This window comes from Corallococcus macrosporus (genome assembly GCF_017302985.1).
Classification (GTDB): Bacteria; Myxococcota; Myxococcia; order Myxococcales; family Myxococcaceae; genus Corallococcus; species Corallococcus macrosporus_A.
This window is the reverse complement of the sequence record NZ_JAFIMU010000017.1, coordinates 115,344-170,977: the sequence shown is the minus strand read 5'-3', so window position 1 is coordinate 170,977 and position 55,634 is coordinate 115,344. Positions and strand designations below refer to the sequence as shown.

Below are 55,634 nucleotides of genomic sequence, written 5' to 3'. Positions count from 1 at the left end.
CGCGCACGGAGAACGACGCGCCCTGCTCCTTGTAGATGAGCAAGAGCCCCACCGTTCGGCGCGGCGCGCACAGCGGCACCGCCGCGAACACCGAGCCCACCGCGTCGCCGTACCCGCGCTGGATGCCCAGCTGCGGCTGGCGCAGCGCCAGGGCCTGCCGGTAGGGGTCCTCCGACGGGTCGAACACGTCCTGGGGCGCGTCCAGGCCCTCCAGGTCCGACACCGCCATGCGCTTCAGCGTCGCGTCGTCCTCCTCGTAGAGGAACACCTCCGCGCGGCGCACCTGGGCGCACCGCACCAGCGACACCACGGCGGCCGAGCAGACCCGGTCCACCTCCAGGGACTCACCCACCGCGCGGGCAATCTCCCGCACGGCCTGTGAAAACGCGCCCTCGTCGTCCACGCCGGACGGCTCCACCACCAGCCACGCCCCGGCCGAGCCGTTCGTGTGGGTGGGCTTCACCTGCACACGCACCTGCCGGAGCGCGCGGGTGATGACGTGGCCGGAGTGCGCCCGGCCATCGCGGATGGCGCGCGCCAGGGCCTCGCGGCTGCGCCCGGGCTCCAGGGCATCCAGCAGGGTGCCGCCCGGAGCGAGTGGCACGCCCGTCTTGGCCTCGAAGCCGGCCTCGCACCACTGGACGCGGAGGTCGGGCCCCACGCGCAGGAGCGCTTGGGGCAAGCACGAGAGGACATCCTCGACGTCGTTGGGTGGCAGCATGGGCGGGGCGGGACGCGCTTGCTTCAGGGGTCGCCGGAGGGAGATAGGAATCCCCGGGCATGATCGCCAACCACCCCCGGGCGTTCTCCTGTCCTGGAGGGCCCTGGCACGTTGGAACCCGAACAGAGAGCCCCGGGCCGGGCAGCCAGGGAGGCGACATCCTGGAGGGCGGTGACACGCGCCGAACGTGTGCTACACGACAGCGCATGTCCTCCAAGCCGTCCAAGGAAATCCAGACGTTCCCCAACCCCGCCGCCGATCGCGACTACGAGATCGCCTTCGACGTGCCGGAGTTCACCTGCCTGTGCCCGCTCACCGGCCAGCCTGACTTCGCGCGCTTCACCATCAAGTACGTGCCGGATCAGCTGTGCGTGGAGCTCAAGAGCCTGAAGCTCTACATGTGGTCCTACCGCAACGAGGGCGCCTTCCACGAGAAGGTGACCAACACCATCGCGGACGACATCATCAAGGCCATCCAGCCGCGCAAGCTCACGGTGGTGGGTGACTTCTTCGTGCGCGGCGGCATCGGGACCATCGTCACCGTCACGCACGACAAGAAGAAGGCCTGAGGCCGTCAGGCGCTCAGCGGGTGAGCTGCTCCAGCAGCGGCGCCCACTGGGACTGGGACAGGTAGAGGCCGGTGCCGGCCGCGACCGCGCCCGCGGTGAGCGCGGCCAGGACCCACCGGCCCTTGCCGGGCGTGCGCGCGGGCTTCTTCGTGGCGAACACGTCGAGCACGCCCAGCTCCTGCTGGGTGAGGTGGGCCAGGGCCTCCGTCTCGGTGAGCTTCTCGCGGTAGCGCAGGAAGGCCACGAGCAGCGCGGGATGGGACACGCGCACCTCGTGGGCGAGGAACAGGTCCAGCTCGCGGCGCATGGCCGCGGCGTCCGGGAAGCGGGCCTCCGGCTTCACCGACAGCGCGCGCTTCACGATGCGCGCGAGCGGGGGCGGCACGTTCGGCGCCGCCTTCTGGAGCGGGATGAACTTGCCGTCGCGGATGCGGGCGAACACCTCGCCGGCCGTCTTGCCCACGAAGGGGCGCGTGCCGGAGAGGGCCTCATAGAGGAGCACGCCCAGGGAGAAGATGTCCGTGCGCGCGTCGATGGGCGCGCCGGTGACCTGCTCCGGGGACATGTACGACGGCGTGCCCACGGCCATGCCCTGCTGGGTGAGGGCTTCGAGGCTGACGTCCTTGGCGATGCCGAAGTCCATGAGCTTCACCTCACCGGACTTGGTGAGCATGACGTTCGCGGGCTTCAGGTCGCGGTGGATGATGCGGCGGAAGTGCGCGTGGTCGAGCGCGCTGGCGATGCGCGCGCCGATGACGGCGGCGACGTCCGGGGGGAGCGGGCCGTCCTTGATGAGGCCGTGGAGGGTGGGGCCGTCCACGTACTCCATGACCATGAAGAGGCTGTCGTTCTTCTCCACCAGGTCATAGAGGGTGACGATGTTCTGGTGGCGGAAGGCGGCGAGCGCGAGGGCCTCGCGGCGGAAGCGGGACAGGGCCTCCTGGTCGCGCTGGCCCTCGGGGAGCAGCTCCTTGATGGCGACCTCGCGCTGGAGCAGCTCATGCAGGCCGCGGTACACCAACGCCATGCCGCCCCGGCCCAGCTCGCCGAGCACGCGGCAGGCGCCAATCTTGCGGTGACGGATTCTCTCACTCTTCTCGGCGGCGGCGACGGTCACGGGACCGCAGGCTACCGATTCACGTCTCATGCGTCGATGGGCCCGCCGTGGCGGGGTGGGTTCGCACAGGTGTGATGGAAAGGCGCGGTGTCGCTGTCTCACGCCAGGGCGCCTACCTGCCGAGCGTGCACTGGCAGGATGGGGACATGGGGCTGCGACGCTGGACGCATGGACTGTGGGTGGTGCTGGGCGTGGGGCTGGGCGGCTGCGCCGGGCCCAGGCAGGGCACGTATGAGCAGCGGGGATTCGACACGCCATCGAACAGCTGCCGGACCCATCCGGCGCTGTGCATCGGGCCGGAGTCGGTGCTCCCGGGAGTGCGCGCGGCGGAGGTGGCGGTGGTGGTCGCCGGGGCCCGGGCGATGCTGGACGAGGACGCGAAGCGGTCGGTGGAGTCCGTGCTGAAGGAGTGCGCGGACCTGGCGCGGTCACAGGTGCTGCTGCGCTACCATGAGGGCAAGTTCCCGACGCCCGCGCAGTGCAAGGAACAGGTCTACAACGCGCAGAGTGAGTCCGTCAGTCGTGCCATCTGGCTGGGGAGCCAGATGCATGCCGTGGCGTTGGAGTGTGTCGAGCAGAAGTTCGACTCGATGATGCCGGGCCGTTTCAGCATCGAGCCGACCTACCGATTCGACCGGCGTACAGGTACCAGCACACTCATCAGCAAAGAAGAGGTTCAGTTGCTCAAGCAGCCCCGTTTCCGGCATGAACTGAAGGGCACGCTGACGCCAGATTTCGTCATCCACACAGGTGATCCGCTACAAGTCAGTGTGGTCTACGACTTCAAGTTCCCCTGTACGAACGTCTCGGAGCCACCTGACTGGCGCTCAGGAGGTTCTTCACTGAGCGGGCCTACCCAGAAAGAAAGCTATATGCAGGCATTCCGCCTGGGCACCAGGCAGGTTCTTCGCGTCGTCCCCAGACTTGGAATCTTCGAATGACGCAATCAATCCCACACATTCGCCTTCACGTGAACGGAGACTTCGACGAGAAGCTGCTTGTCGTGCGAGACGGACTCCAGATCTGCCTCTTCCTGCCGCAGGCACATGAAACATTAAAACCCCACGTCCAACGGGCTCTCGACATCTACCTCCATGCCATTGGACGGGAGTCCCTGAGTTTCTATGTGGACCCCGACGGTCAGTGGCAGTCCCTCGACGCGGCGGGATGGGATTTCATCCAACAGGAACTCCAGGAGGAGTTCGGCAGTCGGATCCACATGGTGGGGTCTTCCGCCCCAGGTGAATCCACGACGCGTCATCGATTCCGGTTCCAGTACGTGGGACGGCTCGAAGACTCCTACTGGCCGGGTTCCGTCAGCGCCCTGCTGATGACCTTCCCGACGAAGTTCCTGGAAGCACAGGGTCCCGAGCGTTTTCGAGCGCTGGCGCTTGAGATTGTGGGTTCACTTCCCTTCAGCTCAGGCCATGCAGGCCTTTCATTCAACGGCGTGCCCCAGGCATCTGTCGTCCGGGACGAGATGAAGGCACTGAGCTTCCGTTATCCGGCCATGGACGTGATCAGCCTGGAAGATGTGGCTCGGGAACTGGGCAGCCGTGTGCGCGCTCCGGCATGGATGAACTTCCTGGGCCCTCCAGTGCTCAGCGGGCTGGGAGGAACGGAAGCACTGCGCTCCAAGCTGCACTCGCTTGCAACCACCGTGCAGGCACTCGGACCGGACCGCGCTGTCGTCACGCTAGGGCCCTATCCGGAAGCCGGTGACACCGAACAAGGACAGACACTGCCGGCCTACCGGGAGCTCGCGCGCGTACTTGAACCCTGGCTGTACCAGTCGTCCGGAGTGGAGGACTCCGACCTCTTCTACTGCACACGCCGCTGGCAGCGCCGCTTCCTCGACTGAGCGCTCCGCCTCCTGTTCCCCTCCGCCCTGCACCGCTCCGTGCGCGTTCCCATGGTTCCTCCATCCAACGTGCCTGGGAGGACGCCATGACGGAACGGGACGCATACATCCAGAAGCTGGAGGCCGAGCAGCGTGAGGCGACCGCTCGCTTCCGCGAAATCGAAGCCCAGGCGGAGCTCGCCGACAACGAGGACGCGCTCGACGTCCTCACCGGCGCCCGCCAGTTCAACGACGACGTCAACCGCGAGCTCCAGGCGCTCCGCCGCGCCGACCAGCGCGACTGGGACCGCCTCAAGGCCGGCGTGGAGACGGCCCGCCACCGCCTGCACGAACACCTCGACCGCGCGGACACCCGCTGGAGCGACCTCCGCGCCGCGTACCGCCGTCAACGCGAGGCCGAGCTGATGGAGCTGGGCGCCCAGGTGGACCGCTGGGAGGCCGCCCGCAAGCGCGCCACCGCCGAGGACTCGCTGCTCACCCGCGAGGAGCTCGACTTCATCAAGCGCGGCCTGAAGAACGCCGGAGACCTCCTGAGGAACCTGCGCCTCGCCAACGGCCACGCCTGGAAGACCGTCCGCGCGCAGTACGAGGCCAACTGGCGCGAACTCATGGACCGCTCCCGCCGCATCCGCGCCGAAGGCGTCCTGGATGAGTACGGCGCCGCCCCCTCCTGAAACCCCATCTTCACCAACGCCACACGGCTGTCACACGGCTACGCTAGGAACCGCCCCCACTGAGGAGGGACACGGCCCGGAAGGACCGTGCCCCTCCCAGGCGTTTCCGCCCGCGAGCCCATGGCCCTTCCTGCCCGCCCGTCCCAGCCTCCCGTCCTCGCCGCCATCGATGTGGGCACCAACGCCGTGCGCCTGGAGCTGGCCCGCCCGGACGCCGAGGGCTCGCTCGAAACCCTCCACCAGGAGCGCGACCCCATCCGCCCCGGCGAGGGCGTCTTCACCACCGGCGAGATGCCCCTGGAGACGGCTGACCGCCTGCTGTCCACCCTGCGCCGCTACGCCGCCCTCTGCCGCCGTCACAAGGCCCAGGTGCGCGCCGTCGCCACCAGCGCCCTGCGCGAGGCCCGCAACCGCCAGGACATCGTGCGCCGCGTGCATGAGGAGGCCGGCCTGGAGCTGGAGGTCGTCAGCGGCAAGGAGGAGGCCCGCCTCATCTGCCTGGGCGTGCTGCACCGCAAGCCCGCCAACACCCGCTCGCTCCTCGTGGACATCGGCGGGGGCAGCACCGAGGTCGCCATCGCCACCGGCGAGAAGCCGGATGAGCTCTGGAGCCTCGCGCTGGGCTCCGTGCGCCTCACGGAGGTGTTCGACACCTCGCGCACCGTGACGCCCAAGCAGCTGCGGCTGATGCGCAGCTTCGTGGAGGAAACCCTCCACAAGACGCTCCCGGAGAAGCTCCCTGCCCTGCCCCGCGTGGCGCTGGGCTCGTCCGGCACCATCGGTGCCGTGGTGGGCTTCGCCGCCGTGGACAACGGAGGCAATGCCACCTTGCGCCAGCTCACCCAGACCGTGGAGACCCTGGCGAAGATGCCGCCGGAGCGCCGCCGCAAGCGCTTCGACCCGCGCCGCGCGGACATCATCGTCTCCGGCGCCGTCATCCTGGAGGGCGTCGCGCGCCACCTGGGCGTGGAGTCCGTCAGCATCGTCAACCGCGGCCTGCGCGACGGCGTCCTGGTGGACCTGCTCTACCGCCAGGACGAGTCCCGTGAGGACCACAGCCTCGCGGACGCGGCCATCGTCATGGGCCAGCGCTTCCGCTTCGATGAGAAGCACGCCCGCCAGGTGGCCCGCCTGTCCCTGGGCCTCTTCGACAGCCTGGCCGCGCTGCACCAGCTGCCCCTGTCCGTGCGCCCGCACCTGGAGGTCGCCGCGCTGCTGCACGACATCGGCACGGCGGTCAGCTACGAGCGCCACCACCGCCACACGTACTACCTCATCCACAACGCGGACATCCCGGGCCTCGCGGACCGCGAGCGCGAGATCATCGCGCGCGTCGCCCGCTACCACCGGCGCTCGCAGCCGGAGCTGTCCCACTCCGGCATGGCCGGGCTCACCCCGTCCGAAGCGCGACGCGTGCGCAAGCTGGCCACGCTGCTGCGCCTGGCGAACGCGCTGGACCACAGCCACCACCAGCCCATCCGCGACTTCAAGGTCACGGACGGCCGCGAGGCGGTGACGCTGCACCTGCACGCCCGCCAGCCCCTCGACCTGGAGCTGTGGAATGCCGAGCGCGAGGTCGCCGCCTTCCGCAAGGTGTTCGGAAAGCGGCTCGCCTTCCAGGTCCATTCCACCGGACGCTAGCGACACAGCGCTGCCTCCCCGCCCGCCCTCCGGGTGGGGGAGCACGGCGCCAGTCCTGCCCGGCTCCACCTCCGTGGCCAGTGTGCAGACGAATGGGTCCCGTGCGCTTGCGTGAAAAGCGCCGTGGGCCTTCACGTCTTTCAAGGCCCTGGCGGGGGCAAGGAGCGGAACATGAAGGCAGTCGTTTTCCACGGCATTGGGGACATCCGGCTGGACGACGTCGCGGATCCGAAGCTGAAGGAGCCCACGGACGCCATCATCAAGCTGACCGCCAGCGCCATCTGCGGCACGGACCTGCACATGATCCGCGGCACCATGCCCGGCATGAAGCCCGGCACCATCCTCGGCCACGAGGGCGTGGGCATCATCGAGCAACTGGGCAAGGACGTGCGCAACTTCAACGTGGGTGACCGCGTGGTCATCTGCTCCACCATCGGGTGCGGCAATTGTTCCTACTGCCGCGCGGGCTACTACGCCCAGTGCAACGACGCGAACCCCAACGGCCCCGACGCGGGCACCGCCTTCTTCGGCGGCCCGGCGATGACGGGCCCCTTCGACGGCATGCAGGCGGAGAAGGCGCGCATCCCCTTCGCGGCCGTCACCATGGTGAAGGTGCCCGACGGCGTCACCGACGACCAGGCCATCCTCGTCTCCGACATCTTCCCCACGGGCTACTTCGGCGCGGAGATGGCGGAAATCAAACCCGGTGACACCGTGGCGGTGTTCGGCTGCGGGCCGGTGGGCCTGTTCGCCATCGTGAGCGCGAAGCTGATGGGCGCGGGCCGCATCTTCGCCATCGACAGCCACGAGGACCGGCTGGCGCTGGCGAAGGCGCAGGGCGCGGAAGTCATCAACTTCGAGGAGGAGGATCCGGTGGAGACGCTCAAGCGCTTCACCGGTGGCATCGGCGTGGACCGCGCCATCGACGCGGTGGGCGTGGACGCGCAGCACGCGCACCACGGCCCGGCCGCCAAGAAGGCCAAGGCGGAGAAGCCCGAGTTCAAGCGCGAGGTGGAGATGGTCGCGCCCAAGCAGAAGCCGGATGGCGACAACTGGGTGCCCGGCGACGGGCCGTCCCAGGCCGCGCAGTGGGCGGTGCAGGGGCTGGCCAAGGCCGGCACGCTGTCCATCATCGGCGTGTATCCGCAGACGATGAACGCGTTCCCCATTGGCGAGGCGATGAACAAGAACCTCACCCTGCGCATGGGCAACTGCAACCACCGCAAGTACATCCCGAAGCTGCTGGAGCTGGTGCGCTCCGGCACCGTAGACCCCACGGCCATCCTGAGCCACGTGAAGTCCATGGCCTCCGCCATCGACGCGTACCGCAACTTCGACCTGCGCAAGCCGGGCTGGGTGAAGGTGGAGCTGGAGCCGGGCGTCACGCTCCAGTGACGCGCGTCACGAATCCAGGATGAGGCACGTGTCGCCGAACTCGTGCCCCAGGTAGCCCGCGCCCTCCGCGTGCGCCGAGGCCCGCTGCAACAGCGGCAGCGGCGCGAAGGCCTGGAGCAGCGCATGGTGGCTGCTCCCCGGGTCGTGCACGCCGGTGAGCAGCCCGTGCACCACCCGGGGCACGTAGCCGGGCCCGAGCAGCAGGTCCGTCACGGCCTCGCCCGGCACCAGCGCTCCGTGCTGCGTCGCGCGTCCTTCGAGCGCGCGCACCACGGTGGTGCCCACCGCCACCACGCGTCCGCCCTTCGCCCGCGTCTCCTCCACCAGCGCCACGGTGCGCTCGGGGATGTCGGAACGCTCGGGCCGGGGCAGGACGGCGTCCAGCGCCGCGTCCCCCGTGGAGGAGAGCCCCGCCGCGTGCGTGAGCGACGCCCAGCGCACGCCGCGAGCCTTCATTCGCAGGAGCACGGACGCGGTGAGGGGCAGGCCCGCCGACGGCATCTCCGCGGCCCATGGCCGTGAGGCGTAGAGCGTCTGCACGTGCCACAGCGCCAGCGGCCCCGCCGTGTACGCGTACTGCACCGGACGGCCCGCCGTGTAGAGCGCCTGCCAGAGCGCCGCGCCGCTCAGGTCGAAGGCCACGCGCAGGAGCCGGGGGGATGGAGGCAGCACCTCCACCACGCGCGCGGCGAGCCCGCCGACGTCCAGGCGTGCGCCCACGGGAAGCTCGGGCGGTGGGGGCCGGTCCTCGGTGCGCCGGCGCCAGTCTCCCGCGCCGAAGAGGACGGCGGTCCAGGTGTCGTCCGGTTCGTGGGAGAGCAATCGCAGCTCGATGGGCGCGCCCGCGCCGGTGCGGCCCGTGAGCGAGCCGGGCAGCGTGGCCGCGTCGTTCATCACCAGCAGGTCGCCTTCGCGCAGCAACTGCGGCAACTCCGAGGCGACGGTGTCGGTGAAGCGTTCCTGGCGGGGCTCGACGTGCAGGAGCCTCGCGGTGTCGGGACGGTCCCGGGGCCAGCGGGCGGCGTTCATGCGGCCTCCCACTTCGCGACCTCGAAGCGCTGACCGGAGGCGGTGTCGCGGGCCTCCACGAGCGCGAGGATGCGCGCGGCCACGTCCTCCGGCTTCGCCAGCGTCGCGGGGTCGGCGTCGGGGAGCGCGTCGGCGTGCATGCGCGTGTCCATGTCCCCGGGGTCCACGGTGAGCAGGCGCACGCCGCTGCCCTCGAACTCCGAGGCCCAGATGCGCGTCAGGTGCTCCAGCGCGGCCTTCGACACGCTGTAGGCGCCCCAGCGGGGATACGCGGACACGGCGGCGTCGGAGGTGATGTTGAGGATGAGCCCTCGGCCCCGGACGACCATGCTGCCCGCCACGGCCTTCGTCAGCCGGAAGGGCCCGAGCAGGTTGACCTCCAGCACCTGCGACACGTCCTCGCACGCCGTGTCCAGCAGGAGCGGGAGCGGCGTGGGGCCCAGGGTGCTGGCGTTGTTGACGAGCACGTCCACCGGGCCCACCAGCGCGGTGGCCGCGCCCACCAGCGGGTAGATGGCCTGCTTGTCGCCTACGTCGAACGCGAGCCCGTGCACCGCCAGCCCCCGCGCCTTCAGCGGCGCCACCGCCGCGTCCAGCGCCTTCGCGTCGCGAGCGACGCCCACCACCCGGGCGCCCCGCCGGGCGAAGGCCTCCATCAGGGCCCGGCCGAGTCCCCGGCTCGCGCCTGTCACCAGTACCGCCTGGTTCCGCATGTCCATGGCTTTGCTCCTCCTTGAGGACAGGGATAGCGGATGGGCTCCGAGGCGATGGCAGGGACGACAACGCATTGGCAGAATGCCAGCGCATGAGCGAAGAGGACCTTCCGGGCAGGCTGGCGCGCAACCTGCGGACCCTGCGGGAGACGCGAGGGGCCACGCAGGTGCAGCTGGCGAAGCTGGCGGGCGTGCCCCGGGCCACCTGGGCGCATCTGGAGTCAGGCGCGGCGAACCCGACGCTGTCGGTACTGCACCGGGTGGCGGGGGCGCTGCAGGTGTCGCTGGAGGAGCTGCTGGCCCGGCCCAAGGCGAGCGCCCGGCACTACCGGCGAGACAGCCTGCCCGTGCGACAGAGGGGCGCGGCGTTCCTGAGAAAGCTCCTGCCGGATCCGCTGCCGGGCATGGAGTTCGACCGGCTGGAGCTGCCAGCGAGGGCGCGCATCACGGGAGTGCCCCACACCCCCGGCACGCGCGAGTACCTGGCCTGCGAGTCCGGAACCCTGGCGCTGGTGGCCAGCGGCGAGCGCTTCGTGCTGGAGGCGGGAGACGTCGTCGTCTTCCGGGGGGACCAGAAGCACTCGTACGAGAACCCCGGCGCACGCACGGCGGTGGGCTACTCCGTCGTGCTGCTCGCGCCGTCGCTCTAGCTGGGGTGGATGGAGCCCAGACATCCCACGGCCATCACTCGCGGGCTTTACCTTTAAGGTTCTACAAATATGGACTTTTCAGGTACACCATGCCCAGACTCCGGATGGCGCCGTCGCGCTGAACCCTGGCCCCCGAGGAGTCATGTCCACGTCCACCCCTGTCGGCGGGTCGGTGCTCCTTCGGCCTGCATCGCGTCTCGGCGCCTTCCTGCCCACGCCTGGCCAGCCCCGGCCGCTCTTCACCATCGATGGCATTCGCTACGAGGCCATTCGCGAGCTGGTGCGGATGCAGACGGGGGAAGTGCTGATGCTCGCCCGTCGTCATCCGGAGCGCGGGGGCACCCTGCCTGGACTCTGTTTCGTGCGGCGGCTGGCCAACCCCTCCACCACGCTGCGCCGCACGCGCCTGGGAGAGGAGATCCAGCTGGCCTTCCGCCTCCGTCACCCCGCCATCGCCCAGGTGTTCCACCGCAAGGTGCACCGGGACGCGCTGCACGTGGTCATGGAGTACGTGGACGGCCCCTCACTGGAGACGCTGGTGAGCGCGAGCGTGGCGCGCGGCCAGCCCGTCTCCGAGGCCTTCGCCCTCTACGTGGGAGCGGAGCTCGCCGAAGCGCTGCACCATGCGCACACGCTGACGGATGATGCGGGCAAGCCCCTTGGAATCATCCACCGCGATGTGAACCCCCGCCACGTCTACGTGGGCTCGCACGGCGAGGTGAAGCTCATGAACTTCGGCGCGGCCTACTCGCTGGTGATTGAACGCGAGGAATCGCCCGCGAGCCTCGTCCGGGGCGACGTGGCCTATGCCTCACCCGAGTACCTGGAGCGCCTACCACTGACGCCGCGCTCCGACGTCTTCAGCCTGGGCGTGCTGCTGGTGGAGCTATTCACCAGCAAGCATCCCTTCGACGTGCAGGACGTGCCCCGGCCAACCCTCGGCCTGAGCCCGCTGCGGGTGGAGGTCCTTCCCTCGCTCCCGCTGACGCAGATGCGGGTGCTGCTGGCCCGCTTCGGGCCCGCGGAGATCGAGGCGGCGATGGAGCGGCTCTCGCCGGACGTGAAGCAACTGCTGCACGCGGCCCTTCGCTCCGAACCCGAGGACCGGTTCGCCACGGCGGCGGACCTGCGTGACGCCCTTCGCGCGGCGCTCGTCAGGCGGCACCCGGGCTATGGACGCCAGGAGGCCGCCAACGAAGCCGCGCGGCTGCTGGCGGAAGGCAGCGTGCTCCGGGACGTGGTGGAGTTTGGCGAGGGCGGCCTCTTCCCGGAGGGACTGGAGGAACACGAACTGGAGGGCCTGGAGAAGAAGTAGCGCCTTCAGCGCGCCAGCACGGAAGCGACGTGCAGCAGGGCGTCCAGCTTCTCCGCGTCCAGCTTGCGCGCCAGGTGCAGAAGGCGCCGCAACTCTGGCGCGTCGCTGTCTTCCCGGGGCGAGGGCTTCCGGCCCTTGCGCACGGTCCCCTCCGGCGTCAGACCCAGCATCGTTTCTGGGGAGACGCGCAGCTCCTGGCAGAGGCGGTAGAGGGACGGGACGCTGGGCAACATCTTGCCGCGCTCCAGGCGGCTGTAGACGGGGTGCACCAGTCCAATGCGCTCGGCGACTTCGGCCTGCGTCAGTCCCAGGTGCTCGCGGGCGGCGCGCGCCGCCGTGCCAATGGTGATGCCGAGTTCTTCATTCATGGAGGGCGCGCAGCGTATCCGAGATGTCCGCCCCGGGCCCCCGCTGGGAGGAGACGGCATGCGAGTGCCACGGGAACCTGAAGGGAGCACACCGTGAGGCCACCTCCCGCCATCCTGGTGCCCGGGGCCGAGGTGCTGGGCTACACGGTAGAGCGCCAGCTGGGACAGGGCGGCTTCGGCACGGTGTATCTCGCACGCAACGCGGGACAGTCCTTCGCGCTGAAGCTGTTGCACCTGCCGCGCGTCGGGGCGCGGGTGGAGCGCGAGGTCTCCATCCTCTTGAAGCTGCGTCACCCCCACGTCGTGGGACTTCAGGGCTACGGGTTGTGGCCACCGGGTGAGCCGCGCTTCGCGGTCATCGTCATGGAGTACGTGGACGGACGCCGGTTGGACGTCTGGGCCGACGAGAAGAACCCGTCCGCGAGGCAGGTGGCGCGGGTGCTGCTGGACGTGGCGCGGGCGCTGGCCGCGACGCACTCAGCGGGGGTGCTCCACCGGGACGTGAAGGAGGCCAACGTCATGGTGCGAGCCTCGGACGGCCTGGCCAAGCTGGTGGACTTCGGGATTGGCGACTACGCGGGCGCGCGTGACGTGACGGCGGACATCCTCCCGCCCGGGACGCCGGAGTACCGTGCGCCCGAAGCGTGGCGGTACTTCCGGCAGCACGCGCGAAGCCCCGGGGCCCGCTACGTGGCGAGCGCGCCGGATGACCTGTGGGCTCTGGGCGTCGTCCTCTACTGGCTGCTCACGGGGCGCAAGCCGTTCGATGGCGAGGACGATGCGGCGTTCATCGAGGCCGTGCTCACCCGGACGCCCGCGCCACCGTGCGAAGAGAACGAGCGCGTGCCACGAGCGTTGAGCGACGTGTGCATGGGGCTCCTGGAAAAGACGCCCGAGGCGCGCACGCCGGATGCGCTCGCAGTCATCGCCGCGCTGGAGGAGGCGCTGCGGGGCGCGGACGCGGCGTGGGACGTGCCGCTGTGCGATGCGTTCGGCGAGGACACCGCGACGACGGAGGGTCAGCAGGACAGCTTCGAGAAGTGGCTGAACCTGCCGAGGCACCGGCCCCGGAGGGGTGCGCGTGCGGAGCCGTCGCAGGCGGAAGCGCCGACGACGCGGGTGAAGCCACGGCGCTCCTTCCGGGCGCGGACGGTGATCATGAGGGCCCTGGCGCTGGTCGCGGTGGCTGCGCTGCTGCTCGTGACGGCGCGATCTCCAGGGACGGCCACGCTTCGTCAGGAAGTAGCGCCCACTGACAAGTCATCCCAATCTGACCGGGCCGCGGTTCCCAGCGGGCCAGAGGCCACCGCCGCGGCCGTCGCCCTTCCCGCGACGCACCAGGAGGTCGCAGCCACCGTGACGACGCAGACGCCAGAAACTCCCTCCTCGAAGCCAGCGAAGAAGGCCCGGAGCGTCCTGACCCGTGCGGCGGTCACCGCGGCCTGCACGGCGCTGCTGGGATGCCCCGGCCCGCAGCTGCGCCCTCCCCCGCCGCCCGAGCCCTGCCCTATTGGAGCGGTGAAGGCCATGGAGGCACGGGGAATCGAAATAGGGGACAAATACGTAGCGATCTTCGAGCGCTCGCGACCGCGCATCATCTCGGTGTCTGAAGGCCCCGCCCAATTTCTCCTGGGAGAGACGGTGGGAGACCTGCCGGGCGGTACTACGGCCCTGTCTGGCCGGCTCATTGTGAGAGACCGCGTCTATGGGCGCCTGACGTGGGCGGTGACCCCGCAAGGCGACAGCTTTCCCGTGTGCCTAGAGGTCTTCACAGAGGGGGGAGGCCGGGGCATGGAGAGGGAGCCTGGAGACGACTCACCGTCGAGCGCCCGGGTCTTCTCCACGGTGCGCGTGAAGGCAGTGCAGGAGTTCGAGTAGCAGGCTTGCCTGGGAGACGCCGCCAAGTGCCCTCTTCATCCACGGTTGTCCTCCTGGGACTCCTGTTCGCGAGCGCGGCCGCATTCGCACAATCCGAGAGCCCGGCCTCGGTGCCGGGCGCCCGGCGCATCGAACTGCCGCCAGACGGGAGTCCATCCAGCGCGGAAGTCGCGGTCAGTGCAGGTCTCTCCACGGGGCTCTATTTCGACTCGGACCTGATGCGTGACGGCATCGAACTGGAAGGACGAGAGCGCTTCTCGCTGGTGGACATCGGTCAGGCCACCCTCCGCCTGGTTCCGTCTTCACGTGTGACCCCTGGCGAGCACTTCCGGCTCGTCGTGCGCTTCAGGGATGGCGCGGCCCCCGTCAGTGCTTCCTTTCTCCTCCGGGTGCATCCCGCGAAGGCGGACCCCCTCGTCGAAGTCTTTCGCGGGAAGCGGACAATCGAGACCTATCAACAAGAGGCCCGGGAACTCCGTGCGGAGCTGGAGCGCTGCCGGGAAGAGAACTCACGGTTGGTCGCCGAGCATGAAGCCCCAGCCGGACTGGCGGGGCTCCTCTCCACCGGAACCCTGGATGAGAACGGTGTGTCGGGGAGCGTCGTGACCAAGGACATCCTTCCGTCTTCTGGAAATGCCCTGGAGGCGACCTCCGTCACCACCTACCGCGCCAAGAAGGCGGTTGCCGTCGTGGTCAATCTGGTGACGAAGGCGGGTGCGCGGCCCTGGAGCCCGAAGGGGGCGACACTTCGAGGCAAGAGCGGAGCGGAGTTGAAGGTGCTTCGCATCTGGCAGCAGCCATCCAGTCCCTTGGCTGCGGCCCGAAGCATCGTGGTCGAGACCGAGGCTCCGAAGGCGGGGATTCAGGGCCCGTACTCCCTCAAACTCTGGGAGGACGGACCGCGCACCGTCACGCTGGGCAACGTGACGTTCCCATAGCCACTGCCGCACCGTGGCCTTCCGGTGTCACGGGCATGTCAGACATGCGTCCTTCAAGCGGGCCATGGGACCGGCGGGGAATGGAAAGGAGTGGCACCACATCGTGGAGCAGACCGACGGAAACGTGGCGCGCTTCGGGCCTCAGGCACTCCACAACACGGAGAACGTCATCCCGCTCGACAAGGAACTGCATGCCCGCATCAGTGCGTTCTACTCTTCGAAGAGCCTCCGGATGACAGGATCCGACAGCCTCACCGTGCGACAGTGGCTGAGTGCTCAGCCATATGCTGCTCAGAGGGAGTTCGGATTGATGATCATCAACGATACAAAGAATGGAATCTGGCCATGACAACTGAAGAAATTGTCGAGGAGTTCGCACAGGACGTGGCCGCCCAAACTGACGCCATCTGGCGAGGTGACGCGAAGACCGGAAACAAGCATGCTGATCGATACATCGCGGCGTTCAAGAAACTACGTTCCCTTGGGGATCCTGGGCGTGAAGCATTGGCGGTACTGCTGACGCATCCTCGGATGGACGTTCGGACCACTGCCGCGACCTGCCTGCTTCGTTACAAGACCGCGGAGGCTCGGGCGGTTCTTGAAGAAGCGGCGAAAGGCACAGGGCTGATTCCCTTCGAGGCGCGGCAAGCGCTGAAACGTTGGGAAGAAGGGACCTGGTCCCTGGACCCAGCTTGAGACAAGCCGTCCGCTACGCCCCACCGCCCTGCCAGATCAGCATCCCCATCACGCCCACGTCGCGCTCACCGCCCGCGTGCAGCCTCCAGGGCACCGCCACTCCGAACTCCAGGGACTTCATGGGGTGCGCCATCAGGCCCGGGGACAGGAGCAGGGTGGAGGTGCCGTCCTCGTCCCTCCAGCCGGCCTCCACCATGGGCCGCAGCGGGCCCAGGGCCAGCACCGCTCCCGCCGCGAAGTCGGGATGGAGCTCGCTCTCCAGCCCGCGCACTCCCGGCAGCTCCTCCGCCTTGAGCTGGACGTTGAGGCCCACCGGGCCCACGTCCTGATACGCCAGCAGGTATGGCTCGAAGCCCGGGCGGAAGCGGTCGTCCCGGATGTCTCGCGTGGCCTCCAGGTCCATGCCCAGGCTCAGCGTGAAGCCGCGCCGCTTGTCATTGATCAGCGCCAGCCCGATGCCCGCCTCCGCCGTGTCCAGCCCTCGCGGATCCTCCGGCGTCGTCAGCGCCACCTGCGCCTCCAGCTGGATCCGGTCGCTGATTCCGTACTCGCCGAGCACCGGCACCTCGAAGCGCGTCTCGCCCTCCTGCCGCGTCCACTCCAGCCCCGTGCCCAGCTGCACCTCGCCGCGCTGCTGCGGGGGCGCTCCGTCTCCCAGGAAGAACTCCTGTACCCGCCCCTCCACCCCTTCCTCCGCGACCGCTGGCACCGCGAAGAGCCCCACCAGTCCCACCGTGACGAGCTGCCGTACGTTCGCCATGCCAGCAGGGTGGACACGGGTCCGATGCGCCGGGGCCTTCCCACCGTGCCGCCCACCGCTCGTCCGCCCCCCTGCTTCCTGGGAACAAACCTCTCCGGCGCTCCGAGTGGAGGCTTGCATCACCGTGCGTGAGGGTGGCAAAGCCTGCGAGCCCATTCCTTCGAAAGCGACCATGCCCCTCAAGCCCCTCCCCTTCGCGCGACACGCCCTGGCCTTCCTGGCCCTGGGCCTCACCGCCTGCGGCGGCAAGGACGTGCGCCCCGGCGATGAGAACCCCAACCCCGTCACCGACCCCTGCGCGGAGAGCACCACCGCGGATCCGGCCAGCGGCACCTGCGCCCCGCTGCGGCTGCAGTGCGCGAAGGACCTGAGCGGCTTCAAGACGGACCGCTACGTGTGGCGCGACCGCGACTGCCGCGTGCGCTCCGTGTCGCTCGTGCGCAACGACGCCGCGGACCCCGCGGGCTGGAACGGCGGCTACATCCGCCGCTACACCTACGAGGTCGCGGGCGCCGAGCGCGTCTGCGACGGCCAGAACCCGCAGGTCCCCGGCTGGGGCATGGTGACCAGCCACCTGAAGGACGGCGCGACGTGGGGAGCGTGGACGCAGGACGTGCGCGGCACCGGCCGCTTCGTCTTCAAGGGCGCGCACCACGCGCTGCACGAATTGAAGTGGCCGCTGTCGCTGGACGGCCACGTGGTGCAGGTCACCGTGCAGTACCTCTTCGCCACCGGCCGGGACCACCCGCTGTATGCCATCACCCACGACGCGTCCGGCTTCCCCGCGAACCAGATTGAAGCCGACGTGCGCTCGCCCTACGGCGACCTGGGCTTCGACGGCAGCGCCAACGCGGACATCGCCGGCCTGGGCTGGGGCGACCGCTACCGCTTCGTCACGCTGTCCTCCCCCGTGACGATGGGCACCGGCTGGGACTACCGCGAGCCCAACGTCGTCCCCTACACGCGCATGTGGACCGCCGCGCCGGACGCGGAGATGGGCGCGGTGCAGACCCAGACGTGGGAGCAGAAGCCCGCGGGCGGCTACTGGCTCTATCCCGAGTGGGGCACCCGCCACGCCGACGGCCCCATGCCCGTGGACTACAACTGGGCCTACCAGCTCAACCAGTACGAGCTGCCCTCCGTCACCCACTCACACCGGCTCGCGTGGGGCAGCAACTTCGGCGCGGTGGGCCTGTCGCAGTACCCCCGCCTGGGCGACGACGGCGTGATGCTCTCCGGCCACCCCTACCAGAGCTACTCCGTCTTCATGGTGCTGGGCACGCACGCGGCGAACCCGGTGCTGTCGCTCGTGTCGGAGGTGGAGGCCTGGCAGGGCGTGAAGCTCACCGCCTCCGAGGGCACCGTGCGCACGCGCGGCCCCGGCGGCGTGGGCCGCACGGACACCGTCCCGTATGACGTGGCCGGCTACAACCCCGTCTACGCCACGTGGGAAGCGGACGCCGCCTCCAACCGCGTGACGCTGACGTTCGACACCTCGGGCCGCACGCTCGCGCGCCCGATGCTGGTGGTGCACGGCTACACCGCCACCACCGCGCCGGCGGCCGTCACCCTGGATGGACAGCCCCTCACCGCGGACACGGACTACTTCGCGTCCGTGGACACGGCGGGCAAGGCGCTCTGGCTCACGCTCCAGCGGGACCTGAAGGGCGCCGCCACGCTGAAGGTGCAGTAGGCCGCACGCGCGAAGGACAGGCCCCTGGCACCCTCGCGAGTGCCCGGGGCCGCCTGTTCACGCGGGGAGCATCAGTCCGCGTCGCCGCTGCCGCCGTAGCCCTGCGGGGCCTGCGAGCGCAGCCGCTGCCACTGGGCGCGGGCGTCCTGCTCCACGCGCTTCTGCTCGTCCACCTTGCGCCGGGCGTCCTCCACCCCGCGCTTGGCCTCCGCGACGGCGGACATGTAGTTCGCCTCGGACATCTCCTTGGCGCGCACGTCGCCGCTCTTCTCCAGCGCCTTGTACTGGGCCAAGTTGAGCTCCGCGTCCGCCACCTTCAGCTCCGCGTCGCGCAGGTCCTTCTCCGCCTTGGCGGTGTCCGTCTTGCGCTCGTGCCAGGACACCTCGGCGTCGGCGGCGGCGCGGCCGGCCTGGGCGCCCTCGAGCTTGGACTTCGCCTGCGCGATGGGGCTCTGCTGGCCGGTGGCCTCGGCGGCCTTCACCGCGGCCCTCTCCGCCTCCATGCGGCTCTCGGCGGCGTCGCCGTTGCGGCGGGCCACCTCGGCGGCGCGCTCGGCGTCGCGCACGGCCACCTCGGCGCGCGTCACGTTGTCAGCGGCCTTCGTGCGGGCCAGCTGCGCGTCACGCACCTCGCCGAGCTGATCCTCGGGGATGCGCGCCATCATCGCGTCGTCCACGCGCGTGGCCTTCGAGCTGCTGCATCCGGCGAGGAACGTCATGGACGCCCCCAACGCCAGGCCCACCACCCAGTGACGCTTCGTCCTGTTCTGGAACATGCTCTCGATCCCCCGTCCAAAGATGACTGGGGAAGAACCTAGACACGCCCCGCCCGCGCGACAGGCGTCACGGACGCCGCCGTTCCCCCTAGAATCCCACCGGTTCCGGGCTGGCCGAAGAGCAGGCAGGCGCTGACCCTTTTCCGCTTCGCGCCGTTGCCCTCCAGGACTTTCGTCACGGGAAATGTCCCAACCCGCACGGGGTGCGTGTCTCAAGGTCGCGCGGACGACGCGCCACCCGGGAGAGGGACCACATGAAGCGAAGCCGATGGGGAGTCGTGCTGGGAACGAGCTGCGCGCTGATGATCGCGGCCTGCGGTGCCGGGCCGGAGGACGTGCCCGAAAGCAGCGAGGGCACCGAGTCCGTGAAGATGAGCATCTCCCTGGCGGGTGACGCGTGCGGCGTCACGTCGGCCGCGGCGACCGTGAGCGCGTCGGACCTGCCGCCCTCGAATCCCCAGTCCCTGTACGTGGGGAATGGCTACATCGAGGGCTACCTGAGCAACATCCCCGTCGGGCCCCGGCGCGTCGTGGAGGTGAAGGCCTACAACGCGGTGGGGCGGGAGGTGTACGCGGGCGCCACGGCCGTGGACGTGTACCAGGGCTCGGTGTCGTACGCGCAGCTCCAGCTCAAGCGCAACCCGCAGAACTGCCCGGGCACCGGGACGGGCGACATCTACATCATCGGCACGCTGGAGGGCACCGGCCCCGGACCGTCGCAGGATGCGGGCACCTCCGACGGAGGCCCGGTCTGGGACGCGGGTTCGGCCTACGACGCGGGCCCGGGTCCGTCCTACGACGGGGGCGGCGCGTACGACGCGGGCTAGGTGCCCCGGCCGTAGAACCACGCGGTGAGGGCCAGGCGCGAGGCGTGGGCGGGCATCACCTCGTGCTCCAGCCGCTCGCTCAGGAACACCACCAGGCGGTCCAGCACCGGCGCCACCTCCACGGGAGCGCCGGTGTCCTCCGGGAAGAGGCGCAGCACGCCGCCGTCCTCCGGCTTCCAGCCCGCGTTCGCGTACCAGATGGCGGTGAGCCGGCGGTTGGACTGGCCGGGGAACGCGTCGCGGTGGCGGGCGTAGTGCGCGCCGCCGCCGGGATAGCAGGCGAGCTGCACGTCGAAGCGCCCCAGCCCCAGGTACGCGCCCGCGGACACGGCCTCGCCCAGCGCGTGGAAGTGGTGCCACAGGGCTTCAAGCTCCGGGGCCGCGCCGGGCAGCACCCACTCGATGTGGTCGCCGCGCACGGAGGTGTCGAGCGAGTGGTCCGCGCCGCGCCGGATGCCCGCGGGCTTCAGCGTCCCGGCCTCCACGCGCGCGAGCGCCGCGGCTCGCACGGCCCGGGCCTGGGCCTCGCCAAGGAAGCCATCCCGCACGAAGTACCCATGCGAGCCCAGGGCCTCCACCTCCGCGTCCGTCAGCTCCACCGTGCGCCTCTCCTTCCCGAGCGCCTGTCCGGAAGCCCGCGTCCGACACGCTGCCCCAGGACGCCCCTGTTCCGGAAGCGGTTAGACTTCCCGCCCATGGCGAAGAACGTCTCGCGAGCCCTGTCCCTCCTCGCAGCGGTCGCGCTCGGCGCGCTGGCGGCCTGGGTGCTGCTGCGTCCGGCGTCTCCCCGGCTGCCGGACACGGCGGCGGTGGTGGAGCAGATGCGGGAGGTGGCCCGGCTGGAGACGCTGGACGTGTCCCTCTACAAGAAGGTCACGTTCACGCCGGAGCCGCAGGCCACGGACGCGCTGTGGAAGGACGTGCTGCTCTGGGCCAGCTACACGCTCCAGAACCCGCACGGCCGCGCCATCGTGTTCGCGGACGCGCACCTGGGGTTCGACTTCCAGCGCTTCGACGCCAGCCACCTGCACGCCGTGGGCACGCGCGTGGACGTGCTCCTGCCGCCCATGCAGGTGACGGTGGCACTGCGGCCCGGGGAGACGGAAGTCATCGACTCCAACCTGGACAGCGCGCAGACGGCGCAGTTGCTGGAGAAGGCGCGCCTGGCTTTTGAAAAGGAGGTGCGGCAGGACCGGCGCCTCCAGGAGAAGGCGCGTCAGTCCGCGGAACGCTCGCTGCGGGGGCTGCTGCTCACGCTGGGCTTCCGCGAGGTGCGCTTCGTGGAGACCTTGCCGGTGGGGAGCGCGGGATGACGGAACGTCTGCGATTGATTCAGGGAGACATCACGCACGTCACGGCGGACGCCATCGTGAACGCGGCGAACTCCTCGCTGGGCGGAGGGGGCGGCGTGGATGGCGCCATCCACCGCGCGGCGGGGAAGGAGCTGCTCGCGGAGTGCCTCACGCTGGGCCGTTGCCCCACCGGTCAGGCGCGCATCACGCGGGGCTACCGGCTGCCCGCGGCCCACGTCATCCACGCGGTGGGCCCCGTGTGGCAGGGAGGGAAACACAACGAGGACGCGCTGCTGGCCTCGTGCTACCGCAACGCGTTCGCGCTGATGGAGAAGCACGGGCTGCGCACGGTGGCGTTTCCCTCCATCTCCACGGGCATCTACGGCTTCCCCATCGAGCGGGCCGCGCCCATCGCGCTGCGGGAGATCCGCGCGGCCCTGGAGCAGCGGCCGGAGCTGGAGCAGGTCACCGTGGTCCTCTTCAGCGAGAAGGACCTGAAGGTGTATCAGCAGGCGCTGGGCGTGTAGTCACACGCTTCGCAGCGTGTCACCTTCCAGCAGGAACGCCCCGGGGACGCCATCCGGCGCGTGCCCCAGCGCCGCCAGCCTCCGCACCGAATCACCGTCCGACTCGCGGCACAGCAGCGCCACCTCACGCCGGCCCAGGCTCACACGCAGCGGGCCTCCGCCGGTGGCGGCATCGAGCCTGCGGCGCTGCGACTTCGTGAGCAGCCGCGCGCCGTCGTGGCCATCACCCCCCGTCACCGCCCAGACGCCGGAGAACGCCTCCGCCAGCCGCACCTCGCCCTGATCAATGACGACGGGCCGCACGTCTGCGGGACGCAGCTCCAGGTTGTGCCACGCCGCCGCGTCCACCGCGTCGAGCGTGAGCCCGGCGTCCTTCAGCGCGGAAGCCGGCAGGTAGCGCATGAACTCCGAGTCCTCCAATACGTAGAAGACCTCCAGCCCCGCCGGCCCCGGACGGAACAGCGCGCCCTGGGTCCCCGCCACGAAGCCCGGCGGCCGCAGCACGGGGCGCAGCGACTCCAGTGACACACCCGAGGGACCCACGCCGGAGGACAGCCCGCCCAGCCGGGAGGCCAGCGCCTCCACGTGCGCGGTGAGCCCCTGGGCTCCGGGCGCCTCGCGGTAGGCGGCATACAGCGAGCCCACGTCCACCCGGCCCACGCCCCCGGAGGCCAGCTTCACCAGCAGGTCGCGGCCCTGGCGTCGGAAGGCCACCCCCGCGCGGCCGAGCGCGGCGGTGAGCGCGGCGGTGAACTCCGGGCGCAGCACCTGTTCCTCGGGAACGGAAGGCGGAGGCAGGTCCGCGGCCTCCAGCTCCGCGCGCAGCAGCTTCGCCTCCGCGTCGAAGGGGTCACGCTCCACGGCCTCCGCCACATAGGCGCGAGCGCGAGCGCCCTCCCCCTGCCGCAGCGCGAGCACGGCCAGCACCTTGAGTGCCTCCGGGTCGCCGGGGCTCAGGACCAGAGCCTCCCGCAGCTCGGCCTCCGCTTCACGGTGGCGCTCCAGCCCCAGCAGCGCACGAGCAAGGCCCAGGCGCACCTGGAGGTCCCGGGGGAAGTCGCGCCGCAGGGCCTGCATCAACGGCAGGGCCTCCCGCTCCGCGTCCGCATTGACCAGGGCATGCGCCAGGGTGAGGCGCAGCGTGGGCCCGGGAGTGCGAGCGGCCTCGGCACGCAGCGCGTCCAGCTCAGAGCCGCTGAGCACTTCACCCGCCTCCACCTTGCGGCGCAGGCGCTCCAGTTCCGCCGGGGAAATCACGAGCGGACTTTAATGGTCCATACCGGGAGCGCCCAGCGCCGTTCATCCACGTCGTCCTCGCGTCGACGGGAGGCCTCTTCCTTCACCGGGCACCAGGCAAGGAGTGACAGGGCTCCCGGGACATGAACTCCGTCCTCGGCGCTGAGAAGATGAGAACCCCGATGGGACAGCCCGCCAGCGGCCCACCGCACGAACCTGTCCGACTGTCGGACCCGTTTGGAGACCTGGGGTCCTGGCGGCGCCCACTCCAGTCCGGCCGCTAAAACCTGTCCGACTGTCGGACAGGTTTGAAGAACCGCGCCCCCTGGGGCCCGTAACCACCGGGCCATGGAACCCTGTCCGACTGTCGGACCAGTCTGAGGAACCGAACCCGGAGGCTGGGGCACCACCGGACTGCGGAAACCTGTCCGACTGTCGGACAGGTTTGGAACACCTCGCCCCGGGGCCTGTGACCACTGGGCCATGGAAACTGGTCCGACTGTCGGACCAGTTTGGGGCACCTCGCCTCAGGAGCCGGAGGGCCGCTGGACTGCGGAAACCTGTCTGACTGCCGGACAGGTTGGGGCGCTTCGGGCGGAGGCCTGGAACGTTCCCACCCGTTAGTGCGTCGCGTCGTGCGGACTGACTTCCTCGGCGACCTCTTCTTCTCCCCGAGTCTGCGAGAGGAAGTCGTCCAGGGCTCCCACGTCGATGGGCTTCCGGAAGACGGCGTCCACCTGCGCGAGGCTTGCCCGGTTCTGGCCTCGCACGTCCATGCCGGTGACGATGGCCAGCAGCGCCTGGGGCGTGCGCTGCCGCAGCTCGCGCGCCAGCTCCCAGCCCGTCATCTCCGGCATCACCGCGTCCAGCAGCGCGGCGTCGTACGGATGCTTCTCCCAGATGCGCAGGGCCACCTCCGGGCTGTGCGCCACCTGCACGTCGTAGCCCTCCTCGCCCAGCACCTCGGCCATCATCCGCGCGTTGTCCAGGTCGTCGTCCACCACCAGCACCCGGCGCGCTCTCGCTGGCAGGCGCGGCACACCTCCCGGCGTGTGCGGCATCGGCTGCATGGCCGACGGCGGCGCTCCCGCCGAGACGTCGCTGTAGCGCGGCAGCCTCATGATGAAGCTCGCGCCTGAACCGTCGCGCCGGTTCTCCACCGTCAGCTCTCCGCCCCAGCGCTGCACCTGCGTGCGCGCCACCGCCAGGAACAGCGAGAACTGCGGCGCCCCCGGATCCCGGCGAAGCGGGTCGAACAGGCCCGCCAGTTCGTCCTGCGCGTAGGGCCGCCCGCCGTCCTCCAGGCGCATCTCCAACCAGGCCTCCCCGGCCGGACGCGTGCGGACCACCAGCGTGCCGCCGCCCTCCATCCGGTCCCTCGCGGACAGGAGCAGGTTCACGATGAGCTCGCGGAAGAAGCCCGCATCCGCCTTCACGCCCCACGGGAAGCCCAGGTCCAGCTCCGTGTGCACCGGGTGCTCGCGCTGCTCCAGCTCGCCCCGCGCCAGCTCCAGGGCCTCGCGCACTGTCTGGTCCACCGGCACGTTGCCCAGGCGCTCCTCGGTGCGCTGCACGCTGAACTCCTGCAGCCGCGCCACCAACTCGCCAATCTGGCGCACCGTCCTGTCCAGCGCGTCCACGTGCTCCGGCTTGTATTCGCGCTGCAGCAGCGTGATGCGCAGCCGCAGCACGTTGAGGAAGTTGTTGAGCGCGTGCGCGGCGCCGCTCGCCAGTTGCCCCAGCGCCTGCTGACGGGTGCGCCGCAAGAGCTGCCCCTGGAGCCTGCGCACCTCGTCGTGCGCGTTCTCCAGGGCCTTGGTCTTCACGGCCGCCTCGGTGCGGTCGCTGAAGGTCTGGATGACGCCCGCCAGGACGTGGTCCTCCTCCCACACCGGCGTGGCGCTCATCTCCAGCGTCGCATCCCCACCGCCGGGGCGCTCCACCTGCATCATCACGCCGCGCACCGGCGCCTTCTCGCGCAGCGCGCGCAGGAAGGGCATGTCCTGCACCTTGAAGGGTTCGCCGGTGGGGTGCCTCGCGTTGACCTGGGTGAGCACCGGGCCCAGCGTGCTCGCGGCGCGCGCGCCCACCACCGCGCGCATGGGCACGCCCATCAGGCGGCTCACCGGCGGCGACGCGAAGGACACCATGCCATCCGTCTCCGCCAGGAGGATGCCCACCTCCACGTGGTTGAGCACCGACTCCATCACCGCCGCCTCGCGGAAGCGGACCTCCTCCGTCTTGAGCACGCGCGCGTAGGAGGCCTGCGCGGACGCGTCCGCCTCCCACACCAGCTCCGACACCAGCTCCGCGACGTCCGCGTCGATGACGCCTCCGTTGCGGCGCGCGTAGACGTAGAGCAGCACCTCCTGGAGCGACTTGAACTCGCGCGTCAGGTCTTCCGGTTCGAAGTTCTGGTCGTACCGGAAGGCTCCGTGCGAACGCACCACCTCCGGCCACAGCCGCACCGCGTCCTCGCCCCGGCTCTCGAGCAGGCGGGCAAGCTCATCCAGCAGGTGCCGCAGCGGCGCGCGCAGGTCGCGGCCGGGCACCTCCACTTCATACGTCTCCGCGCGCAGGCGCTTGGACCACAGGCGCGTGATGCGCTCGCCCTCGTCCGAGAGCAGGCCCGACAGTGCGGTGATGGCGGTATCAGAGGAAGGCACGCTCAAGGGCGCACGATGCGCACGCCCCAGGCGTCCAGCCACCCGTCCCCCCTGCTCGCGCGGGTCGCGAATGTCCGGCGTCCCACAGGCCCCCGGCACGAAGGCGCCGAGGGCCCGCCTGCCCGCCCGCCCTGGCCGAAGAGGCCATCCGTCCCCACCTTCCCAGGCACGGATGAGCATCAAGGAGCGCAGGCAGAATGATTTGGAGCAGCCCGTGGTCTCGCAGCAGGCCATGGCGCAGCTCTTCCGTGGCGAACTGAGCCGCTCGGACACGTGGCGCACGCGCCTGGACACCACGACGAACTGGGCGCTCACCACCACGGCGGCGGTCATCTCCTTCGGCTTCGCGACGCCGCAGAGCTCTCACGTCACCTTCCTGGTGGGCATCTGGATGGTGGTGTCCTTCCTGCTCATCGAGGCGCGGCGCTACCGCTACTACGACCTGTGGAACCGCCGGGTGCGCCTGCTGGAGGACGGCTGGTGGGCACCGATGCTGCGGCGCGAGCCGGTGGATCCGGACGCGCTGCGCGAGCTGGCGGTGGAGATGTCCCGGCCGCAGATCCAACTGTCGCTGCTGTCCGCCATCGCCACGCGGCTCAACCGCGCGTACGGCCCCATCCTCATCGTCCTGTTGGTGACCTGGTTCTTCAAGGTCTACAGCCATCCCCGGCCGCCACGCGAGTTCGGCGAGTTCGTGGAGCGGGCGCACGTGGCCTGGATTCCCGGCCCGGTGGTGATGGCCTCGCTGCTGTTCCTCACCGTGGCGGCGGCGTACCTCTTCACCGCGTCCTTCTTCATCCGGGCGCCGCTGGGCGAGCTGCGCACCCGGCCGCGCGGGCGCCGGGCCGCACTCTGGGAGTCGTTCTACCGGCCCTACGCCATCCAGCGCCGCAAGCGCACGCGCCCCACGCCGGGTGTCCGCTCCAGCCCGCCGCGCCCTCCGGCCCCGTTCGACCATTGAGACCCACCCGGGCTGATGGGGGCCATGTCCAGGGGTGAAGTCCGGCCGCTTTCGCCCTTCCGGCCCCACCGGATTTGTGGTGTGAAACGCCCCCATGGCGAACACGCGCACTGTGACGGTCATCAACGGCGACGGCATCGGGCCCGAAGTCTCCGCGGCCACCATCCGCGTCCTGGAGGCCCTCAAGGTCCCCCTGGAGTTCGAGTTCAAGGACGCGGGCACGGAGGTCGTGGCCAAGTTCGGCACCAACCTGCCCCACGAGACGGTGGAGGCGGTGCTGCGCAGCGGCGTGGCGCTCAAGGGCCCCACCGGCACCGTCGTGGGCGGCGGCCTGCCTTCCGCGAACGTGGGCCTGCGCAAGCGGCTGGACCTGTACTCGTCGCTGCGCCCGGTGAAGAGCGTCCCCAACGTCAAGACGCGCTACGAGAACGTCGACCTGGTGGTCGTGCGTGAGAACACCGAGGACCTCTACGCGGGCCTGGAGCACATCGTGGTGCCGGGCGTCGTGGAGGCCATCAAGGTCATCACGGAGAAGGCCTCCACCCGCATCGCCCGCTTCGCCTTCGAGTACGCGAAGAAGAACGGCCGCAAGAAGGTGTCCGCCATCCACAAGGCGAACATCATGAAGCTGTCCGACGGCCTCTTCCTGGACTGCTGCCGCAAGGTGAGCCGCGAGTTCCCCGAGGTCGCCTACGACGAGGTCATCGTCGACAACCTCTGCATGCAGCTGGTGAAGGACCCGACCCGCTTCGACGTGATGGTGCTGGAGAACCTCTACGGCGACATCGTCAGCGACCTGTGCGCGGGCCTGGTGGGCGGCCTGGGCATGGTGCCGGGCGCCAACATCGGCGAGCGCACCGCCGTCTTCGAGGCCGTGCACGGCACCGCCCCGGACATCGCGGGCAAGGGCATCGCGAACCCCACCGCGCTCATGATGTCCGCGGTGATGATGCTGGAGTGGCTGGACCTGCGTGAGGCGTCCCAGCGCATGGCCAACGCCATCCAGAAGGTCTACGGCGGCGAGGCCAAGGTGCGCACCGGCGACCTGGGCGGCAGCGCCACCACGCGCGAGTTCACCGACGCCATCATCGCCGCGCTGTAGTCCTCGCCCCGGCGGGCACTCCCAGGGGGCGCGAGGGTTTCCCTCCGCCCCCTTCGTGCTTTCAGCCGACGATGACCTTGCGCACGCCCCGCGCTTCCAGGAGCGCGGGAAGCCGTTCGCGCTGGTCTCCCTGCAACACCAGCGAGCCCTCCTCCACCACGCCGCCGCAGCCCAGGCCGCCCTTGAGCGCCTTGAGCCAGGTGTCGAGCTGGGCCGCGGGCAGCCCCAACTGCTCCACCACCGTCACCTCCTTGCCACCCCGGCCCTTGCGCTCCATGCGCACCACGGCGCGCGCGGGGCCCTTGGGCTCCGGATTGTTCGCCGACTTCTCGCCGGGAGACGGCGGGGGCGGCCCTGACGGCAGCGCGTCCCGCTGCGCGGACAGGGCGGCGAAGGGGTTGTTGAAGGGCGCCGGCGGCGGGGCCTCGTCCTTCTTGTCGCGCTTGCCCATGGCGTTCCCAGGCCCTTACGGGTGGGCGTGGCCCTCGTGGCCGGGGGCGCCGGCGCCGCGCGAGCGCGGGGGCGGCAGGGTGCTGAAGGCCGGGGCGTCGGGGTTGCCGCTCGCCAGCGTCAGCGCGTAGATGAGCGGCGCGGACGGGGGCACCTCACGGCCGTTCACCAGCACCAGCGGCGTGCCCTGGATGTTGTAGCGCATGGCGTACTCGACGTCCTGGCGCAGCTTCCCGATGGTCTCCGGCGCCGTCATGCACGCCTCCAGCTGCGGGCGCGCCACGGAGCCGGAGCTGGCGATCTCCATCACCTTGTCCGTGTCCAGGAAGGCCTGCGCGGCGAAGAGCTTCTCGCGCAGCGCCCAGAAGTCCTTCGCGCCCTCCAGGCACACCGTGGCCCGGGCCGCGGCGCAGCGCACGCTGAGCGCGTCCGGCCCGCGGTTGGGGATGGCCGGGTTGCACTGGCCATCCAGCGGGAACTGGCGCGCCTCCACGGACAGCATGCCCTTGGGGGCGTGCTGCTTGATGAGGGCCAGCTCCTCCACCAGCGACTTGCAGTGGGGACACTTGCTGTCGGTCCACTCCAGCACCTTCACCGGCGCGTCCGGCGGGCCGAAGAGGGTGCGCGGCGGATAGGCGGCGATCTTCGGCTGCGCGGCCCGGTACACGGCCAGCGAGTCCGACAGGAACTGCTGCTGATCCGCCGGCAGGCTGGCGATGAACGCGTCCAGCGTGGCCGGCGGCGGCGGCGCGGGCGGCGTGGCGCTGGAGCTGTCCTGCGGCTGGGACGTGTTCGCGGCCACCGGCGGCAGGAAGGCGCCGGCCTTCGGCGCGTGCGGCGTGGCCCGGCCGGGCATCAGCATGGCCACGAAGGCGACGGCGCCCAGGCCCACGGTCCACTTGAGCGTGTCGCCCCACTCGCCCGCCTGGGGCAGGAAGGGGCCCGGCAGCCCGCGCCACGCCACGCCCGCGAACGCGAGCACCAGCACGTAGGTGCCAAGACACGTGGGGCACACCACGCCCACCCGCGCGCTGACGGTGGCGAAGACGGCGACGGACACGACGCCCGCAAGCGCCAGCAGGCGCAGGCCGCTGGCGGCGGGACGCACCGTGCGGCCCGCCTTGGCCCACGCGAGGTACAGCGCGGCGAGCCCCACGGCGGTGAGCCCCCACACGAGCCCGAGGCCCGCGATGGGGATGCCCAGCGAGTCGTGCACGGCGCTGGCGAACTCCGAGTTCCAGACGGTCTCGCAGTTGACGTGCTCGTTGATGCCGCAGGCGGTGGCGCCGCCGGCGCGCAGCGTGAGCAGCTCCATCCATTGGTAGACGGCCAGCGCGCTGGTGAGGAGGCCCAGCACCAGCAGCGCGAGTGCGCCGCGGGTGGGGACGGGGGCGGCCGGGGTCGGGGCCTTCTTGGTCATGCGTGCTCCGGAGGCGGGGTCATCAAGACGAGGAGGCGGGCGTTGTCCGGGCCGTCGTTGACGACGCCGTGTTCGGTGCCCGCGGGGGCGAAGAGGGTGGAGCCGGGGCCATGCGCCGCTTCCTCGTCGCCGATGCGGAAGCGGCAGCTTCCCTCCAGCACGAGGTACACCTTGTCGGACGTGGCGTGCCGGTGGGGCTTCTGCGCCTGGCCCGGGGCCAGGCAGTAGACGTCGAGGAAGAAGCGACCCGACTGGAAGACGGTGTGCTTCTGGAGCTTCTCCAAGGAGAAGCCCTGGAAGGCCGAAAGCTGCTTCACATCCATCGTGGCATCCGCTCCTGCGCCTCTATATAGCGACGGGCATGGAACCGCTGACGCTGCATTTTGTTCACGAGCGGGTGGGTGCCCGCTTCATTCCGGTGGGTGGCCGTGAAGTCGTGGCCGGGTATGGAGACGTGGGCGCGGAGTATGGCGCGGCGCGCGACGCCGTTGCACTGCACGATGCGTCCTACCGCGAAATCCTCCGGATAACGGGGGAGGATCGCGCCTCCTTCCTCCACGGCATGGTGACCCAGGAGGTGAAGAACCTCCCGGTCGGCTCGGCCGCCTACGCCGCCTTCATCACGGTGAAGGGCGCCATGGTGGGAGATGCGCGCATCCTCAAGCGGGAGGACGACCTCCTGCTGGACCTGGAGCCCGGCCTGGGCGCCAAGGTCCGGGAGTTCCTGGACAAGTACCTCATCTCCGAGGACGCGGAGCTGCACGACGGGACGCCGGAGTGGGGCTGGCTGAAGCTGCTCGGCCCCCGGACGGCCGGGGTGCTGGCCGCCGTCCTGGGCGGGCCGGTTGAGCTGCCGGCCCCCCTGTCCAGCCGCAAGGCGGTGCTGGCCGAGCAGGACGTGTGGCTGCTGGGGACGGCGCTGCCGGGCGGGCTGTCCGGCGTGGACGTGCTGGTGCCGCGCGCGGGGCTGGAGGCGGTGTGGGCGGCGCTCGCCGGGGCGGACGGGGTGAAGCCAGTGGGGTTCGACGCGCTGGAGCGGGTCCGGGTGGAGGCGGGGGTGCCCAGGTACGGGCAGGACATGGTGGACACCACCATCCCGCTGGAGGCGAACCTCACGAACGCCATCTCGTACAACAAGGGTTGCTACATCGGGCAGGAGGTCATCGCCCGGGCCACCTTCCGCGGGCACATGAACCGCAAGCTCGCGGGGCTGCTCCTGGGTGAGCAGGACGTGGCGCCCGGCACGGAGCTGCGCAAAGGCGAGAAGAAGGTGGGCTGGGTGACCAGCGTGGTGACGTCCCCGGTGAAGGGTCAGCGCGTGGCGCTGGGCTACGTGCACCGGGACTCGCTGGAGCCGGGCACGGAGCTGACGCTGGGCGGTGAAGGCGCGGGCACCGTCACGGTGGCCGCCCTGCCCTTCACGGCTTCCTGAGAGAGCCGAGCGACTCCCCTTCTCCGATGGGGAGACGATAGACGAAGCGCGTTCAGGGGCGCTCCGGCGGACGCCTTCCCCTCAGGCCGCGCAGCAGGAAGAGCGGCACTTCCGTGACCAACACCATCAGGGTGAACAGGAGTGCCAACGCGATGGGGCCCAGCACGACGCCTCCAGCCAGACCCATCACCGCCCAGCCGATTCCCCCGGAGACAAAGCCCCAGACCGCGCCAGTCAGGCTGCCCAAGAAGATTCCCGCGATGACAGTGAATTCAATGAGCGTCATGGGGGGACTCGGGCTGCAACAAGCGTGCTTCGTTCCAAACCCGCAGCCACGAGGGCGCACCGCGGTCCTTGCGTGCCTTTTTGTCCTGCTGGCGGAGGCTTCAGTGACGCTCCATGAGGGTCACGGAGGGTTGGCGTCGCAGTACACGTACTTCGTCCCGACGGAGCAGCCCTCCACGGCGCACTGCGGATCCTTCTGCGCCGCCTGGTCCTTCTCAATCAGGGCATGGAGGTCGTCCCCGTTCGCGCAGGACAGGCACTGCACCTGGGGCTCCACCCCGCCGCAGCAGCCGCAGCCGCAGGCGACGTAGGTGGCGCTGCAATCGACCGGGCGCGCCTTCGCTGGCGCCCTGTCTCCGGCGGTCTGGCAGCCCCATCCCAACGCGCCTACCAGCAACAGCGGCATGAGCCTTCGCATGGGGAAAACATAGGCCATCCCCCCGACGAAGAAACCCGGCCGCGAGCACGCACGGCCGGGTCACCCGTGAAGCTACGCGCGGCCTTCCGCCTTCTGCGCGCGCTCGATGCTCTCGAACAGGGCGCGGAAGTTGCCGCCGCCGAAGCCCTGGTCGCCCTTGCGCTGGATGATCTCGTAGAAGAACGGGCCCGCGTCCGCCTGCTTGTAGAGGCTGGCCGCGTCCTTCATGAAGATCTGGAGCATGTAGCTGCGCTCCTTGTCACCGTCGATGAGCACCTCCAGGTCGCGCAGGACGTTGATGTCCTCGTCGATCTTCTTGATGCCCATGCGCTGGATGCGCTCCGGCAGCGCGTCGTAGTACGAGCCCGGCGTCGGCATGAACTGGATGCCCGCGTTCTGCCGCATGTCCTTCACGGAGGACAGGATGTCCTTCACCGTGATGGCCAGGTGCTGCACGCCGTCACCGCGGTGGTCCTCGTTGAAGATGTTGATCTGGCTGGCCTTGAAGAACGGGAACTTGGGCTCGTTGTTCGCGAACTTCACGCCGCTCTTCGGATCCCACATCACTTCCGACTTCAGACCGCTGCCGTGGTCGCGCTTCTGCTGCGACGCCACGTCCTCGGTGTGGAACTCGATGTGCCAGAACTTCTCGAAGCCCATCACGTGCTCCATCCACAGGAGCATGGGCTTCATCGTCTGGAAGTTCGACGTGACGTGGTCCATCTTGTCGAAGCCGTACTTGTTCTGGCCGCCCAGGGGCTTCGGGTGGACCTTGAAGCCCGGGTAGATGGACTTGTAGTTGTCCCGCTGCAGGAAGCGGAACGTGGTGTCACCGAACGGCGTGGTGATGGAGAAGAAGGACAGCTTGCCGCCCGCGTCGTCCGTGAAGCGCTGGATGTCCGTGATGAACGTGGCGCCGCGCTGGTCCAGCAGCTTGAACGTCTTCTCCACGTCCTCCACTTCGAAGTTCAGCGTGCCCACGCCGTCCGGGTGCTTGCGCAGATAGCGCCACGCGCGGCCGCCCTCGCCCACGGGCTGGCTCACCACCAGGGCAATCTCCCCGGCCTGGAACAGCGCGGACTTCTGCTTGCCGTGCGCGTCCAGCTCCGGCCCGGACACCGCCACCTCCGCGAAGTCCAACCCCTTCGTGTAGAACTGGCGGCTGCGCTCCAGGTCATGCACGTACCAGTGGATGCTCTCCAGGGCCTTGATGCCCAGCGATTCCTGCTTGGCCATGTCGCTGACTCCTCGTGATGAAGAAGATGGTTCGTGACTACGCCGGCTGCGCGTCGGGCTGCCGGTCGGGCTGCGCCGCCTGGAAGGCGGGAAGTTCGTTGCACGCTGCCTCGATGCGCAGCAGCGTGGGATAGGGCTTCAGGTCTACACCGAACCGGCGGGCCCCGTAGAGCTGGGGAACGAGCAGGACGTCCGCGAACGACACTGCATCTCCCACACAATAACGGCCCGCCGTCTCCTGCACCGCCGCCTCCAGGGACGTCAGTCCGTGCACATTCCAGTGCGCCGCCCAGGCCTTCTCGTCCGCCTTCAGCTCGTTCTTGATGCGCAGCGTCACCGACGTGTTCTGCAGGGGCTGCATGCCGGAGTTCACCATCTCCGCCAGCATGCGAGCCTTCGCGCGCAGGTACGCGTCCGTGGGCAGGAGGGCGGGCGAGGGCACGCGCTCCTCCAGGTACTCCAGGATGGCCAGGGACTCGGACAGCTTGCGCGTCTGCCCGTCGGCTTCGGTCCACTCCAGCGTGGGCAGACGGGCCATGGGGTTGAGCGCCCGGTAGGCTGGCTGGAACTGCTGACCGCCGTCCTGGAGCAGGTGCACCGCGCGGTACTCGAAGGGGAGGCCCTTCCAATGGAGCGCGATGCGCGCGCGCCAGGACGCGGAGGAACGCCAGTAGCTGTGCAGCTTGAGGTTCTTCATGGCGCCTTCACCACCGTCTGGGAGATGCGGCCAAAGAGGCTGTGCCCGTCCCCATCCAGCATCTCGATCTCGATGGTGTCGCCGGGCTTCATGAAGGGCGTCTTCGGCTTGCCCTCGTCGATGGTCTCGATCATCCGGCGCTCGGCGAGGCAGGAGATGCCGCGCGTGCGGTCCTCGTTGGACACCGTGCCGCTGCCCAGGATGGTGCCCGCGGTGAAGGCGCGCGTGCGCGTCAGGTGCTGGATGAGGTCGCGGAAGGAGAAGTGCATCTCCGGGCCCGCGTCCGCGTCGCCCACGAGCTGGCCGTTGAGCGTGCTGCGCATGCGCAGGTGCAGCCGGCCGTCCTTCCACGCGGCGCCCAGCTCATCCGGCGTCAGCGCGAAGGGGCTGAACGCGGTGGCGGGCTTGCTCTGGAAGAAGCCGAAGCCCTTGGCCAGCTCCTCCGGGATGAGGTTCCGCAGCGACACGTCGTTGGCGATCATCACCAGCTTGATGTGCCTGTCCGCGTCCTCGGCCTTCGTGCCCATGGGCGTGTCACCCAGCACGACGCAGACCTCGCTCTCGAAGTCCAGGCCCCACGCCTCGTCGCGCAGGGGGATGTCCTGCGTGGGCCCGAGGAAGTCGCCGGAGCCGCCCTGGTACACCAGTGGGTCGGTGCGCAGCGTGGCGGGCGGCTCCGCGTTGCGCGCCTTGCGCACCAGCACCACGTGGTTGATGTACGCGCTGCCGTCCACCCACTCGTAGGCGCGCGGCAGGGGCGCGTGCAGCGCCTTCACGTCCAGCGGGCGGCTCTGCACCGCGCCGGCCTCCAGCTGCTGCGCCAGCGCGCGCAGCTGCGGCTCCTTCTGGTCCCAGTCATCCAGGGCCGCTTGCAGCGTGAGCGCCACGTTGGTGGCCAGCGCGTAGGCGGAGTTGTCCCGCTTGACGACGATGAGCCGCCCGTCGCGGGTTCCGTCCCTGAGCGTCGCGAGCTTCAATTCCGCGCTCCCTCGGCGGCCTGCGGGGGAGGAAGGGGGAGGCCGCCTGACCCGACGGGCTTTTCCGCCGGGCCACCAGGGGAGTCAAGCACACCCGTTGAACGCGGCGCGGCATCCTTCCTCCCTCCAGCAACGCTGCTGGCCGCACGCATTCGCGTGGCTGTCGGATGATGGACGACGCGCGGCCCGCGCAAGGGCTCTGGGTGGAAACCCACGAGCCTGGCGGAAACCCGTGCGGGGTGCTGGCGGGCTGCCTGCCCCACGAACGGCCAGGGGGTACCGGGGGACGGGGGCGGGAAGCGGGAGCGTGCCGACTGTTCAAATCCCGAGCAGCGTACGCAGGGCGTGGGTTGCTCCCCCCTGGCAGGGACCCGGGCGGCAACCCAGCTTGTGGAAGAGGGACGTCCGGCCGACCGCGCCGCCGGGGCGACGCGGTGGGGGGCTCGCGAGGGTACTGAATGGCGCAAGGCTTCCAACAGGCCGGCGACACCCCTGGGGAGCCACACCCGGGCCAACGGCTGGGCAACCGCTACGAGCTGCGTCAGCGGATGAAGGCCGGCCGGGGGATCTCCACCTGGCAGGGGTTGGACCTGCTCACGCACGAGCGCGTGCTCGTGAAGGTCACCGCCCTGTCCGCCTTCGTCCCCACGGCCCGCCACCGGCTGGAGCACGAGGCGGAGGTGCTGGGGCGGCTGCACGACCCGGCGCTCGTGCCCGTGCGTGACCTGGGCACCTTCGACGACCTGCTCTACCTCGTCACCCCGTGGGTGGAGGGCGAGACGCTGGAGGCGCGCCTGCAGCGCGGCCCGCTGTCCCTGCCCGAGGCCATCATGCTGGGCCAGCGCCTGCTGAAGGCGCTCGCGGAGGCGCACCGCGAGGGCGTCCTGCACCGCGACGTGAAGCCCTCCAACATCCTGGTGCGTGACCACCCGATGTCCGCCGCGTGGCTCACCGACTTCGGCCTGTCGCGCAGCGAGCGGTTGGATCCATCCCTGCGCGACTTGCCCGTGGGCACCGCGCGCTACCTGTCACCGGAGCAGGCGGGGCTCATCAACCGGCCGGTGGAGGCGCCGTCGGACCTGTACGCGGTGGGCCTGGTGCTCTTCGAGGCGCTGTCCGGCCGCCCCGCGCTGGAGGGCGCGACGGTGGGTGAGGTGCTTCGCCTGCACCTCACCGCGCACCCGCGCCTGCGGCCCGTGGGCGTGGAGGTGCCGCTGGCGATGGAGGAGCTCATCTCCCGCCTGAGCCAGACCGACCCGCGCGACCGCTACCAGTCCGCGGACGCCGCGCTCGCGGACCTCAACGCGCTGGAGGCCGCGCTGTCGCGGGGCGAGGCGGAGCCCGCGCTCGTCACCGGCGCGCACGACCACCGCCAGAGCCTCACCGAGCCGTCCTTCGTGGGCCGCCGCGAGGAACTGCTGACGCTGGAGCGCGAGCTGGAGCACGCGCGAGAGGAGGGCTCGCGCGCGGTGGTGGTGGAGGGCGAGTCCGGTGGCGGCAAGAGCCGGCTGTTGGAGGAGTTCTCCGCCCGCGCCTCCGGCCAGCGCGCGTGGGTGCTGCATGGCCAGGCGCAGGACCAGGCCGCGCAGCGCCCCTTCCAGCTCTTCGCGGGCGTGGCGGAGGGCATCGCCGCGGCGGCGCGCGAAGAGCCCGCGCTGGCCGCGCTGCTGCGTGAAAGGCTCGCGGGCCAGGAGGCCGGCCTGTGCACGGTGCTGCCCACGCTCACGGACGTGCTCGTCCCCGACGCGCGGGCGCCGCAGGCCCAGGGCCTGGGGCCGGAGTCCCTGAGCGAGAGCCGCAGCGTGTGGAGCCTCACCGCGCTGCTGGGCGCGCTGGGCACGCCGGACGCGCCCGCGGTGGTGGTGCTGGAGGATTGCCAGTGGGCGGACGCGCTCACGCTGCGCGCGCTGGAGGCGTGGTGCCAGGGCCGCCGCGCGGGGGACGGGCGGCTCCTGCTCATCGTCTCCTTCCGCAGCGAGGACATCCACGCGGGCCACGTGCTGCGGCGGCTGACGCCGGGCGCGCACCTGAAGCTGTCCGCCTTTGGCGCGGCGGAGGTGGCGCTGCTCGCGGAGTCCATGGCCGGCGTGCTGCCGCCGGAGGCCGTGGAGCTGGTGACGCGGCTGGCGGAGGGCAACCCGTTCATGGCCTCCGCGGTGCTGCACGGGCTGGTGGAGGACGGCGTCCTCGTGCCCGGTCCGGACGGCTGGCTGGTGCAGCCGGAGGCCATGGCGCACGCGCGCTCGTCGCGCCAGGCGGCCACGTTCCTGGTGCGGCGCCTGCGCCTGTTGCCGCCGGAGTCCCTGCACGTGCTCAGCGTGGGCGCCGTGCTGGGCAAGTCCTTCGACGCGAAGTCGGTGGCGGCCCTGTCCGGCACGCCGCTGGAGGCCGTCAACACCGCGCTGGAGCCGCCGCGCCGCCGGCACATGCTGTGGACGGAGGGCACGCGCTCCACCTTCGTGCACGACAAGCTGCGCGAGGTGCTGCTGGACCTGCTGTCCCCGGAGGAGCGCCGGGAGCTGCACCGGCTGGCCGCGCGCGCCGCGCAGCAGGCCGTGCCCAACGACCCCTACGAGCTGGCCTACCACTTCGACGCCGCCGGAGAGAGCGCGCAGGCCCTGCCCTACGCGCTGGTGGCCGCGGAGCAGGCGCGCCAGCGCTTCTCGCTGGACACCGCGGAGGTGAACTACCGCATCGCCGAGCGCGGCGCGGAGGGCGCGGACGCGCACACCCGCTACCGCATCGCGTCCGGGCTGGGCACCGCGCTGATGATGCGCGGCCGCTACGACGAAGCGCAGCAGCAGCTGGAGGCCGCGCAGGCGCTGGCGCACGACCGGCTGGAGCAGGGCCGCACGCTGGGGCACCTGGGCGAGCTCGCCTTCAAGCGCGGCCAGACGGTGCAGGCCAACGCCTACCTGGAGCAGGGACTGAAGCTGCTGGGCCGCTGGGTGCCACCCGGCACGCTGGCCACCGGCGCGAGCGCCGCGTGGGAAATCCTGATGCAGGCCGCGCACACCGTGGCCCCGCGCCTGTGGCTGGCCCGCAGGTCCCTGGCCGAGGGCGAGGAGGACCTGCTCGCGGTCAACCTCTACAGCCGGCTCGCGTACGGCTACTGGTACCAGCGCGGCCGCGCCGCGGTGCTGTGGGCGCACCTGCGCGACATGAACCTCGCGGAGCGCTACCCGCCCACGCCGGAGCTGGCGCAGGCGTACTCCGCGCACTCGCCCGCGCTCACCACCCTGCCCTGGTTCCAGCGCGCGTATGCCTACGCGGAGAAGTCGCTGGCCCTGCGCCAGCAACTGGGTGACGTGTGGGGCCAGGGCCAGTCGCTGCACTTCTACGGCCTGGCGCTCTATGCCTCCTCGCGCTTCAAGGAGTGCATCGAGAAGTGCCGCGAGGCGGTGCGCCTCCTGGAGCGCACCGGCGACCCGTGGGAGGTGAACAACGCCACCTTCCAGATCGCCATGTCGCTCTACCGCCTGGGCCGCCTGAAGGAAGCGGCGGCGGTGAGCCAGAAGCTGCACGCGGCGGCGCTCGCGCTGGGGGACCGGTACTCGCTGCGCCTGGGCCTGGAGGCGTGGGCCAAGTCCACCGGCGGCCGCATCCCCGCGGCGCTGCTGGAGACGGAGCTGGCGGCGCCCACCGCCACCGACCCGCAGTCCTTCGCGGGCGTGCTCCAGGCGGAAGGACTGCGCCTGTTGCGTGAGAACGAACCCGCGCGCGCCGCGGAGGTCCTGGAGCGCGCCGAGCGCGTGGTGGAGGACGCGCACCTGCGCCAGGAGTACGTGGCCCCCATCACCCCGTGGCTCGCGACCGCGCGCAGGCGGCTGGCGCAGCAGGCCAGCCCCCTGAACCCGAAGCAGCGCGACCGGCTGTTGAAGGAGGCCGACGGCGTGGCCCGCCGCGCCCACGAGATTGCCCGCACCTACCGCAACAACCTGCCGCATGCGCTGCGCGAGCGCGGCCTGATGTGCGCGCTGCGCGGCCGGCCCGCGCGCTCACGCAAGCACCTGGACGAAGCGCTGCGCGTGGCGGAACAACTGGGGATGCGCCAGGAGCGCGCGCTGACGCTCCAGGCCCGGGGCGAGGTGGGCCGCGTGCAGGGCTGGCCCGGCGCCGCGCGCGATTTGGAGACAGCGGCGCGCGAGCTGGAGGCCATGGAGGACGGCCTGCACAAGGAGGCGGAGCACGGCTCGGCCGTGGAGACGCTGTCGCTGGTGGACCGCTTCCCGCGCGTGCTGGAGGTGGGGCGCAGGCTCGCCTCCGCCCTGTCGCGCGACGCCGTGTTCGAGACCGCCCGCCAGTCCATGCAGGAGCTCTTGCGTGCCGAGCGCTGCGCGGTGGTGGACCCGCGCGCGGTGGTGTCCGAGGAGGAGGCGAAGAACCAGGGCCTCAGCCGCACCGCGCTCGCCCGCGCGCTGGAGACGGGCCGCATCACCGTGCTGGGCCAGGGGCTGCCCGGCGGCATCAGTGAGAGCATGGAGCTGCTCGGCGTGCGCTCGCTCTTGTGCGCGCCGCTCCAGGTGCGCGGCAAGACGGTGGCGTGCGTGGTGGCCAGCCACCGCAAGGTGGGCGCGCTGTTCGGCGAGGACGAGGAGCGCCTGGCCTCCTTCGTGGCGGTGCTGGCGGGCGCGGCGCTGGAGAACGCGGAGAACTTCGAGCGCGTCGCCGCCCTCTCCGAGGAGCAGGGCCGCCTCTACCGGGAAGAGCAGGAGGCCGTGCGCCGCCGCGACGACTTCCTCTCCATTGCCGCGCACGAATTGAAGACGCCGCTCACGTCGCTGCAGCTCCACATCCAGGGGCTCCAGGCGAAGGCGAAGGGCGCGCCCATGCCGCCGGAGAAGCTGACCGCGAAGCTGGAGTCGGCCTACTCGCAGACGCAGCGGCTGGGGAAGCTGGTCAACGACCTCCTGGACATCTCCCGCATCGCGCAGGGCCAGCTGCACATCAAGCGCGAGGACGTGGACCTGGTGTCCCTGGTGCGCGGCCAGTTGGAGCGCAGCCGCGAGGCCCTGGTGCGCGCCGAGTGCGAGGTGCGCTTCCACGCGAGCGAGCCCCGGCTCGTGGGCCACTGGGATGCGCTGCGGCTGGAGCAGGTGGTGGGCAACCTGCTGACCAACGCCATGAAGTACGGCGCGGGCAAGCCGGTGGAGGTGACGCTGGACGGCGACGCGACGCGCGTGCGGCTGGAGGTGCGCGACCACGGCATCGGCATCGCGGAGGAGGACCGGGCGCGCATCTTCGAGCGCTTCGAGCGCGCCGTGTCCGTGCGCCACTACGGCGGCTTCGGGCTGGGCCTGTGGATCGTCCGCGAAATCGTGCAGGCGCTGGGCGGCAACATCGACGTCACCAGCGCTCCGGAGCAGGGCTCGACGTTCACCGTCACCCTGCCCCGCTCCGGCTCGCCCGTGCACTGAAAGAGCGGGCGGCGCGGCTACCGGCGCGTCGCCTCCAGGTAGATGACGTTGTCCTGCGAGTCGCGGAACAGCCGCACGTTGGCCACCTGCTCCAGCGGCGTCTCCGACAGGAGGTCGCGCATGCCGTCCTCGTCCCGGTAGGTGAGCCACCAGTCCATGAAGGCCTCCATGTAGCCCGTCTCCGGCGGGTGCACCGCGAAGTTGGCCACCAGCAGGCGTCCGCCCGGGCGCAGCATGTGGAAGAGCAGCGCGGTGAGGCGGGCCGCCACGGAGTCCGACAGGTAGTCGTACAGCCCGGCCGAGTACGCGAAGTCCAGGTCCGTGAACACCGCCTTGCCCGCGAGCAGCGCGCGGACCGAGCCGCACACCGGCCGCACGATGCCGTTCGGGTGCAGGCGCGAGATTTCCGCCAGGCTCACCGGGTCCTGGTCGAACGCGATGAGCTCCTGGAGCCCGCGCTCCGCCACCGCGCGCGAGGACTCCGCCTCCCGCAGGTGCCCGCACGCCACCGACAGCACGCGCCCGTCGGGCCGCCGCTCGGCCGTCTCGTCCATCATCCGCGCGAGCAGCTCCCGGCGCTCGCGCACGCTCCGCGCGGAGGGCTGCCCGTGCATGTACCGGTAGATTTCCCGGCCCGCGTGCAGCTCGTCCGCCGCGTGGTCCATGTAGAGGTAGTCGATGAGGGCCGCGTCGCCCGCGTAGCCGCGCGGCCGTTCGAAGGCGTGCCGGGTGAAGGGGCACTGGTGCAGGAAGGGGCGCATCGGGTGCTTGCGCGCCAGCTCCAGGCAGAAGCGCTTCCACACCTCCGGGCTCCAATGCCGCCGCCGCTCGATGAGCCCCCCGTGCAGGTCCGTCATGCCCTGGTGCAGCGTCTCGTCCGGGCCCTGCATCATCCGGGCGTGCAGTGCGTCCAGCCACTCGCGGGACTCCAGGAAGGCCTCCTCGGCTGTGAACGCTTCCTCCCTGGGCGGGTTCACCAGGAGGAGGTGGTTGGTTTCAGGCGCGACCGGCGGAGCCGCGCCGTGGACCGAAAAGATGGGCTGGCGCATAGGCATCATCCTGACAACCTGGGAGCGGAGGGCATCCACTTCCCGCGCCTCCGCCTTTCGCCGGGCCCTGCTCCAGCCGGCCGGCCGGGCCCCAGCGCACCGCCTGTCCCGCACCCATCGCGCGCGCCGTGACGCACCCGGGTCCGGGGGGACTGGGGCAGGCTGGGTTCTACCCGCAAGGTCCGACAACCCCTGCGGCCTGGAGCCGCGCGGAGCAGCGCGGGCGGCGGAATGCGGGGGTGCGGTATCCGGCGACAGGCACTGCGGTTAGGATGGCGCGCCCCGCCTGGAAGAGAGCCGCAAGCCGCGCATGAAGATTGAAATCGCCCACCTGCCCCACGACATCATCGAGATCATCTATCCCTCGGAAGTGACGCCGAAGGACGTGACCGAGTACGTCGAGCAACTGAAGAAGGACATCACCGCCCGTGGGGGCGCGGAGTGGTCCGCGCTGGTGGACCAGTCCAAGCTGCGGGTGATGCCGGCCTCGGTGGTGGGGGAGATGGCGCGGCTGAACGCCTACGCCCAGCAGCGCGGCATGAAGCGCTCCGCGCGCGTGGTGAGCGACCCCGGCAGCGGCCTCCAGGCCTGGCGCATGACCAAGAACGCCGGCCTCACCATCCCCGCGAAGACCTTCGAGACGCGCGCCGAGGCGCTGTCCTGGCTCGAAGCGCCCGACGCGGACTGAGAAGAACCCACCCCTGACATCCCCCGCCCCCGGTCCTTCCCTGCGACCGCACGGGTCCGTCTACGTCTTCCAGTAACACGCCCATTCTTCGCTGTGTCTGTCGCAGCACCCGTCAGGAGTCACCCCGCATGTCCGTGTCCGCCCCCGCCCTCCGAGCGAAGCTGCTCGGCACCCTGTTCTGTACCCTCACCGCGCTGGCCTGCGGGCCGGCCCCTGAACCGGGAGCGCCCGAGCAGCCCGCGCTGACCGACTCCAGCGCGCCGGTGGTCTACGGCACCGACGACCGCCAGGACGTCTACGCGGCCCCGGAGGGGGTCCTGAAGCAGCGGGCGCAGCAGTCCACCGTGGCGCTGCTGCACCGCAGCGCCATCGACGTGTCGAACCCGAGCAACGTCAAGGTGAACCCGAAGACGCTGGGCGAGTGGGAGAAGCTGTGCACCGACCAGCGCTTCTACAACGACCCGGCGCCGGCCTTCTGCTCCGGCACGCTCATCGACGATGACCTGGTGCTGACCGCGGGCCACTGCGTGGGGCCCGCGGAGGAGGACGCCGTCGAGTGCGAGGACGTGCGCTTCGTCTTCAAGTTCTACAAGACGGGGGAGAACACGCTGGAAACCATCACCAGCCAGGACGTCTTCTCCTGCAAGAGCATCGTCGCGCGGCACCTGAGCGATGACACGGAGGACGCGTACGTGGACTTCGCCATCATCAAGCTGGACCGCTCCGCGTACCCGCGCTTCACCCCCGCGCCGGTGCGCGCGGGCAAGGCCCCCGTGACGGTGGGCCAGAAGCTGGCCGTCATCGGCAGCGGCAGCGGCCTCCCGTTCAAGATCGACTCGGGCGGCGCCGTGCGTGAGAACAACGCCGACTACATGGACTACTTCATCGCCAACACGGACACCTTCGAGGGCAACTCCGGCTCCAGCGTGTACGAGACGACCAACAACACCGTCGCGGGCATCCTGGTGTTCGGCGACACGGACTACGTGCCGCGCCCGGGCGCGAGCTGCAACGAGGTCAAGGTGTGCTCGGAGACCGGCTGCGGGGGCGAGGGCGTCATCTACGTGCACCACGCCATCGAGGAACTGTGCCTGCGCACCACCAGCCAGCGGCTGTGCAACACCACGCCGCCCCCGGCGACGAAGTACGACTTCAACGCGACCAACACCTCCACCGCCACGCGCAACACCGTCAACGGCACGGTGACGCTCGCGGCCGGCCAGAAGCTCACCGTGGGCACCTGCGGCGTCACCGGCGCCGCCGTCACGGGGGACTCGTTCCTGCGCCTGCGCGGCCCGTCCGGCTCGGAGGTCGCCTCCAACGACGACGCGTGCGGCGGCACGGGTTCGAAGATCACCTTCACCGCCACCGTCGCGGGCACCTATGAGATCCGCGCCGGCTGCTACCAGAACAGCAGCTGCGGCGGCACGGTGGCCTGGGAGATTGCCCAGGGCAGCTCTCCCACCCAGGGCTCCTTCACCTTCGACGTGAGCAACACCGCCAACGCCACCACGGGCACGGCGAACAGCGACGTGACGCTCCAGGCCGGCCAGACGCTGTCCTTCGGCAGCTGCGGCGTGGCGGGCGCGTCCGGCACGGGTGACACGGTGGTGCGCCTGTTCAACAACGCCACCGGCCAGCAGGTGACGTTCAACGACGACGCGTGCGGCTCGCTGTCCCGCGCGGCCTACACCGCGCCCGCGGGCGGCACGTATCAGATCCGCGTGGGCTGCTTCGGCAGCACCGCGTGCAGCGGCACGGTGGCCTGGACCCTCCAGTAGCCCCCAGGCCCCATCGCGTCCCTGCTGTCCTTCCGGGCCCGTCCCTCCCCACCGCATGCGTGGGGAGTGGCGGGCCCGGTGTCTTCCAGCAGCCCGCTGCCCCGCCCGGGAAGCAGGCGGGGGCGCGGGCCACGCGCAGGCAGGGAACAGGCGCCGCCTTAACTTGAAGGTCGTCTTCCGAGTCCCTCGAGGCCGCGCGTGCAGACCCCGGATGCCCGACAACAGGAGCTCTGGCGCCGGGCGCGCCGGCTGTCGTCGGCCATGGCGGGGCTGACGCTCGTGCTGGGCGCGGGGGTGCTGCTGGGCTGGGCGGTGGGGAGCGTGACCCTGACGCGGCTGGTTCCCGGCCTGCCCCAGATGGTCCCGCTGACGGCGCTGGGCCTGATGCTCATCGCGTGCGCGGAGCTGGCGCTGGGCGGAGGCAGGGCCGCATCGCGCCGGCTCGGCCGGGTGCTGGCCCTGGTGGGCGTGCTGCTGAGCGTCCTGATGTTGAGCACGTACGTCTGGGAGCCGTCGCGCTGGGATGCCCTGTTCCAGCAGTTGGACGGGCGCACCTCCCCCCAGTCCGCGTCGATGCTGCTGATGCTCGGCCTGGCCCTGGCGCTGCGGGACGCGGAGGGACGCCGGGCGCGGCGGCTGTCCCAGGCACTGGCGCTGGGGACCCTGTTCCTGTCCTTCAGCGTGCTGGTGGCCTACTCGTTCCAGGAGCCGCGCATCTACTGGTTCGCCGGCAAGGACATTGGCATCGCGCTGCACACCGACGTGGGCCTGCTGCTGTTGTCCCTGGGGGCCCTGCTGCTGCGCCCCGAAGACGGCGTGGTGGGGGCGTTCCTCCACGCGGGCGCGGGCGGCATCATGGCCCGGCGGCTGCTGCCGGCGCTGCTCGTGCCCGTGATGGGCGGCGTGGCCGCGCACCAGACGCTGCGCCACACGCGGATGGATCCGCGCATGGTGTGGTCGTTGATGGAGGTGGCGCAGGCGGCGGTGCTCACGTGGGTCGTCTGGCGCGCGGCCACGCGCCTCAACGCCCTGCACGCCGAGCAACTGCGGGCCGAGGAGCGCACCCGCGAGGACGCGCGGGCCCAGCGCCGGCTGGCGGAGGAGAACGCGCGGCTCTACGCGGAGGCCGGCGAGGCCGCCCGCGCGCGCGAGGACGTGCTGGCCGTCGTGTCGCACGACCTCAAGAACCCGCTGTCCACGGTGCGGCTGGGCGCGGGGATTCTGGCGCGCCGGCTGGAAGCCCTGCCGGAGGGGGCGGCGCTCCAGCGGCAGGTGGCCGCCATCGACCGGGCGGCGGTGCACATGCAGGAGCTCATCACCCGGCTCCTGGACGCCGCGCGGCTGGACGCGGGACAGCCCCTGGTGATGGACCGCCACCCGGAAGCCGTGGAGCCGCTCGCCGTGGACGCGCTGGCGATGGTGGAGCCCCAGGCCCAGGGCAAGGGCGTCCACCTGCGGCACCAGCTGGCTCCGGAGCTGAGCGCCTCCTGCGACCGCCCGCGCATCCTCCAGGTCCTGGCCAACCTGCTGGGCAACGCCGTCAAGTTCACCCCGCCCGGAGGCACCGTCACCGTGACGGCCACGCAGGACGCGGGCACCGTGCGCGTGAGCGTGCGCGACACCGGCCCCGGCATCCCCAAGGCCCACCAGGGCCGGCTCTTCCAGCGCCACTGGCAGGCGCGCGACACCGCCCACCAGGGCAGTGGGCTGGGGCTCTACATCGCCTGCGGAATCATCACCGCCCACGGGGGCCGCCTATGGGTGGACAGCGACGAAGGGGCCGGCACGACGTTCACCTTCACCTTGCCGGAGTCCCCTCCCTCCCACCCGAGGCTTGACACCATGGAGGGCGAGGTCTAACGCAAGGCGCCATGAGCACACCCCGCTTCCCGCCGTCGCCCCGCCGCCCCGTGAGCACCGAGGGCCCGCTGCGAGTCATGTTGCTGGAGAACATCCACGCCTCGGCCCAGGAGATGCTGAAGGCGGAGGGCTTCGAGGTGGAGCGGCTGTCCGCGGCGCTCAAGCCGGAGGAGCTGGCGGAGCGGCTCAAGGGCGTGCACCTCTTGGGCATCCGCAGCAAGACGACGGTGCCGGAGGAGGCGCTGAAGTACGCGGACGACCTGCTGGCGATTGGCGCCTTCTGCATCGGCACCAACCAGATTGACCTGCTCGCCTCCAGCGTGCACGGCGTGCCGGTGTTCAACGCGCCGTTCAGCAACACGCGCAGCGTGGCGGAGATGGTGCTGGCGGAGGTGGTGGTGCTGACGCGCCAGCTCTTCGACCGCAGCCGGGAGGTGCACGCGGGGCAGTGGCGCAAGGTGGCCACGGGCAGCCACGAGGTGCGCGGCAAGACGCTGGGCATCATCGGCTACGGGCACATCGGCTCGCAGCTGGGCGTGCTGGCGGAAGCCCTGGGCATGCGCGTCCTCTACTACGACGTGATGACGAAGCTGCCGCTGGGCAACTCGCGCTCGGTGCCCACGCTGAACGGGCTCTTGGCGGAGTCCGACTTCGTGACGCTGCACGTGCCGGCGCTGGCCTCCACGCACCTGATGATTGGCGCGGAGCAACTGGCGGCCATGAAGCCGGGCGCGTGCCTCATCAACGCCAGCCGCGGCACGGTGGTGGACATCCCGGCGCTGGCCCGGGCGCTGCGCTCCAAGCACCTGGGCGGCGCGGCGGTGGACGTGTACCCGGAGGAGCCGGAGGGCAACTCGGACGGCTTCGTGACGGAGCTGCAGGGGATTCCCAACGTGGTGCTCACGCCGCACATCGGCGGCTCCACGGAGGAGGCGCAGGCGTCCATTGGCAAGGAGGTGGCCACGTCGCTGCTCAAGTTCGTGAAGGGCGGCGCGACGACGGGCGCGGTGAACTTCCCCAACGTGGAGGCGCCCATCAACCCGGGCACCCACCGCATCATCAACGTGCACCGCAACACGCCGGGCGTGCTCCGCGACATCAACCGCATCGTGTCCGACCTGAACGCCAACATCCACGCGCAGGTGCTGAGCACGGACGCCAACGTGGGCTACCTGGTGATGGACCTGGACCAGGACGTGTCCCGCCAGGTGTGCGAGGCCATCGCCGGGCTGGAGACGGACATCAAGACGCGCATCGTGTCCTGAGGCCGCGGGACGCTCAGGCGTCCAGAATCTTCCCCGGGTTGAGGATGCCCGCGGGGTCCAGCGCGCGCTTGAGGGTGCGCAGCAGCTCCAGCTCCCCGGGCGCGCGCGTGTAGTCCAGGTAGTCCTTCTTGAGCAGCCCGATGCCGTGCTCGGCGGAGATGCTGCCGCCGTGCTTGCGCACGAGGTCGAACATGGCGTGGTCGGACTGCTTGGCGTGGGCGAAGAAGTCCGCCTTCTCCACCCCGTCCGGCTTCATCACGTTGACGTGCAGGTTGCCGTCGCCGATGTGCCCGAAGAGGCAGATCTCCCAGCCCGGGTAGCGGCTGGCGAAGATGGCATCCAGCTCCGAGCAGAACGCCTCCAGGTTCGCCACCGGCAGCGAGATGTCGTTCTTGTGCAGCACGCCCGTGGCGGAGAGGCTCTCGCTGATGGACTCGCGCAGGGACCACAGCTCCTGCGCCTGCGCGGCGCCTTGCGCCTGGGTGCCGTCGGTGACGAGCCCGCGCTCGAAGAGCGAGCCGAGCCACGCCTCCACCGCCGCCGGGTCGCCGCCCTCGGACTCCAAGAGGACGTAGCAGCCGCTGGGCGCCTCGAAGGGCGAGCGCAGCTTGCGGTGGCGCTGCACGCGGGCCAGGCACTTGTCGGTGAAGAACTCGTAGGCGGACAGCACCAGCGGCGCCTGGCGCGCGTCGCGGAACAGCCGCAGCACGGCGGCCACGTCCGGCACCGCGAAGAGGAAGACGTCCTGCTTGCCCGGCAGCCGCGTCAGCTTGAGCGTGGCCTCCGTGATGATGCCCAGCGTGCCCTCGCTGCCGATGAAGAGCTGGCGCAGGTCCGCGCCGGTGTTGTTCTTCTCCAGCGCGCCGTTGAGCTCCAGCACCTGCCCCTGCGCCGTCACCACCTGCAGGCCCAGCACCCACTGCCGGGTGAGGCCGTAGCGGATGACCTTCACGCCGCCCGCGTTGGTGGCGATGTTGCCGCCCACCGTGCTGCTGCCCTTGGAGGCGAAGTCCACCGGCCAGGTGAGCCCGTGCGGCGCGCAGTGCTGGTGCACGCCTTCCGTCACGGCGCCGGCCTGCACGCGCACCGTGTTGCCCAAGAGGTCCACGGGCTCCATGCGGGTCATCCGCTTGAGCGACAGCACCACCTCGCCGTGCATGGCCACCGCCCCGCCCGCCAGGCCCGTGCGCCCGCCGGAGGGCACCACGGCGACGCGGTGCTGGTGGCAGAGCGCCACGAAGCGGGCGACCTCGTCCGTGGTGCGGGGGAAGGCCACCGCACCCGGAGCGGGGGCGTACACGCGCGTCCAGTCGCGGCCGTACTCCTGGAGCTCCGCGGGCTCCCGGGTCAGGAAGTCTGCGGGGAAGGACTCGGCGATGGCGCGGAGGAAGTCGGCGGGCAGCGCGGCGGTGGACATGGCACCCAGGCGTATTGCACCCCCTGGGGCATGACAAGCCCGGCGGCGCCCCTTCCGCAGGGCTCCCGACGCATGGCGGCCTGGGAAAGAGCCAAGGAATCCGGCGGCCTCCGTATAGGGCTGGACGCCGCGCCCCCGTCGCGGCCCTGCCCTTTCGAGGAACACCCCATGTCGTCGCTCCGCGCACTCGCCCTGCTGGCCGCCCTGTCCCTTGCCCCGAGCACCGCCGGGGCCCAGACCCAGCCGGAGCAGCCCGTCCCGGGCGTGACCTATGTCTTCGCGTCGGTGGATGCCTACGCCGTGTCCCACACCTCGCTCGACATCACCGGGACCCTCGTGGGTGAGAGCACGCCGCGCACCTTCAGCTTCTGGGCCGGCAACAGCTCGGACTCGGCGGGCAACTCCGTGGAGGCGTCGCGGTGTGACCGGCTGGCGCTGCTCGCCATGACCCGGCCCGGGCGATACCTGTTCTCGTGGGGCTACTACCTCCCGTACTCCTACGCCCCGCAGTGCACGCTGACCCGCCAGTAGCTCCCGGCCGCCTTCATGGACACGCGGATGCGCATGATGCGGGCGTGGGTGTGGCTTGCCCTGGGGCTCCAGCTCGGCTGCGGTGTCGGCAGCGGCCTGGGCTCCCGGGACCTGGACGGCGACGGCCATCCGGCGGAGCTGGACTGCGATGACGCGAACCCCACCGTGTGGCGGTCCGTCAGGGGCTACGAGGACTCGGACGGGGACGGCTTCGGTGAGGGGGACTCGCTCGTCGCCTGCGTGGGAAGCAAGACGAAGCAGTGGGCCCAGGTGGGAGGCGACTGCGCCCCCACGGACGGCACCCGCTGGCGCACCGTGCCGGGCCTCTACCCGGACGCGGACGGAGACGGGGCCACGGGCAAGGGCCCGGTGACGGGCTGCGTGGGGGACACGCTCGTGGGCTACCGGGAGCAGCCGGCGGCGCCGGACTGCGACGACGGGGACGCGGCGGTGTCGGCCCTGTCGGAAGCGTGGGCGGACACGGACCTGGACGGCGTGGGCGCGGGAATGACCATCGCGTGGTGTCCCAGCCGGGGGCGCTCGCCGCCCAAGGGGTACGTGCTCACCTCGGGTGACTGCGCGCCGGGGGACGCCCGCTCCTGGCAGCGGCTGCCCTTCACGCACCGGGACGAGGACGGGGACGGCTTCGCCGTGGAACAGCAGGGTACGGTGTGCGCGGGCGCGACCCTGCCCGCGGGCTACGACACCGTGTCCGACCCGCCGGACTGCGATGACCGCAACGCGAGCCGCACGGTCCGGGTCGAGCGCTGGTTGGATCCGGACGGAGACGGCTACGGCGACGGAGCGCCGGTGCTCCGCTGCGTGGGCCCGAAGGAGACCGCGCCGGGAGAGACGTTCCGGGGCGGGGACTGCGCGCCGGGAGACGGCACCCGCTGGCACCTCCTGTTCTACGCCTCGCGGGACGGCGATGGCGATGGCCGCCTGTCCCCGGCGACGGGCCAGGTGTGCAGCGGCTTCTGGCTGCCCAAGGGCTACTCCCAGGAGGCGTGGAATGACGACTGCGACGACGGGAACGCGGCGCTGTTCCGGGCCTGGAGCGTCCACGCGGACGCGGACGGAGACGGCGTGGGCGCGGGCGCGGCGGCTTCCATCTGCGGCACGGCGAGCGTGCCCACGGGCTACTCCACGCAGGCCACGGACTGCGCGCCCCAGGACGCCACCCTGTGGCGGATGCTGGGCTTCACCTATCGCGACGCGGACGGCGACACGTACACCGTGGCGCAGGCGGGCGAGCTGTGCGCGGGCACGGCGCTGCCCGCGGGCTACACGACACGGCGGCTGTCGGGCGAGGACTGCGACGACACGAACGCCACCGCCTTCCGGGACGTGCTGGCCTTCGAGGACACGGACGGGGACGGCGTGGGCGCGGGCGGGTCGACGCTCCTCTGCACCAACGGCCAGGTCCCCAGCCCCTGGTCCGCCAGCAGCACGGACTGCGACGCGCAGGACGCGACGCGCTGGCAGAACCTGTCCGCCACCCACGAGGACCGCGACGGAGACGGCTTCACCGCGCCCATCCCCGAGCAGACCATCTGCACGGGGAAGACGCTACCCGCGCCCTACGCGGCCAAGGCCGTGGGCAACGACTGCGACGACGCGAACGCGGACCGCTACCACTGGACGTACCTCTACCGGGACCAGGACGCCGACGGCGTCGGGGCCACGCCCCGGCAGATGACGTGCATGGGCCAGACCGTGCTCGACGGATGGTCGCGGTACGGGGACGACGCGGATGACGGGAACGCCGCCGTCCAGACGGACGAAGCCGCGGAAGAGGAGCTGAGCCTCATCCTGGACCTGTGAGCCCCAGCCTCCGGACGGGACCACTCCCGCCCGGAGGCCCGGACGCTCAGCCCTGGATGAACGCCAGCAGGTCCTTGTTGATGACGTCCTTGTTCACCGAGCACATGCCGTGGCTGAAGCCCGGGTACACCTGGAGCTTCGCGCCCTTCGCGAGCGTGACCGTGATGCGCGCCGCTCCGTCGATGGGGACGCTCTGATCATCGTCTCCGTGCATCACCAGCGTGGGCACGTCGAAGCGGGCCAGGTCCGCGCGGAAGTCCGTTTCGGAGAAGGCCCCCCATCACGCCCTGGAGGCGGAAGCTCTCACGCAGCCCTTCCGACACCTGCGCGCCCGGTGCCGTGACGCCCGATGTAGCGCGTCACCTCCCCTCCCCCCCGTGGAGTGGCCGGGGAGAAGACGACAGGCTGTCCCTGCCGGGGTCCCCAGTCCTTGAAGTAGAGCTGAGTGCCGTCCCGCGTGGTGAGGAAGCTGCCTGGAATCCGCCCCGTGCTCGCGGAGCCCGTCTGGGTGTCGTTCGCCATGGCGCGACGGTGCGCATCGCCCCCGGGGCCGGTGATTGCCCCTGGGGTCAGGCTTCAGTGCGAGCCACCACCGCCGCGGTGCCAGTAGGACGCGGCCTTGATCCACTCCACCGGGTGCTTCCGCTCCTCGGCGAAGTGGTTTCGCAGCTCGCGGACCCACTCGGCCTCACCGGCGATCCACACGAAGCCATCCCCCGCCGGAGGCGTGAACCCGGCGAGCGCGCGGCGCAGCAGCTCACCGTCGCCCGGCCCCGGCTCGCCGCGAACAATCCAGGTCGGCTGCCAGGACGCCTTCGTGACGAAGGTCTGCTTCTCGGCCTCGTTCGCCACGACGGCCACGGTCGTCACCGGCACGCCCGGACGCAGCAACTCCACCCGACGGCCGAGCGCCGGCAGCGCGCTCTCGTCACCCACCAGCAGGTACCAGTCGAAGTCATCCGGCACGAGTTGCGAGCCCTTCGGCCCGCCAATCTCCAGCGTGGAGCCGACCTGTGCCCCGGCGGCCCACTCCGTCGCGGGGCCGGAGCCATGCAGCGCGAAGTCGATGGTCAGCGTCTGGTTCCGGTTGTCGAAGGCGCGCGGCGTGAAGTCACGCATCACCTGTTCCCCCGCCCGCGGAAAGAACAGCTTGATGTGGTCATCCGGCGACGGGCTGTGGAAGTCCGCCAGGTCCGGCGAGGAGAAGTGGATGCGCCGCATGCGCGGTGTCACGGATTCCACGCCGCTGACCACCAGGCTGCGCCGCCGCAGCTCGTGGCGCACGCGCACCATCTGATGCAGGTCCTGGGTGCTCATGAGCGGAGCCTCTCGATCTTCTGCGCGGCTTCATCAATCAACGCCGCCACGTCGAGCACGACCTTCGTGTCCACGCCCGGCGACAGCGTGTCGAACAGCACGCTCTTCAGGTTCTGCATCGCGCGCCGCACTGGAGCCGCGTCCGTGCGCTCGCGCAGCGCTCCGGCCTCGCCAAGCCGCCGCAGCAGTCCCTCCACCGTCTTCGCGTTCTCCGCGAGCAGTGCCTTGCCCTGCGCCGTGATGGCGAAGAGCTTGCGCTGCGTGTCCGTCGTGTCCGGCTCGCCCACCAGCTCCATGTCCTTGAGCAGGGTGAGCGTGGGGTAGATGACCCCGGGGCTGGGCGCGTACACGCCGCGACTCAGGCCCTCGATGGCCCGGATGAGGTCGTATCCGTGCCGGGGCTCCTCGTTGATGAGGTGGAGCAGCACGAGCCGCAGCTCGCCGCCCTCGAACATCCGGTGACGCCCGCCGCCACCATGGCCTCCGTGCCGTCCCCGGCCCTCTCCCCGCTCGTGATGCCAGTGCTCCGGGTCGCCCCGGCCTCTTCCGTGTCCGCCGCGCATGTCGTGTCCCTTCAGGGGTTCAAGATGGCTTCCAGATGGGTCTGAGATATATCTCAGGATTATCGGAAGCAAGCCGACTTGAGCCTCGCGCCTGTCCGCCCGCTTCGTAACCTCTTGAAACGACAAGCGGCCCGGGCAGGAGTGCCCGGGCCGCCAGGATTCATCAGCCGCTGACCGAGGGAGCCGCCGCTACGGGTGGCTGGCGGGGTTCGCGGGGTGGGTGCCCGCGGCCCGCTCGTCCCCGTCGAGGAAGCCGTCCAGGTCGCGGTCGATGCCCATGCGCTGGCCGGAGCCCGGCGGCGTGCAGGTGTACGTCAGCACGCCGTGGTTCGTGGCGACGCCCGAGCGCAGCGACGCGGACGGCACCAGCGGGAGCGCCGCGCGGTCCGCCTTGAACTGCCCGCTGCCCAGGTAGCGGAAGCCCATCTCGGTCGTGCCCGCGCGGCCCTTGGCCACCAGGTCGCACTCGCCCGCGTCCGCGCGCGCCATCAGCAGGTCGATGCGCGAGCCCACCACCGCCGCGTTGGTCGCGGTGAGCGTCACCTGCTGTCCGACGATGGGCGCCAGGTTGGTCTCGAAGGCGAACATGTAGTCCTCCATGTCCTTCTTGGCCTGGAAGCCCGCGGGCGTGTCCGGGATGCCCACCTGGTTGAAGATGGGGTGGAAGTCGAAGCCGCTGTTGAAGAGGAACAGCGTGGGGATGGCGCCGTCGCTATTGAAGCCCGTGCCGCGCACCTGGTCTCCCAGGAACGGATCCACCGGCGTGGTGCCGAAGGGGAACCCGGCGCCGAACATGCCGACCTTCTGGTACATGTTGCGCAGGTGCGGGACCTTGGGGAACAGCGGCTCCGCGTCGAAGGAGCTGCGGCCGTCCGTGCCGAAGAAGCCCTTGAAGGGGCCTTCGCCCGGGTTCGCGTTCACGTCCACGCGGTGGCAGGACTCACACGAGCCCTGGAAGAAGCTCGTGGTGTTGGTGAAGAAGTCCTTGCCCGCCTGCTGCGAGGCCGTGAGCGAGTTGTCCAGCTTGCGGATGGGGTTGGGCGGGTAGACGACCTGGAGGATGAAGTCGGAGAACTTCTGCATCTCCGTCTCCGTGAGCTGCGAGCTGCGGCCCAGCAGGTCCTTGAACGCGGGGTTGAACTGCTTGAAGGCCGCGACCTCGTCGAAGGTGCCGCTGTTGGGCTGCACGCTGGGCGCGCTGTCGCCGCCGGTGCGGTCCCCGCGCCAGTGCATGGGGCCCTGGTTGGCCATGCCGCGCAGGCTCTGCGTGGACAGGGGGCCCTTCATCGGGTGGAACGCCGTGTCCTGGCCGAACGTGGGGTCCGTGCCGAACTCCGGCAGCACCGGCACGATGGGGTTGTAGCTCGTCTTCACGTCGCCATCCGGGTTGCCCAGGTCCCAGGTGGTGCTGTCGAAGTCACCGAAGATGTGGCAGCTGCCGCAGGACGAGTCGCCGTGGCTGGAGCTGTTGCGCGCGTCGTAGAGGAACGGGCGGCCCTGCACCACGCTCGTGGGCTCCGGGTTGAACATGGGCAGGTGCGCCAGCTCCGTCTTCGTCGCGGCGTCCACCACGGAGACGGCGTTGTCGAAGCGGGTGAGCACGTACACGCGCCCCCGGGCCTCATCCAGCACCAGGCCGGTGGGGCCGCCGCCCGTCAGCGTCACCTGGTTCGCCGTGGAAGGCGTGAAGGTGCCGGCCTCCAACTGTGACGTCGAGTACACGCCCAGCTTCGACGAGCCGAACGCGGCGACGTAGAGCGTGGCGCCGTCGGACGACACCGCCATGCCCGTGGGCTGCGCGAGGCTCTTCTCGCTCTCCGCGTTGGGCGTGGGCGCGCAGCAGGCCGCGTAGTTGATGTGCGTGTTGAGGTGGCGGGGCGTGACGGTGGGGGCGCTGGCGTTGCCCAGCACGGTGATGCGGCTCTCGTGCAGGTGGCCGCGCAGCGTCTCGCCCGCCAGGGTGCCGGGGCCCTCGAAGCGCAGGTCGTTGCGCGCCTCGGTGTTGCTCACGTAGACCTTCCCGCTCACCGGGTTGACGGCCATGTTGAACAGGATGGTGCCCACGCCCGCGTAGGTGCCCGCGGCGCCGGCCACCTGCACGGGCGGGTTCGCGGTGGCGGAGATGGCGAACACGTCCTTGTCCGGCAGGGTGAAGCGCAGGGCGTCGTTCCACGGCCGGTTGAGGCGGTCCAGCCAGTCCTGGCCGTTGTACTTCACGATGACGGAGACCTCCGGGGCGGGGATGCCCTGGTGGTTCACGTTGGGGCCGGGGACGCCGCCCACGGACTCGCCGCCGTTGGGCACCAGGCTCTCGTGGACCACGGAGGTGCGGTTGCCGGAGTGGAACGCCGCCGCGTAGACGCGGCTGCCGTCCGGCGTGGCCGCCAGCGCGCGCGGCGTGTCGCCAAAGAGGCTCAGGCGGGTGAGCGGCGTGCCGCCCAGCGTCGTCCCCAGGTTGTCCGAGTCGAACACCCAGACGTCCGCGCGGCCCACACCCGGCGTGGTGAGTTGCGGATCGAACCCGGTGTTCTGTCCCCGGTGCGCGGCGGTGATGAACGCGCGCTTCCTGCCCGTGCCGGCGAAGACGATGTCGCGGGGCTCGTCCCCCACCAGCAGCGTCCGCGTCACGCTGCCGCCCTGCCCGCCCGCGTCCACCTTCACGATGCTGACGCTGTCGGACAGGTGGTTGACCACCCAGACCTCGTCGTTGGTGCGCGCGGCGACGGCCACGGGCTCCAGGCCCACGGGCACGGAGCCCTTGTGCGTGAGGCCGCTGGCGGCGACCTGGAAGATCTCCAGCCGGTTGTCCGGCGTGTTGACGGCGTAGAGCCACTGGCCGTTGGGCGACAGGGCCAGGGGGCGGACCTGGCCACTCTCGAAGACGGTGAAGTGCTGAGCGTGCGAGGGGCTGCCGTAGGCGAGGCCCAACAGCAGCATCGCCGCGGACGCGGTGCGCGTGAAGGCACGGCGCACCACCGGGTGTCTGACTTTCATGATGTCTCTCTGGGAAGGGGTTGGGGACCCCGGCTGCACTGTAGATGTGGCGTCCGACATGGGGGCAACGGGTGGACCCGGACCCGGTGGAGTCATTGCGTGGCGCAATGACTCCCTTTCTGTGTACGCAGTGAAGGGCGTTCCCTGGTCGGTGCCGCGCGCTACCGGGGCCAGTCCCGCAGGAGCCGTTCGGTGGCATCCTGCTGGTCCCACTGCACGCGGCCGGTCAGCGTCAGGCCCCCGTGCTCGATGACGATGCGCCGCCACACCGGAGCGCCCGGGACGTAGCGCGCGTCCGCGCGGGCCCAGGCCGCGCCGCCGGTGGCCTCCACCATGCGCATCACGCAGGCGTCGAACTCCGCCTCCGGCAGCCAGCGCAGCGCGTCCAGCACCTGGTCGGACTCGAAGTTGCGCAGCGCGGTCGGGCGGCCGGTGACGGCACTCAAGGCCTGCGGGCCCTTACCCTCCGGGATGAAGGAGAGGCCCTGGGGCCCCAGCACGCAGAAGCCCTTCCGCTTGCCGAGCTGCGCGGGAAACACCGCCACGGAGTCCAGGCGCACGCCCGCCCGCGCCGCGCCACGCAGCGGGGCCTGCCGGTGCAGCTCCAC

Annotated in this window: 50 protein-coding genes and 1 pseudogene (2 of these 51 cut by a window edge); 26 read left to right on the top strand and 25 right to left on the bottom strand. The window is 70.7% G+C overall.

The features are described from left to right. Positions 1-721, bottom strand: the 5' portion of a protein-coding gene (locus JYK02_RS37085; protein WP_207057683.1) for an ATP-binding protein. It extends 1,184 nt beyond the left edge of the window; the window shows 721 of its 1,905 coding nt (coding positions 1-721); the start codon lies at positions 719-721; its stop codon lies off the left edge, out of view. A gap of 206 nt (positions 722-927) precedes the next feature. Between JYK02_RS37085 and queF the strand changes: the two genes are divergently transcribed. After that, positions 928-1,290, top strand: a complete 363-nt coding sequence (queF, locus tag JYK02_RS37080; protein WP_207057682.1) for a preQ(1) synthase — start codon at positions 928-930, stop codon at positions 1,288-1,290. A gap of 13 nt (positions 1,291-1,303) precedes the next feature. Here the strand turns inward: queF and JYK02_RS37075 are convergent, their stop codons facing one another. Further along, positions 1,304-2,317 (bottom strand): serine/threonine-protein kinase, encoded by a 1,014-nt coding sequence (locus JYK02_RS37075; RefSeq protein ID WP_242589653.1) that lies wholly within the window; start codon positions 2,315-2,317, stop codon positions 1,304-1,306. 236 nt (positions 2,318-2,553) lie between these two features. Between JYK02_RS37075 and JYK02_RS37070 the strand changes: the two genes are divergently transcribed. From JYK02_RS37070 to JYK02_RS37050, 5 genes are all read left to right on the top strand, one after another. Beyond that, positions 2,554-3,348 (top strand): hypothetical protein, encoded by a 795-nt coding sequence (locus tag JYK02_RS37070; RefSeq protein WP_207057680.1) that lies wholly within the window; start codon positions 2,554-2,556, stop codon positions 3,346-3,348. Next, on the top strand, positions 3,345-4,268 hold the full coding sequence (locus tag JYK02_RS37065) for a DUF3396 domain-containing protein (RefSeq protein ID WP_207057679.1): 924 nt from the start codon (positions 3,345-3,347) through the stop codon (positions 4,266-4,268). Before JYK02_RS37070 ends, JYK02_RS37065 begins: the two co-directional genes overlap by 4 nt. An 86-nt stretch (positions 4,269-4,354) precedes the next feature. Further along, a complete protein-coding gene (locus JYK02_RS37060; protein ID WP_207057678.1) occupies positions 4,355-4,942 on the top strand; it encodes a hypothetical protein in 588 nt (195 codons plus the stop codon). Positions 4,943-5,062: 120 nt separating this feature from the next. Then, a complete protein-coding gene (locus JYK02_RS37055) occupies positions 5,063-6,583 on the top strand; it encodes a Ppx/GppA phosphatase family protein (protein ID WP_207057677.1) in 1,521 nt (506 codons plus the stop codon). A 171-nt stretch (positions 6,584-6,754) separates the two neighbouring features. Continuing rightward, positions 6,755-7,978, top strand: coding sequence for a zinc-dependent alcohol dehydrogenase (locus tag JYK02_RS37050; protein ID WP_207057676.1), 1,224 nt, complete (start codon positions 6,755-6,757; stop codon positions 7,976-7,978). 6 nt (positions 7,979-7,984) lie between these two features. On the opposite strand, the gene JYK02_RS37045 is transcribed toward JYK02_RS37050, so the two are convergent. Beyond that, positions 7,985-9,007: an S-adenosylmethionine:tRNA ribosyltransferase-isomerase gene (locus tag JYK02_RS37045; RefSeq protein ID WP_207057675.1), complete on the bottom strand. Its 1,023-nt coding sequence runs from the start codon at positions 9,005-9,007 to the stop codon at positions 7,985-7,987. Next, a complete protein-coding gene (locus JYK02_RS37040) occupies positions 9,004-9,726 on the bottom strand; it encodes an SDR family NAD(P)-dependent oxidoreductase (RefSeq protein WP_207057674.1) in 723 nt (240 codons plus the stop codon). Before JYK02_RS37040 ends, JYK02_RS37045 begins: the two co-directional genes overlap by 4 nt. An 86-nt stretch (positions 9,727-9,812) precedes the next feature. Here JYK02_RS37040 and JYK02_RS37035 point away from each other — a divergent pair, with 86 nt between their 5' ends. Together JYK02_RS37035 and JYK02_RS37030 are read left to right on the top strand one after the other, a co-directional pair. Beyond that, on the top strand, positions 9,813-10,370 hold the full coding sequence (locus JYK02_RS37035; RefSeq protein WP_120525222.1) for a helix-turn-helix domain-containing protein: 558 nt from the start codon (positions 9,813-9,815) through the stop codon (positions 10,368-10,370). Between the two features lie 142 nt (positions 10,371-10,512). Further along, complete coding sequence (locus JYK02_RS37030) at positions 10,513-11,685, top strand: serine/threonine-protein kinase (protein ID WP_207057673.1); 1,173 nt, start codon at positions 10,513-10,515, stop codon at positions 11,683-11,685. Positions 11,686-11,690: 5 nt separating this feature from the next. Here the strand turns inward: JYK02_RS37030 and JYK02_RS37025 are convergent, their stop codons facing one another. Further along, a complete protein-coding gene (locus JYK02_RS37025; protein ID WP_207057672.1) occupies positions 11,691-12,053 on the bottom strand; it encodes a helix-turn-helix domain-containing protein in 363 nt (120 codons plus the stop codon). 93 nt (positions 12,054-12,146) lie between these two features. Between JYK02_RS37025 and JYK02_RS37020 the strand changes: the two genes are divergently transcribed. The 4 genes and pseudogenes from JYK02_RS37020 to JYK02_RS37005 all read left to right on the top strand — a co-directional run bounded on the left by JYK02_RS37020 (position 12,147) and on the right by JYK02_RS37005 (position 15,565). Further along, the gene (locus JYK02_RS37020) at positions 12,147-13,931 is read left to right on the top strand and encodes a protein kinase domain-containing protein (RefSeq protein ID WP_207057671.1); all 1,785 of its coding nucleotides are present in this window, start codon (positions 12,147-12,149) and stop codon (positions 13,929-13,931) included. Between the two features lie 26 nt (positions 13,932-13,957). Continuing rightward, entirely contained in the window at positions 13,958-14,869 is a 912-nt protein-coding gene (locus tag JYK02_RS37015) for a DUF2381 family protein (RefSeq protein ID WP_207057670.1), read from the top strand. Between the two features lie 46 nt (positions 14,870-14,915). After that, positions 14,916-15,218, top strand: a pseudogene (locus JYK02_RS37010) (AHH domain-containing protein); the annotation flags it as partial. Next, complete coding sequence (locus tag JYK02_RS37005; protein ID WP_207057669.1) at positions 15,215-15,565, top strand: DUF2019 domain-containing protein; 351 nt, start codon at positions 15,215-15,217, stop codon at positions 15,563-15,565. The pseudogene JYK02_RS37010 and the gene JYK02_RS37005, both read left to right, overlap by 4 nt. Positions 15,566-15,578: 13 nt before the next feature. On the opposite strand, the gene JYK02_RS40650 is transcribed toward JYK02_RS37005, so the two are convergent. Beyond that, positions 15,579-16,325: a hypothetical protein gene (locus JYK02_RS40650; RefSeq protein ID WP_207057668.1), complete on the bottom strand. Its 747-nt coding sequence runs from the start codon at positions 16,323-16,325 to the stop codon at positions 15,579-15,581. A 172-nt stretch (positions 16,326-16,497) separates the two neighbouring features. Here JYK02_RS40650 and JYK02_RS36995 point away from each other — a divergent pair, with 172 nt between their 5' ends. Beyond that, positions 16,498-18,018, top strand: coding sequence for a hypothetical protein (locus tag JYK02_RS36995; RefSeq protein WP_207057667.1), 1,521 nt, complete (start codon positions 16,498-16,500; stop codon positions 18,016-18,018). A 71-nt stretch (positions 18,019-18,089) separates the two neighbouring features. On the opposite strand, the gene JYK02_RS36990 is transcribed toward JYK02_RS36995, so the two are convergent. Next, positions 18,090-18,794 (bottom strand): hypothetical protein, encoded by a 705-nt coding sequence (locus tag JYK02_RS36990; protein WP_207057666.1) that lies wholly within the window; start codon positions 18,792-18,794, stop codon positions 18,090-18,092. Between the two features lie 254 nt (positions 18,795-19,048). On the opposite strand from JYK02_RS36990, the gene JYK02_RS36985 reads away from it, so the two are divergent. After that, positions 19,049-19,621 (top strand): hypothetical protein, encoded by a 573-nt coding sequence (locus JYK02_RS36985; protein WP_207057665.1) that lies wholly within the window; start codon positions 19,049-19,051, stop codon positions 19,619-19,621. Here the strand turns inward: JYK02_RS36985 and JYK02_RS36980 are convergent. Continuing rightward, positions 19,618-20,220 (bottom strand): 2OG-Fe(II) oxygenase, encoded by a 603-nt coding sequence (locus tag JYK02_RS36980; protein WP_207057664.1) that lies wholly within the window; start codon positions 20,218-20,220, stop codon positions 19,618-19,620. The genes JYK02_RS36985 and JYK02_RS36980 overlap by 4 nt on opposite strands. A 96-nt stretch (positions 20,221-20,316) precedes the next feature. On the opposite strand from JYK02_RS36980, the gene JYK02_RS36975 reads away from it, so the two are divergent. Further along, on the top strand, positions 20,317-20,934 hold the full coding sequence (locus JYK02_RS36975) for a DUF4230 domain-containing protein (RefSeq protein WP_207057663.1): 618 nt from the start codon (positions 20,317-20,319) through the stop codon (positions 20,932-20,934). Continuing rightward, positions 20,931-21,440, top strand: a complete 510-nt coding sequence (locus tag JYK02_RS36970) for an O-acetyl-ADP-ribose deacetylase (protein WP_207057662.1) — start codon at positions 20,931-20,933, stop codon at positions 21,438-21,440. The genes JYK02_RS36975 and JYK02_RS36970 overlap by 4 nt, the downstream gene beginning before the upstream one ends. On the opposite strand, the gene JYK02_RS36965 is transcribed toward JYK02_RS36970, so the two are convergent. Both JYK02_RS36965 and JYK02_RS36960 read right to left on the bottom strand, forming a co-directional pair. After that, complete coding sequence (locus tag JYK02_RS36965; protein ID WP_207057661.1) at positions 21,441-22,697, bottom strand: tetratricopeptide repeat protein; 1,257 nt, start codon at positions 22,695-22,697, stop codon at positions 21,441-21,443. 599 nt (positions 22,698-23,296) lie between these two features. Then, positions 23,297-25,342 carry a response regulator gene (locus JYK02_RS36960; RefSeq protein ID WP_207057660.1) on the bottom strand — a complete coding sequence of 682 codons (2,046 nt, stop codon included), beginning with the start codon at positions 25,340-25,342 and terminating at the stop codon, positions 23,297-23,299. A gap of 172 nt (positions 25,343-25,514) precedes the next feature. Here JYK02_RS36960 and JYK02_RS36955 point away from each other — a divergent pair, with 172 nt between their 5' ends. Then, complete coding sequence (locus tag JYK02_RS36955; protein ID WP_207057659.1) at positions 25,515-26,303, top strand: DUF2270 domain-containing protein; 789 nt, start codon at positions 25,515-25,517, stop codon at positions 26,301-26,303. A 94-nt stretch (positions 26,304-26,397) separates the two neighbouring features. Then, positions 26,398-27,405 carry an isocitrate/isopropylmalate dehydrogenase family protein gene (locus JYK02_RS36950; protein ID WP_207057658.1) on the top strand — a complete coding sequence of 336 codons (1,008 nt, stop codon included), beginning with the start codon at positions 26,398-26,400 and terminating at the stop codon, positions 27,403-27,405. 61 nt (positions 27,406-27,466) lie between these two features. Here JYK02_RS36950 and JYK02_RS36945 read toward each other — a convergent pair whose 3' ends face one another. Genes JYK02_RS36945 through JYK02_RS36935 form a run of 3 tightly spaced genes read right to left on the bottom strand, consistent with a single transcriptional unit; the run spans position 27,467 to position 29,598 of the window. Further along, on the bottom strand, positions 27,467-27,856 hold the full coding sequence (locus JYK02_RS36945; RefSeq protein WP_207057657.1) for a translation initiation factor: 390 nt from the start codon (positions 27,854-27,856) through the stop codon (positions 27,467-27,469). 15 nt (positions 27,857-27,871) lie between these two features. Beyond that, a complete protein-coding gene (locus JYK02_RS36940; RefSeq protein WP_207057656.1) occupies positions 27,872-29,275 on the bottom strand; it encodes a vitamin K epoxide reductase family protein in 1,404 nt (467 codons plus the stop codon). Next, positions 29,272-29,598 (bottom strand): cupin domain-containing protein, encoded by a 327-nt coding sequence (locus JYK02_RS36935; RefSeq protein WP_014399741.1) that lies wholly within the window; start codon positions 29,596-29,598, stop codon positions 29,272-29,274. The genes JYK02_RS36940 and JYK02_RS36935 overlap by 4 nt, the downstream gene beginning before the upstream one ends. 38 nt (positions 29,599-29,636) lie before the next feature. Between JYK02_RS36935 and JYK02_RS36930 the strand changes: the two genes are divergently transcribed. Next, entirely contained in the window at positions 29,637-30,707 is a 1,071-nt protein-coding gene (locus JYK02_RS36930; RefSeq protein ID WP_207057655.1) for a YgfZ/GcvT domain-containing protein, read from the top strand. A 52-nt stretch (positions 30,708-30,759) separates the two neighbouring features. Here the strand turns inward: JYK02_RS36930 and JYK02_RS36925 are convergent, their stop codons facing one another. The 5 genes from JYK02_RS36925 to JYK02_RS36905 form a co-directional block, all read right to left on the bottom strand. Continuing rightward, complete coding sequence (locus JYK02_RS36925; protein WP_207057654.1) at positions 30,760-30,993, bottom strand: hypothetical protein; 234 nt, start codon at positions 30,991-30,993, stop codon at positions 30,760-30,762. A 120-nt stretch (positions 30,994-31,113) separates the two neighbouring features. Next, positions 31,114-31,410, bottom strand: coding sequence for a hypothetical protein (locus tag JYK02_RS36920; RefSeq protein WP_207057653.1), 297 nt, complete (start codon positions 31,408-31,410; stop codon positions 31,114-31,116). 72 nt (positions 31,411-31,482) lie between these two features. Continuing rightward, positions 31,483-32,646 (bottom strand): 4-hydroxyphenylpyruvate dioxygenase, encoded by a 1,164-nt coding sequence (gene hppD / locus JYK02_RS36915; RefSeq protein WP_207057652.1) that lies wholly within the window; start codon positions 32,644-32,646, stop codon positions 31,483-31,485. A gap of 37 nt (positions 32,647-32,683) precedes the next feature. Further along, a complete protein-coding gene (gene maiA / locus JYK02_RS36910) occupies positions 32,684-33,343 on the bottom strand; it encodes a maleylacetoacetate isomerase (protein WP_207057651.1) in 660 nt (219 codons plus the stop codon). Next, the gene (locus JYK02_RS36905; RefSeq protein WP_207057650.1) at positions 33,340-34,320 is read right to left on the bottom strand and encodes a fumarylacetoacetate hydrolase family protein; all 981 of its coding nucleotides are present in this window, start codon (positions 34,318-34,320) and stop codon (positions 33,340-33,342) included. The genes maiA and JYK02_RS36905 overlap by 4 nt, the downstream gene beginning before the upstream one ends. A 458-nt stretch (positions 34,321-34,778) precedes the next feature. Here JYK02_RS36905 and JYK02_RS36900 point away from each other — a divergent pair, with 458 nt between their 5' ends. After that, a complete protein-coding gene (locus tag JYK02_RS36900; protein ID WP_207057649.1) occupies positions 34,779-39,737 on the top strand; it encodes an ATP-binding protein in 4,959 nt (1,652 codons plus the stop codon). A 17-nt stretch (positions 39,738-39,754) separates the two neighbouring features. On the opposite strand, the gene JYK02_RS36895 is transcribed toward JYK02_RS36900, so the two are convergent. Next, on the bottom strand, positions 39,755-40,786 hold the full coding sequence (locus tag JYK02_RS36895) for a class I SAM-dependent methyltransferase (RefSeq protein WP_207057648.1): 1,032 nt from the start codon (positions 40,784-40,786) through the stop codon (positions 39,755-39,757). Positions 40,787-41,096: 310 nt separating this feature from the next. Here JYK02_RS36895 and JYK02_RS36890 point away from each other — a divergent pair, with 310 nt between their 5' ends. The 4 genes from JYK02_RS36890 to serA all read left to right on the top strand — a co-directional run bounded on the left by JYK02_RS36890 (position 41,097) and on the right by serA (position 46,380). Further along, positions 41,097-41,474 carry an STAS/SEC14 domain-containing protein gene (locus JYK02_RS36890; protein WP_207057647.1) on the top strand — a complete coding sequence of 126 codons (378 nt, stop codon included), beginning with the start codon at positions 41,097-41,099 and terminating at the stop codon, positions 41,472-41,474. Between the two features lie 128 nt (positions 41,475-41,602). After that, complete coding sequence (locus JYK02_RS36885) at positions 41,603-43,255, top strand: serine protease (RefSeq protein WP_207057646.1); 1,653 nt, start codon at positions 41,603-41,605, stop codon at positions 43,253-43,255. Positions 43,256-43,453: 198 nt separating this feature from the next. After that, positions 43,454-45,115 (top strand): ATP-binding protein, encoded by a 1,662-nt coding sequence (locus JYK02_RS40860; protein ID WP_207057645.1) that lies wholly within the window; start codon positions 43,454-43,456, stop codon positions 45,113-45,115. 11 nt (positions 45,116-45,126) lie between these two features. Further along, a complete protein-coding gene (serA, locus tag JYK02_RS36875) occupies positions 45,127-46,380 on the top strand; it encodes a phosphoglycerate dehydrogenase (RefSeq protein ID WP_207057644.1) in 1,254 nt (417 codons plus the stop codon). A gap of 13 nt (positions 46,381-46,393) precedes the next feature. Here the strand turns inward: serA and JYK02_RS36870 are convergent, their stop codons facing one another. Next, positions 46,394-47,797, bottom strand: coding sequence for an FAD-binding oxidoreductase (locus JYK02_RS36870; RefSeq protein WP_207057643.1), 1,404 nt, complete (start codon positions 47,795-47,797; stop codon positions 46,394-46,396). A gap of 168 nt (positions 47,798-47,965) precedes the next feature. On the opposite strand from JYK02_RS36870, the gene JYK02_RS36865 reads away from it, so the two are divergent. Then, complete coding sequence (locus JYK02_RS36865) at positions 47,966-48,328, top strand: hypothetical protein (RefSeq protein ID WP_207057642.1); 363 nt, start codon at positions 47,966-47,968, stop codon at positions 48,326-48,328. Positions 48,329-48,355: 27 nt separating this feature from the next. Beyond that, the gene (locus tag JYK02_RS36860; RefSeq protein WP_207057641.1) at positions 48,356-50,152 is read left to right on the top strand and encodes a hypothetical protein; all 1,797 of its coding nucleotides are present in this window, start codon (positions 48,356-48,358) and stop codon (positions 50,150-50,152) included. Between the two features lie 46 nt (positions 50,153-50,198). Here the strand turns inward: JYK02_RS36860 and JYK02_RS40230 are convergent, their stop codons facing one another. From JYK02_RS40230 to JYK02_RS36835, 5 genes are all read right to left on the bottom strand, one after another. Continuing rightward, on the bottom strand, positions 50,199-50,381 hold the full coding sequence (locus JYK02_RS40230) for an alpha/beta fold hydrolase (protein WP_347402671.1): 183 nt from the start codon (positions 50,379-50,381) through the stop codon (positions 50,199-50,201). 347 nt (positions 50,382-50,728) lie between these two features. Beyond that, entirely contained in the window at positions 50,729-51,469 is a 741-nt protein-coding gene (locus tag JYK02_RS36850) for a siderophore-interacting protein (protein WP_207057640.1), read from the bottom strand. Further along, positions 51,466-52,032 (bottom strand): PadR family transcriptional regulator, encoded by a 567-nt coding sequence (locus JYK02_RS36845; RefSeq protein WP_242589621.1) that lies wholly within the window; start codon positions 52,030-52,032, stop codon positions 51,466-51,468. Before JYK02_RS36845 ends, JYK02_RS36850 begins: the two co-directional genes overlap by 4 nt. Before the next feature lie 189 nt (positions 52,033-52,221). After that, positions 52,222-55,026 carry a YncE family protein gene (locus JYK02_RS36840; RefSeq protein WP_431603524.1) on the bottom strand — a complete coding sequence of 935 codons (2,805 nt, stop codon included), beginning with the start codon at positions 55,024-55,026 and terminating at the stop codon, positions 52,222-52,224. A 161-nt stretch (positions 55,027-55,187) separates the two neighbouring features. After that, positions 55,188-55,634 carry the 3' end of a hypothetical protein gene (locus JYK02_RS36835; protein ID WP_207057638.1) on the bottom strand. 858 nt of this gene lie beyond the right edge of the window, so 447 of the gene's 1,305 nt are visible here — the last part of the coding sequence; the start codon falls outside the window, past its right edge; its stop codon occupies positions 55,188-55,190.

Bases quoted from the DNA above. Each gene is read 5' to 3' on its own strand.
- JYK02_RS36940 (WP_207057656.1), bottom strand. From the start codon at position 29,275: ATGACCAAGAAGGCCCCGACCCCGGCCGCCCCCGTCCCCACCCGCGGC.
- JYK02_RS36995 (WP_207057667.1), top strand. From the start codon at position 16,498: ATGCCCCTCAAGCCCCTCCCCTTCGCGCGACACGCCCTGGCCTTCCTG.
- JYK02_RS37060 (WP_207057678.1), top strand. From the start codon at position 4,355: ATGACGGAACGGGACGCATACATCCAGAAGCTGGAGGCCGAGCAGCGT.
- JYK02_RS37045 (WP_207057675.1), bottom strand. From the start codon at position 9,007: ATGAACGCCGCCCGCTGGCCCCGGGACCGTCCCGACACCGCGAGGCTC.
- JYK02_RS37030 (WP_207057673.1), top strand. From the start codon at position 10,513: ATGTCCACGTCCACCCCTGTCGGCGGGTCGGTGCTCCTTCGGCCTGCA.
- JYK02_RS36990 (WP_207057666.1), bottom strand. From the start codon at position 18,794: ATGTTCCAGAACAGGACGAAGCGTCACTGGGTGGTGGGCCTGGCGTTG.
- maiA (WP_207057651.1), bottom strand. From the start codon at position 33,343: ATGAAGAACCTCAAGCTGCACAGCTACTGGCGTTCCTCCGCGTCCTGG.
- JYK02_RS37040 (WP_207057674.1), bottom strand. From the start codon at position 9,726: ATGGACATGCGGAACCAGGCGGTACTGGTGACAGGCGCGAGCCGGGGA.
- JYK02_RS36840 (WP_431603524.1), bottom strand. From the start codon at position 55,026: ATGAAAGTCAGACACCCGGTGGTGCGCCGTGCCTTCACGCGCACCGCG.
- JYK02_RS37005 (WP_207057669.1), top strand. From the start codon at position 15,215: ATGACAACTGAAGAAATTGTCGAGGAGTTCGCACAGGACGTGGCCGCC.
- JYK02_RS36900 (WP_207057649.1), top strand. From the start codon at position 34,779: ATGGCGCAAGGCTTCCAACAGGCCGGCGACACCCCTGGGGAGCCACAC.
- JYK02_RS36865 (WP_207057642.1), top strand. From the start codon at position 47,966: ATGTCGTCGCTCCGCGCACTCGCCCTGCTGGCCGCCCTGTCCCTTGCC.
- JYK02_RS36870 (WP_207057643.1), bottom strand. From the start codon at position 47,797: ATGTCCACCGCCGCGCTGCCCGCCGACTTCCTCCGCGCCATCGCCGAG.
- JYK02_RS36950 (WP_207057658.1), top strand. From the start codon at position 26,398: ATGGCGAACACGCGCACTGTGACGGTCATCAACGGCGACGGCATCGGG.
- JYK02_RS36975 (WP_207057663.1), top strand. From the start codon at position 20,317: ATGGCGAAGAACGTCTCGCGAGCCCTGTCCCTCCTCGCAGCGGTCGCG.
- JYK02_RS36935 (WP_014399741.1), bottom strand. From the start codon at position 29,598: ATGGATGTGAAGCAGCTTTCGGCCTTCCAGGGCTTCTCCTTGGAGAAG.
- JYK02_RS37050 (WP_207057676.1), top strand. From the start codon at position 6,755: ATGAAGGCAGTCGTTTTCCACGGCATTGGGGACATCCGGCTGGACGAC.
- JYK02_RS36955 (WP_207057659.1), top strand. From the start codon at position 25,515: ATGAGCATCAAGGAGCGCAGGCAGAATGATTTGGAGCAGCCCGTGGTC.
- JYK02_RS36895 (WP_207057648.1), bottom strand. From the start codon at position 40,786: ATGCGCCAGCCCATCTTTTCGGTCCACGGCGCGGCTCCGCCGGTCGCG.
- JYK02_RS36930 (WP_207057655.1), top strand. From the start codon at position 29,637: ATGGAACCGCTGACGCTGCATTTTGTTCACGAGCGGGTGGGTGCCCGC.
- hppD (WP_207057652.1), bottom strand. From the start codon at position 32,646: ATGGCCAAGCAGGAATCGCTGGGCATCAAGGCCCTGGAGAGCATCCAC.
- JYK02_RS37035 (WP_120525222.1), top strand. From the start codon at position 9,813: ATGAGCGAAGAGGACCTTCCGGGCAGGCTGGCGCGCAACCTGCGGACC.
- JYK02_RS36920 (WP_207057653.1), bottom strand. From the start codon at position 31,410: ATGCGAAGGCTCATGCCGCTGTTGCTGGTAGGCGCGTTGGGATGGGGC.
- JYK02_RS37075 (WP_242589653.1), bottom strand. From the start codon at position 2,317: ATGGCGTTGGTGTACCGCGGCCTGCATGAGCTGCTCCAGCGCGAGGTC.
- JYK02_RS36885 (WP_207057646.1), top strand. From the start codon at position 41,603: ATGTCCGTGTCCGCCCCCGCCCTCCGAGCGAAGCTGCTCGGCACCCTG.
- JYK02_RS37025 (WP_207057672.1), bottom strand. From the start codon at position 12,053: ATGAATGAAGAACTCGGCATCACCATTGGCACGGCGGCGCGCGCCGCC.
- JYK02_RS36970 (WP_207057662.1), top strand. From the start codon at position 20,931: ATGACGGAACGTCTGCGATTGATTCAGGGAGACATCACGCACGTCACG.
- serA (WP_207057644.1), top strand. From the start codon at position 45,127: ATGAGCACACCCCGCTTCCCGCCGTCGCCCCGCCGCCCCGTGAGCACC.
- JYK02_RS36925 (WP_207057654.1), bottom strand. From the start codon at position 30,993: ATGACGCTCATTGAATTCACTGTCATCGCGGGAATCTTCTTGGGCAGC.
- JYK02_RS36985 (WP_207057665.1), top strand. From the start codon at position 19,049: ATGAAGCGAAGCCGATGGGGAGTCGTGCTGGGAACGAGCTGCGCGCTG.
- JYK02_RS36845 (WP_242589621.1), bottom strand. From the start codon at position 52,032: ATGCGCGGCGGACACGGAAGAGGCCGGGGCGACCCGGAGCACTGGCAT.
- JYK02_RS36860 (WP_207057641.1), top strand. From the start codon at position 48,356: ATGCGCATGATGCGGGCGTGGGTGTGGCTTGCCCTGGGGCTCCAGCTC.
- JYK02_RS40650 (WP_207057668.1), bottom strand. From the start codon at position 16,325: ATGGCGAACGTACGGCAGCTCGTCACGGTGGGACTGGTGGGGCTCTTC.
- JYK02_RS37070 (WP_207057680.1), top strand. From the start codon at position 2,554: ATGGGGCTGCGACGCTGGACGCATGGACTGTGGGTGGTGCTGGGCGTG.
- JYK02_RS37055 (WP_207057677.1), top strand. From the start codon at position 5,063: ATGGCCCTTCCTGCCCGCCCGTCCCAGCCTCCCGTCCTCGCCGCCATC.
- JYK02_RS36850 (WP_207057640.1), bottom strand. From the start codon at position 51,469: ATGAGCACCCAGGACCTGCATCAGATGGTGCGCGTGCGCCACGAGCTG.
- JYK02_RS36890 (WP_207057647.1), top strand. From the start codon at position 41,097: ATGAAGATTGAAATCGCCCACCTGCCCCACGACATCATCGAGATCATC.
- queF (WP_207057682.1), top strand. From the start codon at position 928: ATGTCCTCCAAGCCGTCCAAGGAAATCCAGACGTTCCCCAACCCCGCC.
- JYK02_RS37065 (WP_207057679.1), top strand. From the start codon at position 3,345: ATGACGCAATCAATCCCACACATTCGCCTTCACGTGAACGGAGACTTC.
- JYK02_RS36945 (WP_207057657.1), bottom strand. From the start codon at position 27,856: ATGGGCAAGCGCGACAAGAAGGACGAGGCCCCGCCGCCGGCGCCCTTC.